Origin of the sequence: Alteromonas portus (assembly GCF_005117025.1) — a bacterium.
Taxonomy (GTDB): Bacteria; Pseudomonadota; Gammaproteobacteria; order Enterobacterales; family Alteromonadaceae; genus Alteromonas; species Alteromonas portus.
Genome location: NZ_SWCO01000010.1, coordinates 57,672 through 115,342, shown reverse-complemented (window position 1 = coordinate 115,342; position 57,671 = coordinate 57,672). Strand labels below are relative to the sequence as shown.

The following is a 57,671-nucleotide window of genomic DNA, read 5'->3' as shown; positions in this document are numbered from 1 at the left end:
TTGCGGTAAGTTACGATGTGAACAATAACTGGAATTTATACGCGAACTACGCCAAGGGCCGTCGCTCACCGGTTGTGGATGCAAACGCGGGTGGCGTTGATGTGACTAAACCTGAAATAGTAGACAGTTACGATTTAGGTGTTAAATATCAAAGTGCCAACTTCCTGTTCTCAGGTGCGATTTTTACTTACGAATACAGCGATTATCAGCAAAGCTTTACCGACGCAGAAACCTTGCAGTCGATTACTGTAACTGTAGGTGATTCGACCATGTCGGGTATTGAAGGCATGGCAACTTATAACTACAGTGAAACGCTGACGCTAACAGCAAGCCTCGGTTTCCTTGATGCTGAATTTGCAGACAATACAGCTGATGGTTCTGAGTTCCAGTACGGCGGCAATAAGTTCCGCTTAGCGCCAGAGGTTAGCGGCGCGATAAACATCAATAAATTGTTTAACATGAACAACTTCGACATTGATGTTAACTGGCTAACCAGCTTCCAGTCTGAGGTGTTCTTTGAAAGCAGTAATTATCCTGGCCTTTCTCAGGATACTTACTCACTGACCGATGTATCGGTGAAGCTGCTTCAAGACAACAGCAAGTTCGCCTACGAGTTTTACGTGAACAACCTGTTTGATAAAGAGTTCTTAATTGATGCAGGTAATACAGGCGGCGGTTTAGGTATTCCTACCTTCGTACGAGGTATGCCTCGTATTGCCGGTGTGCGTGTTTATTATGAGTTCTAGAAGTAAAGAATAAGAGATTACCTATTCCCGTCAATATGCCCTTATCTTGATGGGAATAGGACGTAACTTAAATTGTATGGGTCACAAGAAGGAGTATCAGAGACTCTGATTTTATTCGGTGCGATTTAACTATAACGTCTTGCACTCTGTCTTTGGTGATGAAAAGCAAAAGAAGACATTTAATGCTAGTGCAGCTACAATAAAGATTCTCAAAGAACCTCGGAGAATCTACATGCCTTTAAAAGCTACCTCAGTAAGATTAGATGACGAAACACTTGCACGTGTAGGCGAAATGGCTAAGGCGATGGATAGACCTAGGGCGTGGCTGATGGCCGAAGCCATCAAGCAGTATGTTGCTCGCGAAGAGTGGTTTATCCAAGAGGTAGAAAAAGGAGTGAAAGCCGCTGATGAGGGACGTTTGACCGACCATACTGATGTCAAAACTAAGTGGGAGGCTAAGCGTGCAGCTCAAATGGACTGATCTTGCAGGTACCGATTTAGAGAAAATTGAAGCTCATATTGCTCAAGAAAATAGCCCCTCTGTAGCTATTGACGTTGTCATGAACATTATTGATAGTTCGCACCTAGTCTTATCAGAACATCCTAGAGCAGGCCGTCATGGCCGATTGAAGAATACGCGTGAACTTGTAATTAATGGCCTGCCGTTTATCGTTATATATCGAGAAAACATCACTACAAATTGCATCGAAATACTACGTGTTCTTCATGATGCTCAGCAATGGCCCAACGCAGATTAAAAACAAACTATTTGTGGAAAGCACTAAGCTCGTTGTCAGACTTGTAAGGTAGCGTTTGTAGCCTTTAACGTTATAAATAACGTGCATAGGCTCAAGCCTATGCACGCTTATAAACTTGTAGAACGCTATGCCTTAATCTCAAAACTATGCGTGTTAACTACTTTTCCAGCTTTGGTTAAAATTGCATCCACATAGTGCCACGTGGCTTTTGCGCTGTCTTCGCTGACGGTCAATGTCATAAAGCCGCGCTGGTGAAGATTACAGTACTGCAAATCTTCAATTAGAAGCGGAAGATCGTCGGCAAGCGTTTCTGCCATTTCATCATCCATACTTAAATAATGTTCCATACCCGGCGATGTTACCCCTGGTGTAGCAAGTTCAACTCCCACTTCTGTGCCATCTTTCAGGGTTAATTTGTTATGCCATGCGTTATGTGTATCACCTGCAAGGGCAATAACTGGCTTGCCGATAGATTTTAGCTGCATCAGAACTTGTTCCCGTTCAATAGGGTAGCCGTCCCATGCGTCTAAGTTGTAAGGCATTACGGTACTGATAAGCGCAAGCTCTTGCTCACTAAGTGCGCCACCTTGCTTTTGTTTGCGTTTGATATTCGCGAGCCTATGTACATGAGCAGGAATTTCTTTACGCTCAACGCCGTTAAATATCGATACAGGGAAAAGCATGCGGCCTATTAATAGCTGCTGCCCTAACACCTGCCATTTAGCCTGACTTTGCTGCATAGATGAATATAGCCAGTTACGTTGGGTTTCACCTAAAAGTCCACGACTAGGATTACTGATATCTTTCATAAAACCAGCTTGGTCAAACGCTTTTGTTTCAGCATCGCGATAGTCGCCGTATTCAAGCTGTTTATCGCGTGCAAGAACGCGGGTGTCGAGCATGTATAAATCAAGAAGTTTACCAAAGGTAAACTGGCGATAAATCTCTAAACGTTCAGTACCAAATGGTGGGCGAATGGGTAACCACTCATAATAGGCTTGAACGGCCGCCGCACGACGTTCATAAAAATCGCCTTCATCCTCTTGGTGATTTTCAGCACCGTCTTTGTAAGTGTCGTTAGTAATTTCATGGTCATCCCACACAACAATAAACGGCTTGTTTTGGTGTAATGCCAACAGGCCTTCATCCGTGCGATACAGCGCATAGCGATTGCGATAGTCGGTTAGCGTATAAAGCTCGGTATCGTTATCAGGCGCATAGGTACGGCCAATCTCTTTTGCATGCTCAGTGGCGTAACCTTTACCGTCATACTCATAAATGTAGTCACCAAGATGCAATACATAGTCGATGTTGTCGTCTTTCGCTGCTTCCATGTAAGGCGTGAAAAAGCCAGCGGGGTAGTTGGAACAAGAAAATATGCCGAACGTGACGTTAGACACATCGACTTCAGGTAGCGTACGGGTTTCTCCAACAGGGCTTGTATTATTAGCGCTTTTGAAGCGGTAAAAATAACGACGAGCTGGACTAAGACCTGCTACGTCCACTTTTACGGTAAAATCATGGATTGCTTTGGCTTCAACAATACCGCTACTTATCACATTGGCAAAATCAGCATCGCTTGCCATTTCCCATAAAATATCGGCTTTAACTAAAGATGAGCCTGACCCCGTACCTGAGCCTAAATTTGCTGTGGGCACGGCGCGCGTCCAAATAATAACGGCGTCTTTTAATGGGTCTCCACTAGCCACACCATGGGTAAAGGTAGCGTTGGTTTGCGGTTGGCTATTTGCTGAAGTGCTAACGGTACAGCCCGCTAGCCCGGTAGACACTGCCATGCTCGCACCTGCGAATGACGACAGCTTTATAAACGATCTTCTATCCATATGCCTGCTCTTTATAGGTTTGTAATGTAACTGGTGATGTCATTGTTTTGTTGAACGCTCATGCAACAAAAACGAAAACCCATTTTTATACTGAGTGTTTGTGACATACAGATGTCAGGCAGCGCCGAATCGAGAACAGGACTTTAGATCGAAGTTGACACATCTGTAACTGGGTAAAATGTGCACATGTTTTTGAGAAAAAATTACCTCTGTGGTAATCTTTGACGGATATTCCATTGGCAATAATAAGTTTCGTCCACAATAAGCTTCTTGCAATGTGGCAGAGTGATGATGATGAATGGCTTCCTTTAGCATATCGTCACAAGGTTTGGGACGCGCTATTTGACTTAGATGCTGCATCACAAGTTTCAGATTTGATCGATATTGGTGCCATAAAAGCTGAAGGAAGCGCTCTTTGGTATGTAACGGTTACAGTTAATAACGTAGAACCGTGTGGAGCGGTAACATGTTTTTTTAGTGATGGCGATTGTTTCAGCCTTGATTACAGAGAATACAACCCATGAAACACAGTATGCACATAGGTATTGAATACAATAGTGACCGGGGCAAAGCACTAATCGATACTGGAGAGCGAGTATCAAGACCTGAACATCTAAAAAGGCCTCACCCTGGTGAAGTGTTTAAACGCAGGTGCATGTCAAAGTCATCGCTGAAGCAAAATGAGATTGCACAGTGTTTGAGTATCTCAACAAAACATTTATCAAGGTTTATTAACGGGCATACGAATTTAACCATTGAGCTTGCTCGTAAGCTCGAAGCTGTGAGCGGTATTAGTGCCCAAGCATGGATGCATTATCAGGTTGCATACGACCTATATAGAACCGCAAACAGCAAACCCAATTTAAAGTCAATCTACTAGCAAGTATCTCAGTTTACAAAATGGTTGCTGTAACTTTCATATGTGCTGACTTAGCAACAGATTTTCTATTCTTCGCTACTAACAATCCGGTATTCAAAGTCATAAGTTCCCGCTCGTAGCAAAAAAGCTTGGTAAACGCTATAAGCCTAATAACGCACAATCTTTTACCGTAAATACTGTTATACTGTGCAGCAAATAACCACATGAACCAAAAATGGTTTATGTGCCTAAACAATCATATTTATGTTTTCTACAGCGCTTTGACGAACTAAGCCACAAACGAAAACACGTTGAATAAAATACGAAAGGTAAATTTAAAATACATGAGTGATGATCCGCATTATCAGCGCGAGAAAGAAAAGTACGAAAATCCGGTAGCCAGCCGCGAATATTTAATGAGTTTATTAAAAGAGTACGACAAGCCGTTGTCGTTTCTTGATATCTGTAACTTGGTGAACGCCTTCGATGAAGAAGCGCGAATTGGAATTCAGCGCCGACTACGTGCCATGGAGCGCGAAGGTCAGGTGCAATTTACCAAGCAGAAAAAATACATTCTCCAAAACCGTGATGAACTCATTAAAGGCAGAATTATTGGTCACCGTGATGGCTACGGCTTTTTGCGTCCTGAAGATAAAAGCGGTGATTTATTTATCAGTGCTGGGCAGATGAACCTGTTCCTTCACGACGACGTGGTAGAAGCGCGCATTAGCGGAACCGATCGCCGTGGAAGAAAAGAAGCGTTTGTTACGCAAGTCATTGAGCCGCGCAGCGAGCCTATTGTTGGCCGCTACTTTGTTGAGCAAGGTTTTGGCATGGTCGTGCCAGATGACAGCCGGTTGCAGCACGAAATTGTTATTCCACCAGAAAGCACTAACGGTGCTCGAATGGGGCAGGTGGTAGTGGTAGAGCTTACTCAGCGCCCACGCCGAAAAATGAGCCCAGTAGGCAAAATTGTAGAAGTACTTGGTGAACATATGGCGCCAGGTATGGAAATAGAAATGGCCTTACGCACATTTGATATTCCGCACCAGTGGCCAAATGGCGTAACCAAGCAAGTGGAAAAGCTTACCGATCAGGTGCCCGATGAAGCCAAAGAAGGTCGTATCGATTTGCGCCAGCTTCCGCTGGTTACGATTGACGGTGAAGACGCCCGCGACTTCGATGACGCAGTATATTGCGAACCACTTGACGACGGCGGCTGGCAGCTATGGGTAGCCATTGCCGATGTAAGTCACTATGTAAGAACTGGCTCAGCCCTTGATGATGAAGCGCAGCAGCGCGGTAACTCGGTGTATTTCCCTGACCAAGTTATCCCTATGCTTCCAGAAGTACTGTCTAACGGCTTGTGTTCACTAAACCCTGAAGTTGACCGTCTTTGCATGGTGTGTGAAATGACCATTAGCGCAAATGGCAAACTAGAAGAATTCCAGTTTTACGAAGCGGTCATGAACTCACACGCCCGTTTAACCTACACTAAAGTGTGGAATATTCTGCAGGGCGACAAAGAACTTCATCAGCGTTACGAGCCTCATGTACCTCATTTACGCAACCTTCACGACTTGTACCGTGCGCTCAAAAAAGCCCGTGCCAAGCGTGGCGCGATTGAATTTGAAACCCAAGAAGTGAAGTTTGTATTCAACGCTCAGCGCAAGATTGAAAATATTGTGCCGTTGGTGCGTAACGATGCGCATAAGCTAATTGAAGAGTGCATGATCATGGCTAACGTGAGTGCAGCCCTAATGCTTGAAAAGCATGAGGCGCCAGCACTATATCGTGTGCACGACAAACCTGATGCCGACAGGCTTACCGCATTTACCAGTTACTTAAGTGAAATTGGTATTCCTCATCGCATAGTTGAAGACGCGGAGCCTGCCGCATTTACTGATGTGGTGCTTAAAACCCGTGGTCGGGTAGACGAAGAGCTTATTCAAACCATGTTGCTGCGCTCTATGAAGCAAGCGGTTTACGACGGTGACAACGTAGGTCACTTTGGTTTGGCGCTAGAAGCCTATGCGCACTTCACGTCACCTATCCGTCGCTACCCAGACTTAGTGGTGCACCGTGCATTGAAAGGCATTATTGCCAAACAGCAAGGCAAAAAAGCGGTAAGTGGCGCGAAAAATTACACTGTTGAAGAAATTGAACAGTTAGGTGAGCAGTGTTCTATGACGGAGCGCCGCGCCGATGATGCCACCCGCGATGTAGCCGACTGGCTTAAGTGTGAGTTTATGCTCGACCACGTCGGCGACACTTTTGAAGGTGTGGTTAGCTCGGTTACAAACTTTGGCTTATTTATACGTCTTACCGAATACCACATCGACGGCTTGGTGCATATAACATCGCTAGATGATGACTATTATCACTATGACGATGTAAAACAAGCATTGGTAGGTGAATCGGGCCATCGCCAGTTCAGACTGGGTGATACGGTTGAAGTAACCGTAGCAGCGGTCAACCTTGATGAAAGAAAGATTGATTTATTACTCGATAAGTCTATGCTGCGCGGCACTAAGGGTAAGAAGGTAAAAGTGAGGTCAGCGAAAAAGGCTTCAGATAAACCTACTCGTTTTGATAACAAACCACGCTCTGATAAAGGCTCGCGTTCTGATAAAAAAGGGAACAAAGGCAAAGGCGGCTCAAGCTCGTCTAGTCGTAGCGGTGGGAAATCGTCAAGTCGCGGCAGCGCTAAAGGCGGTGGCAGCGGCAAAACATTGTCATTGAATAAAAGAGGTAAGCGTTAAATGGCGCAGCAAGAATGGTTATACGGTTTACATGCCATGCAGTCGGTACTTGAAAAAGAGCCCGAGCGTGTAATGGAAGTGTTGGTGTTGAAAGGTCGCAATGACGAGCGTTTAACCAACATTGTTAACCAAGCCCGTCGTTTCGGTATTTCAGTTCAGTTTTGTCAGCGCAAAGCACTAGATGACAAAGTAAGCGGTGAGCAACACCAAGGCGTGGTAGCAAGAGCAAAACCAGCCCGCGTGCTAGATGAAGCTGATTTAGACAAAATTTTAGAAAGCGAAGCGCAGCCTTTAATTTTGGTGCTAGACGGTGTTACCGACCCTCATAATCTAGGTGCGTGCTTGCGTACTGCAGATGGAGCAGGGGTGCACGCGGTAGTAGTACCGAAAGATAAATCAGCAAGTTTAAATGGCACAGTAAGAAAGGTAGCTTGTGGCGCCGCTGAAGTGGTTCCACTTATTCAAATCACGAACCTGGCTAGAACCTTGAAGCATCTTCAAGATAAAGGGCTATGGATTGTTGGCACAGCCGGTGAAACCGATAAAACCCTCTATGATGTAGACCTGAAAGGCCCAACTGCATTAGTAATGGGGGCTGAAGGTAAAGGCATGCGAAGGCTTACCAAAGAAACGTGTGACGAGTTGGTGAAGCTCCCTATGGCTGGCAGCGTGACAAGCTTGAACGTGTCGGTTGCTACAGGTGTATGCTTGTACGAGATTGTAAGGCAGCGCGGACTATAACGTAGCCCCAAAAGCTAAGAAGGCCTCTAGGCCTAAACAATTGTTATTCTGATAAAGCGCGTGTTCCGAGAGGAACACGCGCTTTTTTTGCATTTAAGCAAAATTTATAAGTGTTTTAATATTTTGTTACATTTGAATTTGTAATTTAAATGTTAATTATAAAATTTTATTCCTAACATGAATTTGCTCGTAGAACACATTTGGCGTGCTTTTCACAATGTTTGGTGTCTTTTTAAGTATTTTTTAAGGTATAAAAAATACTTACCAGGGTTAAGGCAACATACTCAACTGTTTGATTAGCCGCCTAATATGAGCTATGTAGCTAACTTCTTTATGACTAGTTATCTACAAACCTGGCAAACGGGTAGGTCGTTGCAACGCTGTTGCGTCGGTTGTCATGGATGAGCTTTTCGTATGAGGTAATGGTTATACCTGTATGTCATTTAATAACAAATAGCTTCAAAAGCACGGGTAAAAACAGTGCTGAAGTTAATAAGACAGATAAAACAGGAAATAAATTTTGAACTCAAAATTAAATAAGAAACACACATGTCTAACAGCAGCTGCTCTAGCTGTATCACTTGGCTTAATGGGTAATTCTGCGATGGCAGCAGGCGAAGGCTTGGTAAAAGTTAAAGAAAAGCCTCAAACCCTAAAACAAGCACTAGGTAATCGATTGACTGTCGACCGTGTTTTTACCGCGGAACAAGAGCGTTACATCATCAAGTTCAAAGATGAGATGACCAGTGAAACGGTTGAAGTAAGTGCATTAACAGGTAAAGGTCAAATCTCAAATGCCAAATCAAAAGGTAAAAAGCCTTTCGACATCGCATCTGCAAAATCTGAAGTAAGAAAAGCAGGTGGTGCAATTAAGAAAGAGCTTAAGAAGCATAAAATGGTAGCGGCTACAATGAGTAAGTCTGCGCTGAATAAGCTTCGCAAAAACCCTAATGTGGAAAGTATTGAAGTGGATGTTCGACGTAAGCCTATGGCGCAGACCACGCCTTACGGCTACACCATGGTTCAAGCTAATCAGTTTGCTCAGTCAGATACTACGGCTCGCAAAGTATGTATCATTGATACAGGTTACAATCTGGGTCACCCCGATCTGCCTGGAACAAACGACGGTGTTACGGGCCAAGCTAACAACAGTGCAGTAGGTAACTGGTATAACGATGGTAACGGTCATGGTACCCACGTAGCGGGCACCATTGCAGCATACGATAACAACGAAGGCGTAGTTGGTGTATATCCAGGTGTAGATATGCATATTGTGAAAATCTTCAATGACAACGGCCAGTGGACATACGCGTCTGACCTAATCGATGCGATTAGTCAGTGTCAGGACGCGGGTTCGAATGTTGTTAACATGAGCTTAGGTGGCGGCAGTTCTTCAACCACCGAACGAAATGCAATGCAAAGCTTCACAGATGCCGGCATGTTATTGGTCGCTGCTGCAGGTAACGATGGTAACAGCGCGAAGTCTTACCCAGCTTCATATGATGCGGTAATGTCTGTTGCTGCGGTAGACTCAAACGAAAATCGTGCCAGCTACAGCCAATACAACGATCAGGTTGAAATTGCCGCGCCGGGCAGTGCAGTACAGTCTACCTATCCGACCAATACTTATGCTTCACTAAGCGGTACATCTATGGCTACGCCGCACGTGGCTGGTGGCGCGGCACTAGTATGGAGTTACTTCCCGCAGTGTTCGAATAACCAAATTCGTAGTGCACTTAACGCAACGGCTGAAGATAAAGGTAGTGCGGGTCGCGATAACTTCTATGGCTACGGCTTAATGCAGCTTGCTGATGCGTATAACTATCTAAACACCAATGGCTGTGACGGAAGCGGCACGGGTGACGGCGGCGGCTCTGAGCCTGGCGTAGAACCCGTATCAGGTCAGCTAACCGGCCTTTCAGGCACTCGCAGAAGCTGGGATCGCTACACCTGGACTATCCCAGAAGGTGTAACGCAAATGACAATTCGTACCTCGGGTGGTTCAGGCGATGCCGATCTTTACGTGAAGTTTGGCTCGCAGCCGGAAACGAATAGCTACGATTGTCGCCCTTACCAAAATGGTAATAGTGAAGTGTGTACATTTGATGCACCAGCATCAGGTACATGGCATATTGGCATTCGCGCATACTCATCATACAGCGGTGTAACCTTATCATACTCGTATGAGTAAATAGTCTGACCTTCCTTAAACACCTTTAAAGCCTGCTTTTCAGCAGGCTTTTTTTGTACCTGTTACCCCAACAACCTTTCACTCACACATTTTGTGTTGCGTCTTTGGAACAAGGATTCAATACAGTGATTTGTCAGTTTTTATAAAGAAAGGTCAGCTTTGCAAAGATGGTGTAAAGCTTTGAACCAAGCTCTTTTCAGACAGCCATATCGCTGTATTGTGCGTGCCAAGATAAGCACTCTTTACATGTGCCTATTAGCGTAACGCAGGCTTAAACCAATAAAGAACAACTTCAAAGGACATTCAATTTATGCAATTGACCTCTCACTCTTTGCGCAGTGGAACTTGGTTCCGTGCAGTGGCTGTAGGGCTTGTGGCGCTGCTAGGGCTTACCGCTTGTGGTGGCTCAGACAGCAGTAGCTCAGATTACTCTTATGCCTACATACAGTTTTATAATGCTTCACCTAATGGCGCGAATGTTGAAATGCGAGAGGTGGATGGAGATAGCTTTGGGTCTGCTCAATTTGGTGATGCTACGTCGATGTATTCAATGGATGCAGACGAGTATGAGTTGGAGTTCATTCGTACCGATTCAGACGATCAAGAAGTTTATATTGACGAAATTACGGTAAGTTTAAAGACAGGTTATAAAACCATTGTGGTTATGAGTGGTGACTTCAGTAACCCAACTTTTACTACTTATTCTTATGAACGCGAATCCCTTGAGGATCACTTTCGTTTATTCGCGTTATCAGTTGCTATAGATGACTCATCATACGATTTTTACATGAGCGAATCTGGTGACCCGTTTGAAGCGGCTAATTTCTTAGGCACAGTAACGACTGGCGACATGATTGAGTTTGACTACTGGGATGCTGATGACGACAGTGAATACTTCGATGAAGGTGAATACACTATTTACCTTACCGAACCTGGTAGTGACGAAGTCGTATTTGAATCGCAAACCCTCGATTTTGTGTACGAAACTGAGTATTTAATGACGCTTCGTGACGTAAGTGGTGCAATTCAAGAAGGGCTTGTGGTCGACACAGTATTGAACTCTTCAACAGTAACTGCGCTTACTGACGTAGAAGCCGACTCACAATATCGTATTTATAATTCAACCAACTTAGATGCAGAGTTGCAGGTAACATTTGGTGGCAACACTGACGAGGAAGACGTGAGCTTCACGCTTGCCGCAGGTGAATTATCTGAATTTAGCACCATTCGCTATGGTGACTATCGCGTTACGGTTACCGATCCTTCAGGTACAGTTACATCACTTAGCAATAAGCTGATTACCCTTAACCAGGGTGAGAGTAAAGCTATACTTATTTACAACACCGATAACAAGTTAGGTGCAGCGACGTTTGTAGAAAGCGGATTGCCTCAGGCTTATGATAAAACAGTTAACTTTATTAACTTAGTAAGTGATTTCGATGACGTTGATTTCTATTTAGTAAGAAACGACGAAACCATTGATACCGCAGAGTACGACGTACAAAACTTAGAGTTTGCAGAAAGCACAAGTGAAGTATTGCCTTCAGACTACTATGAAGTGATAGCGGTATACGAAGATAGCAACGAAGAACAAGTACTTCTAGATAGAACAGCATTGTTTGGATTTACTGAAGAAGAGAACTACATTGTTACTGTTGAACCAGCAGATACAGCAACTGGATATGAAATTAACGTGCTTTATTAATCGTTTAGTATATTTATTATACTAATTGATAAGGTGAAAAACTTTCATCTCTTGAAATATCTCATAAGTTTAAAAGGTCAATGTTAAAACATTGGCCTTTTTTATTTGCAGTTTAGGAGGGCGAAAATCCTCATGAGTATTATTCAAGATCTTCAATTAATATCTAATGACAGGGTCATGTCCTTAGATGAAAAGTTAGCGAATTTATTGCGTATTGGTACAGAAGCGCTTCGTTTAGAAACAGGGATTGTGAGTAATATTCAAGGCGAACGGTACCGCGTGAGAAGTGTCGTCACATTTGACGATAACATACCAAAAGGCGCTGAATTTTCCCTTCACGATACGTACTGTGCCGATGTGGCAAGTGAAGACTCTGTGATTGCCTACCATAACATCGATGTTCAACCAGGTGCTTCACATCCCTGCTTCGAGAAGTACACGCTAAAAAGCTACCTCGCTTCCCCTATCCATGTCTTTGGTGAGTTCTATGGTACGGTAAACTTTTCCTCGCTATCTCCAAGAAATGAACCGTTCAACGAGCTAGAAATGGATTACCTACTATTGTTAGCCACTTGGATTGGTAACGAACTTGAACGGCAGCAGTCAATTAGTAATTTGAATGCACAAAAAGTCATGTTTGAAGAGCGAAACTCTCTGCTAAACCAAGTAACAAATTTGGCTGGTGTGGGTACATGGGAGTTAGATGTAGAAAGTGGCGCAGTTATCTGGTCGGGCGCACTAAAGCGTATGTTCCACGTTCATAGTGATCGTGTTCTGCACGCCGAAGATATACTGAAATTTATTGCTCACGATGAGCATCGCAAAAGGTACGCAGAACAGTTTGAGAAGATGACGAAAACAGGAAGTGATTTCTGTTACGAAGTAGAGATTCGAACTGATGCAGGTGAAACGAGGTGGATTGAAAGTAGAGCCCATCCAATAATGCAAAACGGAAGGTGTGTAAAAGTAGTGGGCGCTACCGTTGATATTACGCAAATGCATATCGATAAAGCAGTGCTTCAGCACAAAAGTGATTTAGCGCAAAACGCTCTGAAAGCTAGAGGTGAGTTTTTGGCAAATATGAGCCAACAAATACGCACCCCTATTCATGGCGTTCAGGGAATGTTAGAAGCGTTAATGGGGACTTCGCTAAATCCGAAGCAATTGGAGTTAGCCTCCCTTGCTACGCAAAGCGCAGACACCCTTCTCGACATCGTGAACGACATATTAGACTTTTCAAAAATTGACGCAGGTGAACTGGTATTCGAAGACGCGTCAACCAGCTTTGCAGAAGTGATTGAAGAACAAATACCTATGTTTACAAGGCTTGCAGAGGAAAAAGGGGTTGCATTCAGCGTAAGTACTGCCGCGCTTCAAGGCCAACATTTTATGGCCGACAAGCTACGGCTTGGGCAAGTTCTCATTAACCTCCTCAACAATGCATTTAAGTTTACCAAAGAAGGCGAGGTAACCGTTGATACTAAATGTGTGCGTTACGGTAAGGGACGCTATCGGGTAAAACTAATTGTCACTGACACTGGAATGGGTATTAGTGCGCAGCAGCAGAAATTTATATTCACGCCCTTTATGCATGTAGAGAGTGCGCCGGCTGAAAACACTACGCAGCATCGTTTTGAAGGAACAGGATTAGGGTTACCAATCGTTAAACAAATAGTTGAACACTACAACGGTAAAATAGAAGTGAGCAGTGAGTTGGGCATTGGTGCCCGCTTTACCGTTACGCTCACATTAGATGATGCCAATGTGGGCGCAGAAGAAGAAAAAGCAGTAGACCAGAATACTATCTACATGCCGAGTAAAGCCGAGTTGAGCGCGTTGAAGGCGCTTATTGTCGAAGATAACGAAATCAATCAACTCGTAATTAAAGAGCAGTTAAAAGAAATAGGCCTTGTTAGTGATTTAGCGGTAAACGGCCAAGAGGCCGTAGAAAAAGTTAAGCGCTCGATGGCGGAAAAATCGCCTTACGCGTTAATACTCATGGATTGCCATATGCCTGTAATGGATGGACTAGAGGCAACTAAACAAATCAGGTTATTAGATCAACAATCTGCTGAAATCCCTATTATCGCCCTAACAGCTAATGTAGTAACAAAAGAAAAAGAAAAGTGCTTGAATTCTGGAATGAACGACTTCATATCAAAACCTGTTGGTGTAAGTCGTTTAAAAGAATGTGTTTTTAGGCATTTGAGTAAGCAGTTAAAAAACAACGTTTCAGCGCTAAAAGATCCTGCTTGATAACCTATGACGTGGTTATCAGCCCCGGCTTTTAGTCGGGGCTTTTTTATTGCGCACATAGTTTAAAAATAATTCAATTTACCGCTATCACTTCTAAATCTTTTCTGTTATTATTTCGCGCCCTTTTTATGGGGGTATGTACATAAAAGCAACGACATCCAGTTGTTTTTAGCAGCACTAACGACTCGGGAGAGTCTTAATTTTAAGAGCGGAGCACTAACATGATCCAAATGCAAACTAACCTGGACGTTGCAGACAACAGCGGCGCTCGCAGGGTTCAGTGTATTAAGGTTCTTGGTGGCTCGCATCGCCGTTATGCAGGTATCGGTGACATCATCAAAGTTACTGTTAAGGAAGCAATTCCTCGCGGTAAAGTTAAAAAAGGTGACGTACTGAATGCAGTGGTGGTGCGTACTAGAAAAGGCGTTCGTCGTGCAGATGGTTCTACCATTCGTTTTGACGGTAACGCGGCTGTTATGCTTAATGCTAACAAGCAACCAATTGGTACGCGTATCTTTGGCCCGGTTACCCGTGAGTTGAGAAGTGAAAACTTCATGAAAATCATCTCATTGGCCCCAGAGGTACTATAAGGAGTCACGATAATGGCTAATAAAATTCGTCGTGATGATGAAGTAGTCGTATTAGCGGGTAAAGACAAAGGCAAACAAGGCAAAGTCCTTAAAGTGCTTATTGCTGATAACCGTGTAATTGTAGAAGGCGTTAATCTCGTTAAGAAGCACACTAAGCCAAACCCACAATTGGGCGTAGCTGGTGGCATCGTTGAGAAAGAAGCTTCTATTCACGTTTCTAATGTTGCGATTGTTAACCCGGCAACGGGCAAAGCAGATCGCGTTGGTTTCCGTTTCGAAGATGAGAAGAAAGTACGTTTCTTCAAGTCTAACGGCGAACTTGTTTAATTATATTGGAGAGTACGATGGCGAAACTGCATGATTTCTATAAAGAAACAGTAGTAGCTGAACTTGCTAAGCAGTTCGGATACAAAAGCGTCATGCAAGTCCCTCGGATTGAAAAAATCACTCTAAACATGGGTTTAGGTGAAGCAGTTGCTGACAAAAAGGTACTTGAGAATGCTCAAGCTGACATGACGGCTATCGCCGGTCAGAAGCCTGTTGTTACAGTTGCTAGAAAATCAGTAGCGGGTTTTAAAATCCGTGAAGGTTATCCGATTGGCTGTAAAGTAACCCTACGCGGCGAGCGTATGTGGGAATTCCTAGAGCGTTTGATTTCAATCGCTATTCCACGTGTTCGCGACTTCCGTGGTTTGAATCCTAAATCATTCGACGGACGTGGTAACTACAGCATGGGCGTGCGTGAGCAAATCATTTTCCCTGAAATCGATTTCGATAAAGTGGATAAGGTTCGCGGTATGGATATCACTATCACTACCAGTGCGAATACAAATGAAGAAGCACGTGCTCTGCTGGACGCGTTTAACTTCCCATTCAAAAAGTAGGGGTGTAGGGTTATGGCAAAAGAATCAATGAAGGCACGTGAAGCTAAGCGTACTAAGCTAGTAGCTAAGTATGCTGAAAAGCGCGCCGCACTTAAAGCGATTATCAGCGATGTTAACGCTTCTGAAGATGAGCGTTGGGACGCTGTTCTGAAGCTACAACAACTGCCACGTGACTCTAGTAAGTCTCGTCAACGTAACCGTTGCCGTGTTACTGGTCGTCCACATGGTTACCTACGCAAATTCGGTCTTAGCCGTATTAAGCTTCGCGAAGCAGCGATGCGCGGTGAAGTCCCTGGCCTTAAGAAAGCCAGCTGGTAAGGAGTAGCTGATAATGAGCATGCAAGATCCTATCGCGGATATGTTTACCCGCATCCGTAACGGCCAGATGGCACAGAAAGTTTCTGTAACTATGCCTTCTTCAAAACTTCGCGTTGCAATCTGTGAAGTATTGAAAGCTGAAGGTTATATTACTGACTTCGCTGCTTCTGGTGACGTTAAGCCTGTTTTAGAAGTTACGCTTAAGTACTTCGAAGGCAAGCAAGTAATTGACACTATCGAACGTGTAAGCCGTCCTGGTCTGCGCATCTATAAGAAAAAAGATGAGCTTCCAAAGGTTATGGGTGGTTTAGGCGTAGCTATCGTGTCGACTTCTAAAGGTGTGATGACTGACCGTGCAGCGCGTAACGCTGGCATGGGCGGTGAGATCATCGGTTATGTAGCATAACGGAGGAGTTGAAATGTCACGTATAGCAAAAGCCCCAGTAGACGTTGTATCAGGTGTAGAAGTTTCTATCTCTGGTCAAGAAGTTACTGTTAAAGGTAGTAAAGGCACTTTGACCCGCGTTTTCAACGACGCTGTAGAAGTTGCACAGGAAGAGAACCAACTTAAAGCACTTCCACGTGAAGGCTTTGTAGACGGTTGGGCACAGGCTGGTACTGCGCGCTCTATCCTTAACGCAATGGTTCAAGGTGTTTCACAAGGTTTCGAGAAAAAACTTCAGTTGTTAGGTGTTGGTTACCGTGCGCAAGCACAAGGTAACAAACTAAACCTTACACTAGGTTTCTCTCACCCTGTAGCATACGAAATGCCAGAAGGCATTACGGTTGAAACTCCTAGCCAAACTGAAATCGTCGTCAAAGGCGCCGATAAGCAGGTGGTTGGTCAGGTTGCGGCGAACATTCGTGGTTACCGTCCACCAGAGCCTTACAAAGGTAAAGGTGTACGTTACGCTGACGAACACGTACGTCGTAAAGAAGCTAAGAAAAAGTAGGTGGGTGATACGATGGATAAGAAAACAGCTCGCATTCGTCGCGCAACTCGCGCACGAGCAAAAATTCGTGAACTGGCCGCGCATCGCTTGGTAGTTAACCGTACACCTCGCCACATCTACGCTCAGCTAATCGCTCCATGCGGTTCTGAAGTGTTGGCAGCGGCTTCAACTGTTGAGAAAGATCTTGCGAAAGATCTTAAGTCTACAGGTAACGCTGAAGCAGCGACGGTAGTCGGTAAAGCAATCGCAGAGCGCGCGCTTGAGAAAGGCATTAAAACAGTGGCTTTCGATCGTAGTGGTTTCCAATACCACGGTCGCGTTAAAGCATTAGCTGATGCAGCTCGCGAAGCTGGTCTTCAGTTCTAGGAGTTTATAATGGCTAAACAAGACGTTCAAAATGGTGAATTTCTAGAGAAATTGATCGCCGTAAACCGCGTATCTAAAGTGGTTAAAGGTGGTCGTATCTTTAGTTTCACTGCATTGACAGTAGTGGGTGACGGTAACGGTCGCGTTGGTTTTGGTTACGGTAAGGCACGTGAAGTACCTGCTGCAATCCAAAAAGCAATGGAAAAGGCACGTCGCAACATGGTTGACGTAGACCTTAACGGTCACACGTTACAGCACCCGATTAAAGGTCGTCACTCTGGCTCTAAAGTTTACATGCAGCCAGCATCTGAAGGTACCGGTATTATTGCCGGTGGTGCGATGCGTGCAGTACTTGAAGTAGCTGGTGTACAAAACGTACTTTCAAAATGTTACGGCTCTACAAACCCAATCAACGTTGTACGTGCAACAATCAACGCGCTGACAGAAATGAACAGCCCGGCGAAAGTTGCTGCGAAGCGTGGATTGTCTGTAGAAGAAATTTTGGGGTAATCAGACATGGCAACGATTAAAGTAAAGCAAACTAAAAGTGCAATTGGCCGTCTGCCAAAGCACAAAGCTACGCTTAAAGGTTTAGGCCTTCGTAAAATCAACCATGTTCGTGAACTGGAAGATACCCCAGCCGTTCGTGGCATGATCAACCGTGTATATTACATGGTTGAGATAGTGGAGGAGTAAGACATGCGTTTAAATACAATTTCTCCAGCCGAAGGTTCAAAGCCTACTGGTAAGCGTTCTGGTCGTGGTATCGGCTCAGGTCTTGGTAAAACAGGTGGCGTAGGCCACAAAGGTCAAAAAAGCCGTTCAGGTGGCCGTGTTAAGCCAGGATTCGAAGGTGGTCAGATGCCTATCCAGCGTCGTCTTCCTAAGTTCGGTTTCACTTCACGCAAGAGCTTTGTTACTGATCAAGTAACTCTTGCTGAAATCGCGAAGGTTGATGGTGATACTGCGTCTCTTGAGACTTTAAAAGCAGCTGGTATCGTTAAGAAAGAAATCCAGTTCGTTAAAGTTGTTAAGAGCGGTGAAGTATCACGCGCTGTTACAGTAAGCGGGTTAAAGGTTACTAAAGGCGCTAAAGAAGCGATTGAAGCTGCTGGCGGTAAAGTAGAGGAATAAGCTAGATGGCTAAACCAGGATTGGATTCAGGCGCTAAAAGCGGCTTGAGTGAGCTTAAGGCAAGATTGTTGTTCGTACTTGGTGCGATTGTTGTATTCAGACTAGGTTCTTACGTTCCTATCCCTGGCATCGATCCAGCTGTACTTGCTGACTTGTTCGAGCAACAAAAAGGCACCATTGTAGAAATGTTTAACATGTTCTCTGGTGGTGCGCTTGAGCGTGCATCCGTTCTGGCTTTGGGCATTATGCCATACATTACTGCATCCATTATCATGCAGTTGCTCTCGGTGGTTCACCCACCGATGGTGGAGCTTAAAAAAGAAGGCGAAGCAGGCCGTCGTAAAATTAGTCAGTACACGCGTTATTTAACGCTTGTATTGGCTATCTTCCAATCAATTGGTATTTCGACTGGTTTGCCTAACCTGATTAATGGATTGGTGATAAACCCTGGCTTCGGATTCTACTTTACGGCAGTAGTGAGCCTAGTCACAGGAACTATGTTCCTTATGTGGTTGGGTGAGCAAATTACCGAACGAGGTATTGGTAACGGTATCTCTATATTGATTTTTGCTGGTATTGTTGCCGGTCTGCCAACAGCGATAGGTCAGACTGCGGAACAAGCAAGGCAGGGCGACATTAACTTGTTGTTCCTACTGTTGATTGGCGTGATTGTTATCGCTCTTACATACCTAGTTGTATTTGTAGAGCGCGGACAGCGCAGAATTGTGGTAAACTACGCAAAACGTCAGCAAGGCCGTCAGGTTTTTGCTGCGCAAAGCACCCATTTACCGCTAAAAGTCAACATTGCTGGTGTAATTCCACCAATCTTTGCTTCTAGCATTATTCTGTTCCCGGGTACCATCGCAGGATGGTTCGGACAGAATGAATCAACAGCGTGGTTGCAAGATGTAGCGCTTATGCTATCTCCTGGTCAACCGCTGTACGTGATGTTATACGCAGCTGCGATTATCTTCTTCTGCTTCTTCTACACGGCGTTGGTATTTAACCCGCGTGATACTGCAGATAACTTGAAGAAGTCTGGCGCGTTCATCCCAGGCATCCGCCCGGGTGAGCAAACGTCACGATACATTGACAAGGTAATGACTCGCCTTACACTGGCTGGCGCACTGTACATAACCTTTATTTGTTTAGTGCCTGAATTCATGCTAATCGCTTGGAATGTGCCGTTCTACTTCGGTGGTACGTCGCTTCTAATTATTGTAGTGGTTATTATGGACTTTATGGCACAAGTACAGACACATTTGATGTCTAGTCAATATGAGTCTGTGCTGAAGAAAGCTAACCTTAAAGGCTACGGCCGATAAGTTAGCCCCTTAATATTGATAGAAAGGGGAAAGATGTAATGAAAGTTCGTGCATCAGTAAAAAAGATTTGCCGTAACTGTAAAGTTATCAAGCGCAACGGTGTTGTGCGTGTAATTTGCAGTTCTGACCCAAAGCATAAGCAGCGTCAGGGCTAATCTAAGCGGAACAAGATATTCGCAAAGCTAAGTAAGCAGAACCTAGATAGTACTTGTCTGGTTCTGCTAGTTTTGTTTTAAAGTATTTTGAACCTTAATTTGCAATTTAGTCGACGGGTAAGTATCCTATCGGGCTTTTTAGGTCGTCGACAAATAAACAAGAGGAGTGCTGTTAATGGCCCGTATCGCTGGCATTAACATTCCTGAGCACAAGCATGCTGTAATCGCTATCCAAGCGATCTATGGCGTTGGTCCCACACGTGCGAAAAGCATTTGTGCGGGTGCTGGTGTTGCAGAAAATACAAAAATCAAAGAGCTAGACGAAGCTACTATTGATAAGCTTCGTGACGAAGTGGCTAAATTCACCGTTGAAGGTGACCTACGCCGTGAAGTCTCTATGAGCATCAAACGTTTGATGGACCTGGGTTGCTTCCGTGGTATTCGCCACCGTCGTAGCTTGCCTCTACGTGGTCAGCGCACTAAAACTAATGCGCGTACCCGTAAAGGTCCTCGTAAGCCAATTAAGAAGTAAACGGGGAGTAAGTTATGGCTAAAGCACCAGCTCGTAGCACGCGTAAGCGCGCTAAACGTCAGGTTGCAGACGGTATGGCTCATATCCATGCGTCTTTCAACAACACAATTGTGACTATTACAGACCGTTCAGGCAATGCACTAGCATGGGCGACATCTGGTGGTTCAGGTTTCCGTGGTTCACGTAAATCTACCCCATTTGCTGCACAGGTAGCTGCTGAGCGTGCAGGTGTTGCTGCACAAGAATACGGTCTTAAGAACCTTGAAGTTTTCGTTAAAGGTCCAGGTCCAGGCCGTGAGTCTGCGATCCGTGCTCTTAACGCTACAGGTTATAAGATCACAAACATTACCGATGTGACCCCTATTCCTCACAACGGTTGTCGTCCACCGAAAAAACGTCGCGTTTAATCGACGGACAGTTGGAGAAAGATCATGGCAAGATATTTGGGTCCAAAACTCAAACTTAGCCGTCGCGAAGGAACAGACCTGTTCCTAAAAAGCGGCGTTCGCGCAATCGATTCTAAATGTAAAATCGATACAGCGCCTGGTCAGCACGGTGCCCGTCGTGGCCGTCTGTCTGACTACGGTGTTCAGCTGCGTGAAAAACAAAAAGTTCGTCGTATGTACGGCGTTCTGGAAAAGCAATTCCGCAACTACTATAAAGAAGCTGCACGTCTAAAAGGCAACACAGGTGAAAACTTGCTACAGCTTTTAGAACAGCGTCTTGATAACGTAGTTTACCGTATGGGTTTCGCTAGCACTCGTGCAGAAGCACGTCAGCTAGTTAGCCACAAGGCGATCATGGTAAATGGTCAAGTTGTGAACATCCCATCGTTTAACGTTTCTGCCGAAGACGTGGTTTCTGTTCGTGAAAAGGCTAAGAAGCAAGCGCGTATCGTTGCTGCTTTGGAACTGGCTGACCAACGTGAGAAGCCAACCTGGATTGAAGTAGACAGCAGCAAAATGGAAGGCACTTTCAAGCGCGTTCCTGAAAGAACTGACCTGTCTGCGGAAATTAACGAACAGTTGATCGTCGAACTTTACTCTAAGTAAAGCTAACTAAAGAGGAAGCATTGTGGGTTCTGTGACTGAATTCCTAAAACCGAGATTAGTTGAGATCGAAAACGTTTCTCCTACTCGTGCCAAAGTAACTTTGGAACCACTAGAGCGCGGCTTTGGCCATACTCTAGGTAACGCCCTACGTCGTATTTTACTGTCATCTATGCCAGGATGTGCAGTTACCGAGGTAGAAATTGACGGCGTTCTTCACGAGTACAGCACCAAAGAAGGTGTTCAGGAAGACGTAATTGAAATCTTGCTAAATCTTAAAGGTTTAGCGGTTCGCCTTGAAGGTAAAACTGAGGCAACCCTAACTCTAGTGAAATCTGGCGCTGGCCCTGTTGTTGCTGGTGATATTCAGCATGATGGCGACGTAGAAATTACAAACCCTGACCACGTTATTTGTACTTTAACTGGCGAAGCTGAAATCAGCATGCGCATTAAAGTAGAAATGGGTCGCGGTTATGTACCAGCTTCTACCCGTCGCTCCTCTGAAGAAGATGATCGTCCAATTGGTCGTTTGTTAGTAGACGCTTCATACAGCCCAGTTGAACGTATTGCTTACAGTGTAGAGTCTGCTCGTGTTGAACAACGCACAGACCTAGACAAACTAATCATCGACATGGAGACGAACGGTACTTTGGATCCTGAAGAAGCGATCCGCCGTTCTGCTACTATCCTAGCTGAACAGCTAGATGCATTCGTAGACCTACGTGATGTGTCTGAGCCAGAAGCGAAAGAAGAGAAGCCAGAATTCGATCCGATTCTGCTTCGTCCAGTAGATGACCTAGAGCTGACAGTACGTTCTGCAAACTGTTTGAAAGCAGAAGCTATCCAGTACATTGGTGACCTGGTACAGCGCACTGAGGTTGAGCTACTTAAAACGCCAAACCTTGGTAAGAAATCGCTAACTGAAATCAAAGATGTTCTAGCATCTCGTGGTCTTTCTCTAGGTATGCGCCTAGAAAACTGGCCGCCAGAGAGCATCGCTGAAAAAGATTAATCAGGTTTTTATCAAACTGATTTGTAGAGAAGGATAAAACTATGCGCCATCGTAAGAGTGGTCGTCAGTTGAATCGCAACAGCAGCCATCGTCAAGCTATGTTCAAAAACATGGCCGGTTCTTTGGTCAAGCACGAAGTGATCAAAACTACGTTACCAAAAGCGAAAGAATTACGTCGCGTAATCGAGCCTCTAATCACTATGGCTAAAGAAGACAGCGTTGCAAACCGCCGTCTAGCTTTCGCCCGCACTGGTGACAAAGAGGTTGTAGGTAAACTATTCAACGAGCTTGGTCCTCGTTACGAAGCTCGTCCAGGCGGCTACACTCGCATTCTTAAATGCGGTTTCCGTGCTGGCGACAATGCCCCAATGGCATATGTTGAGCTAGTTGACCGTCCAGTTGTAGAAGCTGAAGAAGAAGCAGTAGAAGCAACTGAAGAGTAATTAATACTCGATTAGAAAAAGGGGCCTGAGTGAAAATTCAGGCCCCTTTTTTTTTGTGCATGACTAATGGCTTCGGAAACGTTGCGTTTGGGCCCAGGCACGTACACTAAGACTAAAAAGACCATTTAACTATTACTCTGTTCTAATAGTTCTCGGCCAGTTCTGAATAGCGCTTACAAGCCGCTGTTTCCTCATCAGAGTTTAGTAATGCATCGCAGCCTTGATTGGCCATTGAATTAAGGCATTCAGTGGCGGGCTCAATAAGTTCATGCTCGTCGCCTAAATCAGCAATGCTCATATATTGGCCACATATCTCTTCTACCATATTCAACATCATGGCTTTCATTTCAGGTGGAAACTCGTCATTAGCACTCATCTCTTGCCCAACACACATTTTACTCTTATCACATAATTTAGTGGCCGCATTGTTTAACGCCGCGCTATCAGCAAAAACACAAATCGAATATCCAGTTAAAGCTAGGGCCAGAATAATTCCCTTCTTATTCACCATAAGGTGAGTCTCCATAGTATTAATTAGGTTGTATTAAATTTGTACGGCTATGTCACATTACCGAATCTATATTTAAAGTCTAGGGGTGAGAGGGCTGTTTTAGGTAAGTGCCGACAGCTATTTAGAATAAAGTTAGGTTATCGTTCTAATCGTGCATGAGTTTTATTGGCGTGCATATTGCTGAAACATATGTATTAACTATGCCAACTTAATTTAACTAAAATGAAAGCGTAAAAGGAACTAGCGTGCTATCGGTTACAGGAAATTACCAATCTTTAGGTCTTTCAACTTTACAAAATACTGCGCTATCAACGCGTTTAGAGCGTTTAAGTTCAGGTCTAAGAATAAACAGCGCTGCTGACGACAGTGCTGGTCTTCAGATCTCCAATAGGCTTGCCTCAGAGAAAAGAGCCTACACGCAACTGAACCGTAACTTGAATGACGGCATAAGCTATGCACAAATTGCAGAGGGTGGGCTGCAAGAATCTGCCGCTATACTGCAACGAATGCGGCAGCTGGCAATACAGTCGCAAAACGGAATTAATAGTGTAAGTGACCGTGCCGCATTAGATAAGGAATTCCAGCAACTAAAAAACGCACTAAATGGCATTGCCTACAATACCGATGCATTTAATCGTTTACCGCTAGTGGATGATAGCGATCTGCTTTCAGCTAACGTTCCATCTATAAGCGATACATTTACAAACGGCGTAAATCAAAGTATGACCAGCGGATTGCGCTCTATCGCTTATATTCCCGCAGGCTCTACGAACATACAGATTAACTTAAACGACAATGGTGCTAATGACGATATTCAAGTGTTTACTGTAGACGGTAAACACTTAGCAGGCACCCCTTTGTCTGCTGGCACATGGAATAGTAACGGCATTTCAAATAGTACTTCCATTGAAAGTACGTTCTTTTTACCAACCAATGGGTATGAGCCAACAGCGAGCTATGATGACAGCAATTTGCTAACCATAGGTTCAGCAACGATAGATGGAAATAGTATCTCATTCACCGGAGATCAAAACGCAAGTGGTAACCTTAATGAAACCCTTACTATCGCTAGTAATGCTCAGCCGTTAATCATTTCGGTTATTGGCTCTGGTGCCTTCAATGTAACTGCGTCGTGGACGTCGCTTGGAAACGAAGGCGGACCAACCTTCACACTGGGCCCGGTAGACATTACCGCGACAAACCAACTCGGTGTTGGCACCGATTTCATTGAACTCACTAAAACACCTGCGACGCTGACTGACCTCGGTTTAGATGGCACGTCGCTACAGAATGAAAGCGATGCAGAAAGCGCACTCGAGCGAATAGATAGCGCTTTACAGTCCGTAAGCGAAAGCCGAGCATTTTACGGCGCGAAAATTAATCAAATGGCATCAGCCATTAGAAACAACGCGATAGGCTTCGAAAATATAAGCCGCGCCCACTCACAAATAACGGACGCAGACTTCGCGTCAGAGACAGCACTACTTACTCAAGCACAAATAGTTGAACAGGCGAGTATATCTGTTCGTGCCCAGGCTAAGTCTAGCGATGAGCAGGTTTTGGGGTTGTTGAATGACACAGTTAATCAAAGTGCATGAAAAATGAGTTCTGTGTCTTGACTCTGGCTCCAACACTTGAATTGAGACTATCTTAATCTATGTGCCATAAACCTAAATAACCATGCTTTAAGCCACTATTGTTTCAACTGTAGCTCAATACAACTTTGCCATTTAATCGTAATACAAACCTTTGTATACTAACCAGCGAATATATTAATAACAGGACGTGGGCACAGAACTCACACATCAAGGATATTACAAATGAAACCAGTAGTATTAGCTGGCGGCTCAGGTAGTCGCTTATGGCCGAAATCGCGTGCAGCGCTTCCAAAGCAGTTTTTGTCGCTTACCTCAGACAACACCATGCTGCAAGACACGATCACACGCTTAAAAGGTACGCCAGCACAAAACCCTATTTTTATTTGTAATGACGCACATAGATTTCTTGTAGCTGAGCAGCTTCGTCAAAAAGACATTCAGCATGGCGGCATTCTTCTAGAGCCTGTTGGTCGCAATACAGCACCGGCAATCGCGTTAGCAGCATTGCATGCTACCATTAATGGTGAAGATCCAGTGCTTCTTGTACTAGCGGCAGACCATCTTATAAAAGACAATCAAGCGTTTCACAATGCTATTGCTAAAGCTGAAAAGCTAGCAGACCAGGGTAAACTTGTTACCTTTGGTATTGTGCCAGACCAGCCACACACAGGATATGGATATATTAAGGCGGGTGAGCAAACGGGCGAAGGTTTCGAAGTGGCTGAGTTTGTAGAAAAGCCCGCATTAGAGACTGCAAAAGAATATGTAGATTCTGGCAGTTACTATTGGAATAGCGGCATGTTTATGTTCAAAGCAAGCCGTTATCTAGAAGAGTTAGAAAAGTATAATCCTGAGATGTTAGAGGTGTGTAAGCGTGCTATTGACACAGAAACACCAGATTTAGATTTCATTCGTGTAGATCACGACATTTTTGCGACATGCCCCGACGATTCAATTGACTATGCGGTAATGGAAAAGACGGATAGCGCAGCTATGGTTCCTTTGGATGCAGGTTGGAGTGACGTGGGCAGCTGGTCTTCATTGTGGGAAACTGCAGAGAAAGACGAAAACGGCAACGCTACTGTAGGCGATACTATCCTAGAAAACACAAAGAACAGTTATGTGAATGCTGAGCAGCGTTTGGTTTCTGTAATTGGTTTAGAAGACGTTATCGTAGTAGAAACGAAAGATGCCGTTATGGTGGCTCACAAAGATGATGCACAAAGCATTAAAGCCGTAGTGAATAAGCTAAAAGCAGAACGTCGTCCCGAGTTTGAATTCCATCGTGAAGTATTCCGTCCATGGGGAAGCTACGACTCTATCGACAGCGGCGCCCGTTTCCAGGTAAAACGCATTACCGTTAAGCCTGGTGAAAAACTATCTGTTCAAATGCATCATCATCGCGCCGAACACTGGATTGTAGTATCGGGCAGTGCAAACGTAACCATCAATGAAGAAACACAGCTAGTTACCGAAAATGAATCGGTTTACATTCCCATTGGTGCAGTTCATGCGTTAGAAAACCCTGGAAAGATCCCTCTAGAGCTTATTGAAGTTCAGTCGGGTGCATATCTTGGAGAAGACGATATTGTGCGTTTTTCTGATAGATATGGGCGCGTTGCAAAATAATTCAGAATAAGACTTTGAAAAAGCACCGTAAGGTGCTTTTTTCTTATCCAGGGCACTCTCTAAAAGTTAAAATGACGAATATCCTATGTTGCCACTATTTGAAATAGGTTATTATTAGCGGTAATAGCTGGTTTGCATGCTCAGTAGCTGAACCATGCAATATTAAGGAAAGCAGTTTAGCATTGCATAGGAATAGGGTGTTTACGCATTTTGTTATCAAAAGTACTAAAGCCATCTAATCTCAAACGATTAGCATATCGGCTAGCCAAAAAGTTAATCATTGTCCCTCACCACCAGTTGACTGAAACCACGTCTGAAAGTAATGGCTCAAGCTGGGTGACAACCGGTGATGACCCACAGTTTATTATTCATCCTGCTCGCCGAATACCTTCACGAAACTTTTCAAAAGGCTGGTATCTTCTTCGTGTAAAAATCACTGAAGCAAACCATCAGTCGCATATTGGAAAGCTGTACTCCAACTTACAGAAAGGCGAGCTAGCCACCGTTGACGTACCTTGGCACAGCACCAAATACGTGAACCGCCTTTTCTATCTTGAAAGTAACAATAGCATGCTTCGCTTTGACCCCTGTGAAGCGGAAACCGAGTTCACCATGAATACTTTCATGATTTCGAAGGTGCCCTCTTTCATTGCGATGCGACATATGAAACAGCGATTGTATAAGCTGCTCAGCCACTTGGATAATGTGGAAGAATACCTTGATACTAACGTTAAGCTAAACGGCGGAAAGTTAATAGAGACAGTATACGAAGAGTATAATAAAACATTTTCCACCGGCGCTATGGAAAAAAGCTATCCGTTCTGGGTAGAGTTCGACGAGGCGCGTGCATTAGAGAAAATGAAGCAAACTTTCACTCAAGCGCAATCTGAAGTGAAATTTTCTATTATCCTTCCTACTTACAATACTGACCCTATTTATTTAAAAGAGTGTATCGATTCTGTTTTGCAGCAAACTCACAAAAATTGGGAACTATGTATTGCCGACGATGCGTCGACCAACGCCGAAACTATCAATACATTAAAATCATACGCACAAAAGCACGCCAATATAAAACTGAACTTGCTGAGCGAAAACGGACATATATCCAAAGCAAGTAACGCCGCTTTGAACATGGTAACTAACGATTACGTTTTACTGCTTGACCATGACGATACGTTGCCTGCTCACACGCTATCCTTCTTTGCCAAAGCTATAACAGATAACACAAAGGCGAAAGTACTTTATGGGGACGAAGATAAAATAGATGAACAGGGCAATCGCCATCAGCCGCACTTTAAATCTGGTTGGAACCCTGATTTACTATTAAGCCAAAACTACATATGTCACCCGGTAGTGTACAAAACAAGTGTGCTTAAAAAGATAGGTGGATTTAGGGTTGGTGTGGAAGGTTCGCAAGATCACGATTTACTATTGCGAGCGACTGCCGGCCTTAATGATGATGAAGTTGTACATTTACCTTTCATTCTTTACCACTGGCGTGTTATTGAGAACTCAACAGCCTCGAATGCTTCAGCTAAGTCTTATACGACCGATGCGGGCATTAAAGCTATAAAGGACTTTCTTGACCAATCAGGCCAGAATGCTTCAGTCGAGAAAGGTAAGTACCCAAATACGTATAAAGTTAATTGGGCGCTGCCAGATGAGCAACCACTCGTTAGCTTGGTCATTCCTACAAGGGATGGTTATGACATTTTAAAGCAGTGTCTAGAGTCTATTTACGACAAGACGTCATACAAGAACTTCGAAATTATTGTTGTAGATAACCAAACGACCTGTAACAAAACATTGGGCCTCTTCAGTGAGTACACTAGTACCAAAACTAATTTCAGAGTCTTGAAATGGGACAAGCCGTTTAACTATTCTGCGATTAATAACTTTGCAGTTTCGCAAGCCAAAGGTGAAGTAGTTGGTTTAGTTAACAACGATATTGAAGTTATAAACAAAGAATGGCTATCAGAAATGGTTTCTCATGCCTTAAGGCCTGAAATCGGCTGTGTAGGTGCGAAGCTTTACTATCCTAATGACACTATTCAACACGCTGGTGTAATACTTGGCATTGGTGGGGTTGCCGGTCACTCTCACAAGTACTTTCATAAGAGCGAGCCTGGTTATTTTACGCGCCTTCATCTTGTCCAAAATATGTCTGCAGTTACAGCAGCATGCTTACTAGTCCGTAAGTCTGTGTTTGAAGAAGTTGGCGGATTAAACGAGCAAGACTTAACAGTGGCCTTTAATGATGTGGATTTTTGCTTAAAAGTTCATACCGCAGGTTACCGAAACTTATTCACACCATGGGCCGAGCTTTATCATCATGAATCAATAAGTCGCGGTGAAGAAGATACGCCGGAGAAGGTGGCGCGATTTAACAAAGAAAGTGAGTACATGAAAGAAAAGTGGAAAAAGCTATTGTGTAATGACACAGCTTATAACCCTAATCTATCCAACACACATGAAAACTTTTCGCTGCGTTAGTCGCTGAACAACTAGAAGTATTATGAACAACTTTCCTCTATTTTTTATCCATATCCCTAAAACCGCTGGTTCGAGCTTTCGTGTGGCGGCGGAACAATATTTTGGTTCGGAAGCTACTTATTTTGACTACGGTAATGGTTCAAAAGAAACTCATCCTGATATTTTAAAGTTCGAATACGAGTCTAAAGATAGGTATCTGGCGGCAAAGAGTATAAAGAAAAATGCAAAATTTTTGTCAGGACATGTCATTTACCCCAAATACGCTCCCTTTTTTCCTGCAAAGAGCGTAGTAACATTTGTCCGTGATCCTGCTCAGCAAGTTCGTTCACACTATGAGCATTTTTCAAGACTTCATGGTTATAATGGTAGTTTCGAAGACTTTATAAAGGAAAACCGCTTTGCCAATATGCAGTCTAAAGCATTAAATGGCATTTGGACTGATGCTATCGGATTTATTGGTATTACAGAGCGCTATAATGAGTCTATAGCCCTGTTTAATAAATACTATGGAACTGATATTAAAGTACTAGATATAAACAAAAACACAGCCAAAGCATCCGGTACTTATACTTTCACAGAACGTGAAACTTCACTTATCAAAAAAATGAACGCGAAAGACTATGCGCTTTACGATTATGCGCTAATTCGATTTGAGCTACACAAAGAACTTTTAGAAAAAGAACTTCCTTTAGTTCGATTTGGACAGATGAATATTTTGCCGAAAGATAAAGGGAAGCAACTTAACATATGGGCGTGTTGCTACGAGCAAGAAGAAGCATTAGAAGCCGATATCATAGTCGACGGCCAAGTTGTCGAACATGTCAAGTTATCTGACTATCGGGCTCTGGCCTCAGAGAGAAATATTCATCGCGAAGGGTATATAGGGAAGTCTTACAAATATCCAGATACTTTTAGAGAAGGCCAGGCAGTTAAAGTTGTAGAAAAGCAAACGCAGATAGTGATTTTTGAAGATGTTGTTAGCTAAAAAGCAAACTTCCGAAACTGTTAGGCCTATTGAAATAGTCTCAAAATGAAAAAGAAATTACAGCAAAAACACCTTCAAAATCGGGCCGTTGCAACTAAGCAACAAGTGCAGCGTTACGTTAAAGCCATACGTAATAAGGTAACTGGCCAGAACCAGCCTCAGAGCCTTGTAAAAACGAACAGGTTTTGCTTAACAAATATAGAATTAGCCTTTGCCCAACGGGAAATAGAAAAGGGAAATAAAAAGTTAGAGAAGCTTATTGGCTTTAAAAGTAATGAATTAAATAGCGACAGAGAAGTAAGAGTTTCGCTAGATGCTGCCAAGGCGTTAATTGCGAATAGTTTGCCTTCTACAGATATAACCACATTAGTTACTTTTATACTGAATCATGCAGACTTCCCAGTTAGTCAATTCATAATGAATGAAGACCTCTCTCCTGAGGTTTTTAGAGATTTAGCGATACTTTTTAGAAAGGTTAGCAAAAGTACGAGCTTTTATTTGATTGCAAGGGCCAAGATGATTCGGCCTAATGGTCCTATAATCTCTAACCTTTTTAATTCGATAGCAGATGAATACATAGCTACTTTAAATGTAGGCATTGGGGTTATCACATACAATAGAAAAGACCATTTAGCAAAAACTGTCGAAGCCATCAAAGCCTTCACAACAGGTGATTATCAACTTGTTGTTGCTGACGACGGCAGTAAAGACGATACAGTAGAGTGGTGTAAACAGAATAACGTACCTCATACTTATTGTGCGAATAAAGGCGTTGTTCGAAACAAAAACAGGGCTTTGTATTATCTCAACGAAGTCAAAAAAGTTGATGTTTTAATTTTGCTAGAGGACGACTGTCGGCCGAATAAAGAAAACTGGCAAAAAGAGTGGGTGATTGCTGCGCTTTTATGGGGTCACATTAATTATGCGCATAAGCGAATAATCAAAAAAGAAGATGCAGTGGTTTCTGGTACTGGATCGAGTACTTTACCGTATCTTTGCAGGTTGGTAACAGGGCAATGCACAGCTTGTAGCAAGGATGCAATGGATAATATAGGTTACTTGGATCCAAGGTTTAGTGGCTATGGTGCCGGACATGTCGAGTGGACTGAGAGGTTCATCCGGCAGGGGTACAACGGCAGCACGGAAAAACACTGGGTGTACCCTGCAATCAACACTGGCTTAAATTCTGATGACGCACCAACTTTCAAAAATCCCGAGCAGTTAGAAAAAAACAGAGCGCTGAAGAAAAAAATAAGCAAAGATGCTCACAAGCGTGAACCTTGGGTAAATACTGATGAAGAAAATGAGTTTCTTGAAGAAATAGAATCTATTAAAGATCAATAAAACAGCGAATTATTTGTAACTACTATTTTTATTATTGACGCTAGATAATTCGCCAATCAATAATACAAGAATACTGGTGAGGTGTTATACGCCGAATTTGGAATTAAAGTATGGATGCTGTAACGTTGCGTGGCTTGTTTTTTTTAGTTTTATTATGTGTAGTTTCATGTGGCGGCGACTCCCAATCGTCCCCACCAACGGTGTCTGAACAGGAGCAATTAAGTCGCTCTTATTCAATAACTTTACCACAAGAGATTGTTTCTGATGACACAATCATCTTAACTGTAAACGCCTCTAATAACAGCAATCCGCAAAAGGTTACTGTAGAGTCGTGGAGTACATCATTGGAAGCTTCGCTAAATATAGTGAATACCAGTGAAGGCAAGTTCAGTTTTATTGCACCCCAAGTACGTAAGCGCACATCATTTAGTATTACAGCAAACCTAGTAAATGAAGCCGGAACGAAATTTAATGTCAGCGCGCAGTCTTTAATACTTCCTTCCAAGCCAAATCTAATTGTCATTTTCACTGACGACCAAGGATATGCTGATATCGGTGCCCATAACATTGTTAACGACATCAACACGCCTAATATAGACAAGCTAGCGGCCAATGGGGTGCTATTTTCTAACGGCTACATAACTGCCCCTCAGTGCACACCCTCGCGAGCGGGAATGGTTACTGGTGTTTATCAACAACGATTTGGAGTAGATGACAACCGATATACACCAATACCTGAAAATGTGGTCACCATGGGAGACCGTTATTCTGACCTTGGTTATACAACAGGAATGGTTGGCAAGTGGCACCTTGAAATAGATCAAAATTCAAAGCCATGGTTTAAAGAAAACTTCCCTGATACACCCATAAGTGAGTTTAACCCAGGAAGGTTATCTTCATCGCTAAAGGAGCGATATTACCCGTCATCAAAAGGTTATAAATACAACTATTTCGGTTACGCAAACCGTTACTGGGCTAACTATGACCTTAAGGGCAATCAAACCCAGTTGGGCTGGATAAGTAATTCTGACTACAGGTTAGATGTTGTTTCAGACGCAGCGACGCAATTTATAGATATAAACCACGATGAGCCGTTTTATCTTCATGTTGCTCATTACGCACCACATGTACCTTTAGAGGCAACGGAAGATTACTTATCACTGTTCCCTGAGCAGTCATCTAATCGGCGTAGATACGCGTTGGCAATGATGTACGCAGTAGATGCAGGTGTAGGCAGCATAGTATCTAAGCTTGAAGAATATGGAATACTGGAAAACACTATTATCGCTTTTATCAGTGACAATGGTGCTCCAATAGGACTCGACTTTACTGATGCTCCCATAACAGAAAAAGAGGCTTGGAACGGTTCATTGAATGCGCCTTTGCTGGGTGAGAAAGGTATGTTGACTGATGGGGGAATAAAAGTGCCCTTTATCGTCCATTGGCCCGAAAAGCTTCAAAGCAATACCGTTATAGATGAGCCTGTTATTAGCTTAGATGTGCTGTACTCTGCTATTAAACGTGCAGGTGCTTCTGAAACTGTTTTATCAGAACTCGACGGTGTTGATATTTTTCCAACTCAAGGTTTTGACAAGAGCGCTCTTATGAATCGCCCGCTTTTTTGGCGTTTTTGGAATCAGTCAGCAGTACGTCTTGGAAACTATAAGTACCTTAAAATGGGCGCAGAGCACGAGTTTTTATTTGATATGGCTTCAGACGAGGCAGTTTCCAGAAATTTAATTTCAGACATGCCAGACAAAGCAGAAGAACTCAAAAGTTTGTACGAGGCTTGGAATGTAGAGATGTATAGGCAGCCCCAACAAAACGCACTTAACTCTCAGGAGCGGGAGTGGTTGTCCTTTTATTTAACGCCTTAACGCTTTACCTTGGTGGGAGACTCGAATCGCGTTTTACATTGCTTTTTAAAGCCTCATTTTATTTAAATGGTGTTATAGATTTAACTAAGTTGTAGAGCTCTGATGTACATCAGGGTTATGCATTTATTGCGGTTGTCAGTGAGCCTGCAAATGGTAATATTAACCAATACAAACCTTTCAATGCCCACCGAAAATTTTCTATTAGATAGGACAAAATGGAAGCAGCAAATTACCCATTATTTTTTATTCATATATCTAAAACTGCAGGTTCTAGTTTCCGCGTAGCGGCCGAGCGCTACTTCGGTAAAGAGCATGTCTTCTATGATTATGGGCCTAAAGCAAATGAGACTAACCCAGACATACGAACGTTAGATTATGAAAAGCGTGACCGCTACGCAGCCGGAATGAAGATAGTAGAAAAAGCTAAATTCCTTACAGGGCATATTAATCATCCTAAATATGCGCCATTTATTCCGGCTAAGAATGCAATCACCTTCGTTCGTGATCCTATTCAACAGGTTCGTTCTCATTACGAGCATTTTACCCGCCACCACCGTTATAAACGTTCGTTCACCGAATTCGTAAATGAACCGCGATTTAAAAACGTACAATATAAAGCGTTTCAAGGCACGTGGCCTGACGCTATTGGTTTTATAGGTTTGACAGAACGTTACAATGAATCATTAGCACTCATCAATAAGATGTATTCCATTGATATTCAAGGATTGGATATCAATAAAAATACAGAGAAAAAATCTTCAAGCTATGAATTATCAGACGAAGAGATTGCGCTTATAAAAAAGCACAATAAAGAAGATTTTAAACTTTATGAATATGCACTTACACGTTTTGAACGGCAAAAGCTGGCTATAGAATCTGATACTCCTTTTATTCGCTTTGGTAAGACAAACATGGCTGCAAGTGATGAAGGCAAAATGATAAAGGGGTGGGCTGCCGATTATAACAGTCAGTCTCCTGTAGTTATTGACGTGCGTGTTGGTAAGAAAAAAATTGCTGAAATACCAGCCAGTGAATACAGAAGTACCGCTAATGAACGAAACATTCATCGAAACGGTTTTGTTGGGTTTAGTTTTACTTACCCTAAAAAGCTTAAGAATGGAGAGCAGATCGACTTTTTTGCTAAGAGTTCAGGTGAGTTGTTACTGAGTGATTCTATTGGTCGTTGATTGATAACAACTTTTTCAAAGGGTCAACAAACAGCCTCATAATTTGCAAGTAAAAAAAGTAACCTTTCTTCTTTAGCGAAACAATGGGAGAACACCATTGTTTCGCTGAATAACCTAATTGAAAGGCAGGTTTTATAACACAACAAGCTTACTTTTTACTTAGTTTATTAATTTGCTATAGAAGCTTTTACCTAACGCAATTTTTTTTATACCATAACTAAGTACAAACTAACTCAGTGGAAGTTCAGAGATATCGAACTCACTAGTTTTTGTAGTCAGTTCAGGGGCTTCTATTTCAAAACGGCCTAAAAAGTGAGTTTTTCTAGCGTACTCGGCAAAAGGCACTGGATTTTCGCCGTACATTTTTAGAGCAACGCCAGCGTAGTGTCTTGTAGTGGGCGAGAAATCATCATCATTGATTATTTTCTTTAGAACTTCTTCAGTAGCCTCACCACCATTACTTAATGCATTGCGAGAAACTAAATGGTGCACCGCGCGTTTAGCATTCTGTGTCACGCTATCTGTCTTGCAATGTAAAACAAATAACTTAAAAAAATCGTTAGGATTAATATTATCCTTGACCTTTTTCACATGTAGATTGTGACCTAGATGGTCAATATCAAATAGGCAATTTGATGCAGCTATTGATTTGCCTGCTACCGTATTATTTTTAATTCTTCCAAAATTAATATCTAGACTAATTTGACTATCGAATCTGTGGTCTGCTCCATCGGGTAGATGTAAAACGGCATCAAGCCAGGTAGCCGGAAGAACTTTACCCGAAAATTGCTCTAATATACTTTGAACATATTTACCGGAGAGCGCATCATTCTCTTTACCAACTAAAAATTCGTCCGCGTCTAGTACAGTAACGTACTTTGCTTCTTGGCTTAGAAACTCATAAAATTTTTTATTACTCTTGGTCGTGTGGATACTGTCATAGTACTTTCTATAATTTAAGACCAAGATATCTTTTGAATAGTGGTGAAGCTTATCTAAGTAGCTCTGAGAAGTAGACTGGCAATCTAGAATAACAAGATTCTCTTTACCGACAATTGATTCATGGTGATGAATCCAATGATCAATTAAATCAGTTTCATCTTTGGCTTTTAAAACAATTTTTAATTGAGTATTTGTACCTTTCTTTGAGAAGTTGACGCCAAGTTTTCTTCCTTCTTTCACCCAATGCTTATAAGCTTCTGTCGTACTAAGAAAGTTTTGAGATACTTCTTTAGAGTAAGTACTCGCGTCAAAATCCATATCAAAGTACGAAAACTTTAACTCAGTCATGCCAATGTCATGGATGCCCTGTTTGTTTCGTAAAAAACTAAATGTATCTATAGTCAAAACAATCTCTTATCAATAACGTGATGTAGTAATCTAAGGTTGTCTAAGTATAATACCGCATCAAGGCTACCTTTCCAATTTAGCGGACTTTTAGCTTTGTCAGTAAATTACATACAAAGGACTTAACTATGGCGGTTGTTTCAGGGTCTATTGATAACTTCAGAGTTCTCTCTGATGGTCGGATTATGGTAGGTGGTTGGGCGTTTTTCGATAAGGCAAATAAAAAGGCATGTTCAACTCTTAAGTACAGCGACCAAACCGTAGAAGTTCATCGTTCAAACAGGCCAGACATTTCAGATACGGATAATTTTGGTTTTCATTTCCACTTGAATGACGAGTATCAACTTCTAGAGTTGGTATTAAATAAGTCATTCTTGACTGCTACTTATGAATCCGAGAGCAAAGCGTTAGGTGTTTGGGCTAAGCTTAAAGAAAGAATTTATGAGCACTTGATAAGCAGTTTCGTTGATAAAACTGGGGAAGAGTATCAGTCTAAGTTGCTTGTCAATATGATTCATTCGGTAAGAGGTAGTAAGCAACCTATCGAATCAAATGGCCAAGAATATTCCAAATTTGATTTAGAGGTCGGCGCTGTAACTTTCGATTCTAATGTAATCGTTGGGCGAGATAGTCAGCTATTTCTTTTTGAAGGCAGTAATAAGCTTCACCTTCAATATTGTAAAGACGAAAGCCCTAAGTTAGTAAGTAATTGGTTAAATCTAATTGAAAGTAGGGGCAAGTATTTAGCGGCTGAAAACATTGGCTTTTTACAGCTAATCGTCCCTGAAAAACAATCAATATTGCATGACAAATATCCATTGGATGTTACTACTCCAACTGCAAATCTTCGTGTGCTTGAGGAAGAGCTTAAAGAGAAAGTGTTTTATAGCTCTGTTTATGACCTATTTTCAAACCTTTATAAGCACTCTGGCCATAATCCATATCAAAAAGCAGACACTCATTTATCTCTTGTTGGGGTTTCAAGTTTAGCTCAACTTGTATTAACTCATTTCGGATTGAATTATCAAATCGATCTTGGGGAAGTCGAGTTTAAAAGAAGAAGCGGAGACTTGGGAAATAAGCTAGTCATTGGAAAGGCTTTCTGCGAAGAACTTCATCTAAGTGATTGTGAAAAAATGTTTAATGGTTCTGATAGTCTCAAGTTGGTAGAGAAGTTTGATCCTCCGAATGGACATTCAGGTGCACTTAGAAAGTGGATAAATGAAAGCGCGCCAATAGATAAAAGCATAGTAATTATGGGAAATTCTGTTTCGGAAAGGGGAACATCTCAATTTGGCTTGAGTTGGTGGCTTTCTAGAGTTTTCAAGCGAACCACTTTTTGCTGGTCTTCGGCTATGCTGACTAACATTATTGAAGATGAAAAACCTGATTACGTTATATGTCAGACAGTAGAACGCTTTTTACCTACAGTACCTAAAAGCTAAAAGTAACTAGATCTGCAATTTAGTACTGTAAACCAGAGGCGGTTTTAACGATGCTAGGCTGACGTTTTTATAGATTCTCTGAATGTATTAGCGTCTAGCTTAGCTAGTGCTAGCTTTAGGCTCTTATTTTCGATTCCTGAAAATAAGTTAAGCAGTACACATTTTTCATCTTCTCCTAACAGCTTGGAAAGCCTCATTATCTGCTGAATGGTTTGTTGACTCCTCTCGAATACTTCTAATCTAGCCCGCTTTATTAAAGGCTTAATACCAGTCAATGTTAAAAAGCCGTAGTAAGCGTCAACATATTTTGAATAAGCAATTTTTCCAAATTCCATTTCTAAAGTGTCGCTTGAGGGGCGCTGATAGCCGTCGTGGTGCTTCGAGAGAAATATCTTATAATCATTGAATGAGTTATGCTTTGACGCTAAGTATTCCACCTCAGAACGCATATTTCGCTTTAATATAAAGCTAGGGCATGTAGAGCCTGAACGTTCAAATACAAGTCCAAATTGGTGTGTTACAGGTTTCAAAAGAATTTTTTGCTTTAAAATCGAAAACGCGTCATTTTCTAACGCTTGAAAGCAAGGTAATTTAAAAGAATGAAGCTGATTTCTAGTGGAAATGAATTCATCCACACTGCTCTTAAAATTAGTGGGTAACCAAAACTCATCGACATTTAACTGAATTGAACATTCAGCATCGCATGTTTGAGCGAACTCATAAGTAGAGTAGGGTTTGTGCAAAAACGAATCTTTAAGCACAACTTTAACTTGCGGAAATGCTTGGGCAATTTTTTGTATGACCGCTAACGTTGAGTCAGAACTGTTAACGATCAATAATTCTAACTCATCAAAGCCAAAATAAAGGTGGTGAAAAGCCCATTCCGCAATATAGGCTGCGTCATCTCTTACTATTCCAGTTATTTTTACTTTCATTGCGACTTCTCTATTTGTAATAGCGAAGGGACATGAAATATTTCGTGAGCAGCACAAAATTCAGCCCAATCTATAACTTCAGACCACTGACTCAAAAATAAAAAATCTAAACCGAATTTAGTGGACGATGTAAAATCATATTTGCTATCACCAATGAAAAGAGCTGGTAGCTTAATGTTGTCTCTTTCTATCTCTCTTGAGAATATTGTTTCTTTGCTATCAGGGCTTCCGAAAATGCCACCTTCAAAAAGACAGTCTAGATTTCTATCTTTAAATAGTTGGTGAAGCTCTTTTTGTGCGCCTCCAGACACAACTAACCAGTTTGCATTTGGTGTCTTTTTCTTAAGCAGTAAGAGGTCTTCATTAAAGTCGCAGGTCGCGAGTCCTTCTTTTACCGCAGATTCATAACTTTTAAGTAATGATTCGTAAACCTCTTCACGTTTCTCTGCATCAATGAATGTATTTACAAACCAGTTAAACTTCTTATAGCGAGATATACCACCATTACTCGTATGATAACTTTCCAAAGCAAGAGCGCACTCTTCTCCATAGGGTAAAGCGGCAGTGTAAAATGCACGTGTCTTGACTTTATTCGAATTTAGAATCACGCCATCGCAGTCGAAAGCAATGGTTGCATAATCACTCAGCTTCATAACTCATTCCCTGTGCCAACATTTCTTTCTCTACAATTTCGACATCTTCAGGAGTGTCTACAGCGTAGGTTCCTGCCCTGGTTTCAACCATTTGGACTGCAACACCTAACTCCAGAAAGCGAAGTATTTCGATGTCTTCGAAATTCTCAAGTTCGCTTTTCCGACCGAAGTCACGGAAAAGGTTTAGTTCATCCTTATTAAATGCGTAGATGCACACCTGCTTTTTATACCTTTTAGGCTTTTTGTCAGGTTCTTTGCACCCTGGCAAAGGGGCTCTCGACATGTAAATGAGTTCATCTTTTTCGTTTGTAATAACTTTGGGGATGTTAACATTGTCAGCTTTTTCTTGAGCGTCAAGGTAGGTGAAACCATTAATGACTTTCGTGGGGTTAGCCAGCTTAACACTCAATATCTTCAGTATATCTTCAGGGTCAACCAAAGGTTCGTCGCCTTGAAGATTAACAAAAATGCTCGCATCAATTTTGTTAGCCGCTTCTGCTAGTCTGTCTGTTCCGGTAATAGCTTCACCCGTCATTACAACATTGAAACCAGCGCCTACTACAGTTTCTCTTATACTTTCACTGTCAGTCGCTATGTATACGTTCTCTACGCCTATTGCTTGTGCGGCTAACTCGGCTACCCATAAAATCATGGGCTTACCGAGTAGCTTGACTAAAGGTTTCCCTGGGTATCTGCTTGAAGCAAATCGTGCAGGAATAAGAATAACTGCCCTATTAGTTGAGTGCACATTGAACTCCATAAACTGAAGTCGTAGAGATGTCGTATTCGGTAGGTGTTATCGATACGATAGGTATTCGAATTTGTTCCAAAAACGCTTTGAAAACTTTTTGCATTTCCTGTGTCCGTTTATCACCGGGCCCAAAACCATCGAATCCTGCCAGGTTGATTTTTGTGGCCAAACCTGAGGAAACAATGCTTAAAGCGTAGCTAATTGCCAATGTATTAGGAACAGTTGCTGACGAATCTCTTATTTGAAATTTACCTTCTTGAACATCTAGGCCAAAGTCTAATACCTCTTTTTCTCGTAACGAGTTTTTCACTTGATCAGGAAGTGAATATAATGGTGTCACAAGAGGTTGAGGCAGCAATAAGTGCTGATGGTAATCGGCAAATATGCGAATAGGATGACTTGCTACTCTTAAATCAATGTAGCTCTCATCAATAGAATTTTGTGTATTTAATGCTATTACTATAGGTGATGTTTTATTAATAAACGCTTTTATTGCCGATTGATGTTCCTTCAGACTAGCTCCCGCCCCTAAAATGAGAACTTGTCTATTCGCAATTTTCTCTTTAGGTTTCCAAGAGCCCTCGTACGGCTGCTGAAATAGGTTTCTTGAAGCGTCTAAAGCACTATGGCAAAACTTTGAGCCTCCTTCTTTGTGTAAATGCTCAAGTGTGGCTACGATATCTTCATTGCTATAGCGAGGGTCGCAAAGCATTTCCTGTACGAAAGTGGGGTGTATGCCATATTTGCCCGATAGGTAATAAAATGGGTTTGAGCCCCACCCGTATTTGTTTTTCAAAGGCTGAAAATATGACTTAATGACCTCAAGTAGTGGTACTAAATTAGCTGGCTTGCCTTTGCGTTCACCTATTTCGATTAACAGTTCTTCAACTCTAGCGTTTCCGGGGCCGCGCCCCATTCCCGTAACTGTAGCATCTAGCCATGTAACGCCTTCATCAAGTGCAGTTAGGGTATTATCCAGTGCTTTACAAAGGTTATCATGAGTGTGAATACCGATATCGCCACTCCAATGTTTACGAAGCCATTGTATTATCAGCTTGCAACTTTGAGAGTTCATACTGCCCATAGAATCTGCAAAGTAAAGGACGTTAATGTCGAATGTACTTGCCATTTGAGCGAGTGATTCGATTTCCTCTTGTGAACGTTCAGCGATTTGCATGAGATTAAAGCCAACAGAATAGCCATGCTCTTTAAGCCAAGTACTAGCGGGAAGCGCCTTTTCAAACTCATGAATATGACAAGCTATTCTAACTACATCAACTTTAGAGTTTTCTGAAGATGTTGGAAATAAAGAGGCGAGAGCTTCTTCTATAGACGAGGCTTGAAGAAGTTCAGATGCATTGACCATTACAGCAACTTTCAAAGATTGCGGAATGGCAAGCGTTGATAAATATTCGTCAGTAGTAAAAGCTGCAGCACCTTTAAAACCAGAGTTGTTTAACGAGCGAAGTCCTAATTCGACAATATCAACTTCAGCAGACGCCATAGCATGAAGATATTGATTTACGACTTCAGTCGGGAAATTCCAGCTGTTGTAATAACCGCCATCACGAAGCGTACAATCTAAGATAAACATTCAGCTTCTCCATTTATTACTTTCTGATCAAGAGCTTTTAGATTATTGGTTGCTTCTATTGCTGCTGGGTCATCAAGCTTTCTAGAAAACCATTTCATTGCAATACAAGTTTCATTTGGTTTGTCTTTAAGTGTCTTTTCGATATCTGCAATATTGACGCAATTTTCAGAAAGGTCTCTTGGGTTTCTTTTGTCTGTTGACGGTTTTAAGGGCTTAGTTACAACTATGTTATTGGCTGATGAATCATAGGTATAACTAGACTCCAGAAGTTTGGAGGCAATAGTTGGTACGATGCCCTCTTCGATAGGCCATAGCAACTTAGGTTCTTCAAAAAACGCTTTCGGATAAAACTTCTCAATAATAGTGCTCATTTCAAACCATAGAGCTGCAGGGAAATAAGAACCTTCTTGCCTACCGCTATATATCTCATCATCACTAATATCTAAGTATTTTCGGATTTCTGCAAAACACGGGTCTTGCATCATTCTGTCGTAATGCGGCCATGCGGTGCTTGGCTTGTGTTTTAAAAAGCCGCATTGATGCTTATTGACATGTTCTACAAGATTCCCTTTTATAATTAGGTCTGCATCTGTATGGATATAAACATAACCAAATTCTTCTTGGCTGCTTCTAAGCCTTTTACTATTGGCAATCTGACCGCCAAAATTACACAACTCACTGGTTTTAAAAGGTGATGAACTCGCATCCACAAGCATGTCGGGTAAAAGCGCTAGTTCCGCAGGATTAATGTCCCCGTCTGATGCGACATGTAAGAAGTGTTTAGCTTTCTCTCCATGACTAGCAAAATAATTGGTGAGCTGTCTTTTTACGAAGTTAATGTTAAAGCTGACGCAAGAGAGTATAGCTACATTTTTATGGCTCATATTACGCCCTCATTAAGCTAATAGGTAAACAACAAACGTTGTGACCAGTTGATTTGTGTGGGGGCGCGAGGTAGTAGTGTATGAGACTAACTTGCATTTAGAAAAATCTTTCATAGTGTCCTTTCTTGCATAGAGTGCCAACCTCTCGTAGGTTGAGCTGCACAGAAATGGCGCTCTCATATAAAAATGCTGATTAGTTAAATGAGCATAATCGATAAAGTGCGCACTACTCTGCATATAACGAAACTATGTAAAGAGTACAGTCGAAAGAGTGAAAGTTTGATGACACCTTTATAAAGGTAATGTGACAGTTTTAATTGTTTAAAACAAAAATGAAATATATACGTAATATTTTCTGATGATGTTCGGCCTCATTCTAAGCCGAACATTCGTTGCACGAGACGTTATATCACTTTGATTAAGGTTGCTCGGGTGAACTAGAGATAACTTCTATAATTTGTGTGGTAGATACCGATGGCGTTCTTTCAAGATAAACCACTTCACAAATATCTTTGAATTCGTCGAACTTTCCTTTCCAATCGTCGCCCATCACAAGAGTGTCAGCGTTATACTGCAATATATAATCGCGTTTCTTTTCTAACGATTCTTCTTCAAAGCAAAGGTTGACGTATCTTAAGCTATTTATAATTTTCATTCGGTCATTCTGATTGTAAACCGGATAACGCTGCTTTTTTGAATAATTAAGGGCGTCAGTAGAGACACCTACAATAAGCTGATCTCCCAAGGCAGCAGCGCGCTGCAATAAATTTACATGCCCTACGTGAAAAACATCGTAGGTGCCAAATGTTATAATTCTTTTCATTGTTAATCCTTTAGCCACTTCTATATAGCGAAGTATTAAAAATATAAAAATTCAAATTGTTGTCTAGCTCGGCCCCAATCAAATGTCCATAGCGGATCAGGGGTTCGCCAACCTTCACCATAATTACAGGCTAAAATTCGTTCAGGGTTCGCTGGAATATAAAGTGTGTTGCTACCTATTTGCTTCTTTTGTAGTGGCAAAACATCCGAGATCTTAACGTCACCTCTACTAATAGGATTCATGCACGCAGCTTCGTTTTCAATAAATCCAGTAAATATATCTACATTAAGCCCTGCAGGTGTTACGCACCAGTAGTGAGCAAGATCTGACTTTCTTACTGTACAGCCTTTGTCAGTTAAGAAGGATACCAGACTCTCACGCTCTGCCAGTATATCAGCTTCAGTTGGCTGTTTGCTTATATAGCAAAGGTCAATATCATCGTCGTGCTCAATAAGTTTACCGTCACGAATAATGCCTAGTAACGTACCTGAAGAAATAAAAGTAGGGAGACCAAAATCATCGTTTAGCCAGGCTAATAGCTGTTCTATATCCTTGAGTATTCGCTCTTTCTCTTTGTCTCCACGCAAAGCGAAAGTTCTGCTGAAGCCATGGGGACCAAAAGCGAGCTCTAAGGGATGAATTAACTTATTTATTGTTTGTTGAAAAGCTAAAGCATCATCTTCTTTACCTTCGGCCTTTAGTTTATTCAAGTATTCTTGACATTTTTGAGGTTCTAACTTCAATGCTGAAACTATTGCTTTATCAAATTCCGTTTCGCTTTGAGCTTGAAGGGTCTTTAAACTTTCCCAGTTGTCGTAAACAGTAGCCCAGTTTACTAGGTTGGTTGAGTGTTCAATAATAAGACTTAACGCACGGGTAAAGAATCGGTCATCTCTGTTAAAAACCGATATTTTCTTTACAGTTTGTTCTTCACCTAAGTCAATAATAAGCCAGGGATTAGGTTCCAAAGCAGTGTGGAATCCCGAGCCACCATTTTTTGTTCCATTAACAGCACCATGACCACTGTACTTATCGTCGTAACGAGAGCTCACTAAAACATTAGCGTTTAGTGCCATGTTTCTGCCGTTTTCGTCAAAGATTTCTATTTCGTCTAAGTGGAACACTTCAGTTATTTGAAGCGAGAGTTTTACATATCTTGTACGGATATCACATTCAACGACGAGAGGTTGGTCGTTCAACACGCCCTTAAAGACAGGCAGTACATCACTTAAGTTCTCACTTAGTTGCTCTACCTTTTCGTCGGGTTCAGTTTGAAGTCCAACTAGCTTTCTTAAATTAATCATAAATTCCACAAAAATTATAAAAAGATTAGGCGTGCTTAATGACACTTTAACCCTTTTGCTTAATCGTCATCTCTAAGTTTCCACGGCCACTCGTGAAACTTGTCTGATATCGTCCAGCCACTGCCATAGCGCTCTAACAAAAAGTCTTCTATTTTGTTAGGCGTTGGGAGAGCTTGCCCGTAGAGCTCCAAACTCTTTCTACCATCAAATATGCTTTTGTCGATCCCTCGAATTGTCATACTTTCCATATGTAGATAAGCTTTTTCCTTGGCAATCCAATAGGGAAATATATCGATCATCACACCCGTTTTTTTGTTGTAAAGGTGAATGTTTAAGTTGTGCTGTTGACCATAGTCGATACGATATTTATCGTGAGGGAGGTTTTTTATGATCTCGTCTCGCAACTGACGAGCTCTGCGTTCAGAGATATCTTCTTCCGGAAGGCGTACTAATATATCTACATCATCGTCGTGTGAAATAAATGCGTTATCTCTTTTGGCGCCTAATAGAGTGCCGTAGGCTAAACAGGGCTGTAATTCCATATCTTCTAGCATTGCCATGACCTCGCTAAGCGTAGCCATGACGGCAGGAATGTCATCTACTAAACAACCTTTTCTTGCAACACCGTGCTTGGTAAATTTGACCGTCTCTTTGTTCAGTATTAGGCGTGCGTCATTAACTTTATCTTCAAGCTTATTTATAGCTTCACGAGTGCTTAAAATCGTAGCAAAGGGTTTTAAGTTTAAGCTAATTCCTTTTTGCATTTGTGCAGTAAGAACTAATGCCAATAGTTCAAGCTCTAAATTTTCTTGTTCACTAGGAATTGGCTCTAATGTCCACGACGAAAGGCATTGTTCTAAAAATGATACAAGGCGGTTGTCTTGTAATACCATCTCAATGTTTAGATGGTTTGCTAAAAATGCCAGAAAGTGAGTTCGTCTCTCTGTATCCGATGAAGATTCATCTGAAAGCTGCCAGCCAAGCGCAATTAGCTGATTAGTTAGGACGGGGAGAGCGTCGCTAGGCCTATGAAGGTTGATTATAGAGCTCTCGTATATTCCCTCAATGTGAAGCTTCTTAGCACGTATTCCCCACTTGTCGCTTCTATTTCGAATGTTAATGGTGTCTACATTTTGAGAGCCTTTAAAAATCACCTTTAAAAAAGGTGATTTTTCTCGCGATGAGTGAAAGCCTTTATCATTAAAAACTTTGTAAGGGTCAGCATTTTCTGGAATGCTACTACTAAATTCAATATCGAAATCTGCTTTGGGCTTTAAAAGCGTACCGTCTTCGCAAAGAATTTCAATTCCACCAATATTTAAAATTCCTGGGTTTTCGTCCACTTTAACAACAAACGCATCTAAGGGACGTTTTACGCTTACGCTTAGCTTACTTCCCTTTGCATTTCCGAAAAAACCAATAGAAGGAAATGCTAAGTTAGTCTCAATATTAATTTCAACATTAGAGATTAAAGACGCCACATCTTTAACTTCAACAATTTCTTCAGTCGTATTTATACAGCTGATAATTACCCATTCGTTTTTGTTTTTTAGCAGGGGGGCAATCGGCAAACGCAAAGTATAATTTATTTCAGCTTTTGACATAGTATTGTCACAATCAAATGTCACTATATCTAATAGCAAGCCTGTAGACAGTCTCGCCATAACTGCGCTCTTATAGCAGCGGTCTAAAATGCGTGTGCCCGAAATTTCTATAAACATAAACTACGTAGTTCCTTGCTTCTGAAGCTCTACAGGAAGAAGCGCTTGTTTGAGTACCAAGCGCTTAAAAAAGGCTAATTGAAAAAATTTAAGTGTTCGATTGCACAATCAGCATAGGAGATTGGAGCTTCTATATTTTCGCTAAGTTCCATCCATAGCGTTTTACTAGTCGCGTTAAGCATAACTTTCGCCAACGACTGCGGGTTTCTAGCACTAAAATGAAGGCCATTAACGCCATCGTCTACTTTTTCTGCCATACCACCAATGTTCGAAACAATTAAAGGTCTACCAGCAGTAAATGCTTCCTGAATCACCATAGGGGAATTTTCCCACCAAATTGAAGGTACTACAACCCAGTCGACTTCTTGAAGCCTATTTCGCTGCTCATCTGGCCTGTAAGGCCCTACCCAGCGTAAACAGCCTTCAGCAATCAGCTTTTTGGCTAGCTTCTTTATCTTAGTTTGAAACTCACCAGACTGTGCTTCTATATTCGCACCGTGTATCTCAACAAGAACCTGCTTTCTTTCTTCTTTTGTCATGCTGCGAAGCGCTTCTAAAAGAATGTCTATTCCTTTATACGGGTTAACTTGCCCAAAGAAGCCAAATCTATTTCTGGTTTCGTCTTCTTGAATAGCGCGAGGTTCTAATGGAGGTAAATTGCTTTGACCATTTTCAATAACTACTATTTCGTTTTCGTTAATTCCCCAGTTTATATATCGCTGGCGTAGAAATTCAGATGGAGAAATAAAGCCATCAGCAAGGTCAAACGTAGACTTAAACGTGTGCTTGCGAAGCCAAAAGTCTTCGGCTGTATGTTCTGGAAAACAACCTCTGCACTCGTCAAAACTTTCGCTGCTACATAGCTTCATACCTTCGCCCGTCTTGACCATTTGACCGTTGTGTTTACAAATGGCCATGTACTCGTGAAGGGTTAAGTAAACTTTAATACTGCTATCGTATTTTTTAATAGCGCGAATGAACTCGAGCCCAATATGCGCGTAATGATGAATGTGTACAACGGTAGGCTTCAGCGACTTAAGTAAATCAACAAACCAAGTTGTTATCGACTCTTGATGTGCAGACTTCATTAAGTGCCAGTCAGCGATACCTTGTTCCCACAAGTATTCATTGTCTCGGCGTTTATGAATTTGACCCGTAACACCTCTTCCCCGGTCGGCGCGCGCTAAAAACCAGGTGTCTTCTACGTCGTCATTGTTTTTGAATGCTTCAAACAAGTTATAAGCTGCAATTTCAGCACCGCCCAAACTAAAGTCTGGGTGACCATGAGATACCACTAAAATTCTTTGTTTCATGTGCTTAGTTGCTTCCTTTTAACCTTTGCTAACGCTTTGTTGTAGTAGTGAAGACCATTTATTTTGATGGCGGGTGGCATTGTATATTACCACTTTGGTTCTAAAATCGGGAGCGCCAGTTAAGTTAAACGATTGACGCTCTAGGTGCGTTAACTCAACAGTGGGAACGTATACACAATGCTTACCTTGCTCTCGTATCTTGAAGCACAAGTCAGAATCTTCGAAGTCGCCTATTAAGTAACCGTTATCCCAGCCCCCTACAGAATCAAACAGATCTCGGGTCATAAGCATACATGCTCCTGTTACCGCTGGAACTACAGTCGCTTCAGAATGTGGGTCTAAACTCGGGTCTATGCCCATGTTAGGATGGTGGTTAGTCCAAATAGACAACTCATTCCTATATACGAATTCCATACCAGCGTGCTGGATAGAGCCGTCTGCAAACAATAGGCGAGGGGAAACTACGCCATAGTCAGCGTTACTATTTAAGACATCCGTAAGCTGTTCAACCCACCCAGGATTCGTAGGAAACGCATCGCTATTTAAAAATAGAAGGTAATGCGCGGTAGCATATTCAACCCCCAAATTATTGGCACCTGAAAAACCTCTGTTTAATCCACCCCAAATTACTTTGAAAGGTATGCCATAAAGCGCATAGATATCGCTAGATAGTTTTTTAAAAGGCTCAACCAAAGTAGGGTCGTCGATAACGTAAATCAACTCACAATGGTTTTGCACAAACACATCTTTTGAGAAACACTGCATTTGCGCTTCTACAAAGTCTACTCTGCCGTATAGAGGAATGATTATGCTTGCTTCAGGACTGCTACACTTCCCAAAGCTATATACTTCGTGTGGCATAGCGGAAATAGCTGTATTTTTCTGCGCAATGGCACTAGATATTAAAGGCTCATCAATTTTGCTAATGCGCTTGGGCAGCTCTGATAATGGTGTATTTATTGAAGCAAGAAATTCAGCTATTTTTTTTGGGGTAGATTCAAGACGCTCGACTTCACCTTGCGCGATTTCGTGAGCACCTTCTGACGATAAAGCGTAAATTTTGAGAACTGTCCCAGGATTACACGCCGTCAATGCTTGAACAAAACCAGCAAGAGGTAACGCTTCAGTCATCTCATCTTCAAATGCGTTGTATACATCCTCACGATACTGGAAAAAAGCGGAACGCATCGGAAGAATTTGTCCTTGATTCGTCTCAAACCACATAAATGAATTCTGCTTTCGAATAACCCACCCAGATGTGACTGCTTCACTTCCACTTCCAGTGGCTTTTACTGAGTCGATGAAAGCTTTTACGTGAGGATGGGGGCCATTAGCTTTTGGTACTATTTTTGTCCAGTTTGCAAAGCGTTCAAAATCGTTCGAAGAGAACTCAGTGTTGGTGCCAAGAATGTCACATGCTTCTCTAAAATATTTAGAGTTTTCGTACTCTGAATCGGCGAAGTTATTTGTTCTGACTAAAGAGCGCAGGTCGTCATCACTTTTTGCGACTAGACCTCCATTGCGACCCTCAGCTTTTCCGTAATGTAAGTAATGGAAAAATGGATTGACACCGGAAGCAGCTACATCAGGGTAGGCAATCAAGTATTTGCTTGTTGAAAACCACTCACATGGATCTAATCCTTCTTTCCACCCTTCTTTTAAAAAGTGGTTAAGGTAGTCGTCTGTTTCCAAAAACTTATATTTCTTTGCGTAAAACTCAGCATCGAACTCAGTTTCTATGAGGTTTTTTATTGAGGCTTCTGTAATGCTGCCTTTATTTTTCTTGAAAACGCTAAGCACCTACTTCTCCATGTGAGGATTGTCATCATTCGATAATTTGCATGTGATATTACTACAACCGTATTATCGGGTGCAAAGTATAGAAAACAACAATACTGTTGATTCCATTATTTGAAGCCAATAAGTACTTAGATTGAGAACTTCAAGATATCAGGTAAGATTAAAGTAAAATTATAATGAATCGAAATTCGATCGTGCTCAGAGGAAGTTGAGGAAAAATATGTCGGACTTAGAATCGACCTTAAAAGGCCATATTGACCGTTTTGAAGGTGGTGTGTTACAGGGGTGGGCAGCGAGAATCGGCGATGAGTCTCCAGTCAATTTAGCTGTTTACGATGACCAAGGTGTATTTTTAGGCGAAGGTGTAGCCGACCTTTATCGAAAAGACCTCGAATCTGGAGGGATTAACAAAGGAAATCATGCATTTTCTTTCCAGGTTAACACTTTACTTATGGAAGAAGGGCGCTCAATTATTATCAAGTGCAAGCAAACTGATAAGTTCGTCGCAAAATCTCGTTTTGAAATTGAAAACATAAAGCCTTCTGCAAGTGTTGTAGTTGAACATCTATTAGGAAATAAGCTTTCCTTTACAATATACAATCATAGCATCGACGACGAGAGCAAGATTCTTACCTTTAGCATAGGCAAAGAAAAAATTGGTACCTACGAGTTTAGCAAAAAAGAGAAAATGCACTCATCGCACATCTGGGTTCCAGCAAAATTTCTCGATAATGCATATCACGTGATAAACGTAGGCATTCAAGGCGAAGTTGGAAGCTATGGTAGGTTGGAAATAAAAGGTGACCCAATCCTCACGCCATGGGACTTTTTAAATCATAGTAGAAAAGAAGCTCACTTCATTTCTAAACCTGCTAGTGCTGATGGTCGCTATGAGTCTTTAACACTCAATCTAAGTGATTCAAATCGAGTAAGCGATATCAAAGATTTGTCTATTGCACATACAGTGTTGGTTGAGGGTTATCAGGGAAGAAAAGTATACCCGTCATTTTCTCTTCCTAAGGTTGAAAGCCCTGAAGCGTCAATAATAATTCCAGCATATAACAAGTTCGAGCTTACTTACCACTGCATTGCCTCTGTTTTTCTTGCATACAACAAGACGTCTTTCGAAGTCATTTTGGCCGATGATTGTTCTACCGATGAAACAGCAAAAGCGGAAGAAATAATAGGCAATCTAGTTGTGTCTAGAAACGAAGAAAATTTACGCTTTCTCAAAAGTTGTAATAAAGCATCTGAGCTTGCGAAAGGTGATTACGTCATTTTTCTAAACAATGACACCGAAGTGAAAAGTCACTGGCTTGATGAGCTTGTTGCGCAGCATAAAGCTGATGAGCATGTGGGGCTTACAGGTTCTAAGCTACTAAACCTAGACGGAACCTTACAAGAAGCGGGTGGAATAGTATGGGCTACAGGAGAGCCCTGGAACGCAGGGCGTAACGGCAATCCATTTGACCCAGCGTGGAACTATGTACGTGAAGTGGATTATGTTACTGGCGCAGCAATGTGTGTAACTAAATCAGTGTGGGAAGAGGTTGGTAAATTCAGTGAGGAATATGCACCATGTTATTACGAAGATACGGACCTTTCATTCAAAGTACGGGACGCAGGTTATAAAGTGCTTTATGTGCCTCATTCTGAAGTTATTCATTTTGAAGGTCAGTCTCATGGTACAGACGTAACTAAGGGCTTAAAGCAGTATCAAGTAGTTAATGAAACAACGTTTAGACGAAAATGGTTTAACACTTATAAGAAAGGGTCCAAACCATCTCTTAGTACTATGCATCTCGAAAAAGATAGAAATATCGAACAGCGTATATTGGTCATAGATTATGCTACACCGATGCAAGGAATGGACGCTGGCAGTCATGCTGCATTACAAGAGATAAAAATGATGCTGGCGTTAGGGTTTAAAGTAACTTTCGTGCCAGCGAATCTAGCGCCTATGGGTAAATACACCAGTGTTTTGCAAAAAATGGGCGTAGAGGTCTTGTATGTGCCTTTCTACTATTCATTAGACGATGTATTACAGCGCCGACTGGGTGAGATTGATGCTGTTTATATTACCCGTTACGATGTCGCTCAAAAATATGTTGACGTAATAAAAGAATCAGGCAAACCAATCCTATTCAACAATGCAGACCTTCATTTCCTTAGAGAAATTCGTGCAGCTTTGGTTAACAATGATGAGGAGGCTATGGATTTGGCCCTATTAACGAGAGATGAAGAGTTAGAAGTCTGTCAAAAAGTAGACGCCATACTTACATACAATACTACAGAACAGGCAGTAATTTCGAGCCATATCGCGCAAGAAGCCAATATGCATATTACTCCATGGATAGTCGAACCCAAAGATAGCGGCCCCCAATTCCACGAGAGAGAAGGTATTGCATTTCTTGGTGGATATAACCATAAACCGAACACGGAAGCTGTGGAATATATGGTTAAAGAGGTGATGCCGAAACTGAAAGTTCGACGACCTGACATCACCTTTTTCATTTATGGCAGCAAAATGCCTGAACATTTCAAGGACTTTGAAACTGATAATGTAAAGGTTAAAGGTTTTGCAGAAACATTAGACGGCGTTTACCACGATCACAAGGTATTTATCGCGCCTTTACTCTCTGGCGCGGGTATCAAAGGGAAAGTTTTAGACGCTTTAGCTTATGCTACGCCTACTATTCTCACTCCCATCGCTGCGGAAGGAACTGGTCTCACAAATGGAATTAATACAATAATTGCCGACGACGTAGACGAGTGGATTGAGGCAATTATAAAGCTGTATGACGACGACAAACTTTGGAAACAGTTTAGTGAAAATAGCGAAATACTAGCTAGGGAGAATTTTTCTTACCAAAATGGCGTTAAAAAGATGAGAAAAATCTTCGAGTCTGTTGGTATTTTTACATCCTTATAGAATCTTGCAAGTTCGATAAAAGCCACTTTTTTAGTGGCTTTTTCAATTGCTACACGGAAGGAAATCAAATGTTCCCTTAGGTGGAAGTAAACATTATTTTTAGTTTGCTGTTGAAAAAGTGAACAGTGTGCTCTAATGTGACTAAAATTTATTTACTAGTATTTTAATCTATTGACAGGGACGCCTTATGAGTACCATTCGCTTGGTTCTAACTAGATGCTTATTACTAGCACTAGTTTCGTTTTCTACGCAGGTTTGCGCTACCACTTACCAAAATTTTCAAGAATTGTTAGACAATGAGTCATTAATTCTTTCAGTTGACGAAACCACGCTTAACGAATACGGGATTATAGTCGAAGGAATATTAGTTAAGTCAGACGCGGGTTCATGGAGCTTCTCAGATCGTACACAAACACAGATTGTTCCGTCTTACGATATTGTATTCTCCGCAGCTGGGAATCAGCTTACGCAAACTTATCTAGACAAATCTCACGGAAGTACCTCATTTCAAACTCATGATGTTTACAGTGATACATACCGGGATCGATGGGGAGACCAAGTAGCTGATCAACTTATTGCCGCGTTTGAGCAAGGTTTAATAACTCAGACTCCATCCTTACAATGGACAAGTGTGACTGACAATGTTGTTTATACGATAGCTAACGCAGCTGCTGGCTATTTTGACGTTACCGCTAATATCACAGTAGAGGATATACTCTATATTCCAGAAGATGTAGTTAACGGAATTGAAGGTGGTTGGCAAGGTGAGACGGAAATTTCTGCGTTTTCAACAAACGTATATAATGGAGTACGTTTCGAGTTTGGAATAGCAGATAGAGGAATTACTTTTGACGGCTTAGAGGGGATGAGTGCTGCTATTCCTATTGTCGATGAAGTCGACTTCCAATTCGGTGACGAAGTAAATTCGATTGTGCATGACATTTTCGAGTTATCGAGCACGCCTGTAACATCAATAAGTCAAGTTCTTGAAGACGCATATACAACTGAACTTAGAAGTAACGAAATTCTAGTTAATATGAATGGAGTTCTGTTTGTTATCACCCCCATACAGAAAGTTAATGAATCGGTGTGGACTGTTCTCGTTGAAGTAAGCGCTGAGGGGGAAACGTATCGCTTTGCTCGTGAACTGGTGGCGATTGATGGCTCGGCTAAAAATTTTGGTTCTGGGTTAGTCTCAAACTTTCCCTTTGTTTATAACGCTAATATTAACGGTCGTATTGACGCTTGGGCGAATGACAAGGGTTGGCCTATTTGCGACATGTTATTTGCTTACTCTTTCAACAATGACGGTACTTTCAATCGAGGTGTTCACTGCACCAATGATACGATCCTAATGGGAGTTTCAGGTTGGACATGGACAGTGTTAGATGGGAAGGTCTCGTTAAACTTTGACTCTAGTTATGCTATTCGAGAGAGAAACTGGATACCGCTAACAACCAACGATAATGGGTTAACGTTTGTATTGGAATACAGTACTTACGAAGACGTTCCTAGTGGTACAAGTGGTGTGTGGATTGCTCCTCGTATCAATTACTTGGAGTTAGTAGATCTTAGTCAATACAAAGATGAGTACATAGCAGGTGGATTTGACGGTGATAATGACGGTGACGGAATATCCGACTCTGATGACGACGACGACGATAACGATGGCATGGAAGATTACTTCGAAGAAAGTTATGGTCTAAATCATTTAAATAGCAATGACGCCAATCAAGATGCAGATAATGATGGGTTAACCAACCTTGAAGAGTTTACATTAGGAACGGACCCTACAAATTCTGACACGGATGGAGACCGAGTACCGGACGTAATTGACGATTTCCCTACAGACGCATCAAGAACAGATGCTTCAACTCAACTGTTTTCATTTACATATATATTTGATGGCAACGCTCGAGGTACTGCTGGGCATGAATTAACTGCTGTAGTAGAAGGTGCGTTGCTCGAAGATAATGACACAATCGTTCTAACTAATGTAGTAAGTGCCTCTTTATCAGGTATTGAGTACGACATCACTAGCGACTTAGCAATAAGAGCCGCAAACCCATCGCACGCCGCGAGGATGAGTCTTTCCGGTAATACATTAGATTTTTGGGTCTGTGTACAAGGGTTTACATTTTTAGATAATGGAGGCGATTGCTCCTTTGGGCTAGACGGTGGATTTTTGATTTCTCCTTACCTAGATTTTAATTCTTTAGATTGTATTACTTTGGATCAACAAGGTGACTGTATAAGATGGGCGTGGGCTGGTATTCCGGAGTTGGGAGGTGATTACCGCGATGGGGACGTTCCTTTTAATCCTGCTAACTGGTCAGCACAAGAAATAAGAACCTACACGCCAGTGAATGATCTCAATGCAGATGGTAAATCTGATTTGCTATGGCGTAGTTTCAATAAAGGATGGAACTTCTTGTGGACAATGAATGGAACTCAAACATCTGCTGCTACCCCAATCAATGTAGTACAAGAGTATACGTGGACAATGGATGGTCTCGGTGATTACGACGGTGATGGTAAATCGGACATTCTGTGGAGAAATAGCGCTACAGGTATGAACTTCATGTATTTGATGGATGGAGCAAGTATCAAGAGTCGATATGCGCTAAATGTAGTAACCGCAGGTAGGTGGGAGTTAGTAGGTAATGGTGATTTCAATGGGGATGGTATAGGCGACGTAATGTGGCGTAATGTAGAACGGGGAGACACATGGTTCTATATGATGAAAGATGGGCTTATTGAAACAAGCCAACCATCTCTTTGGGTAACAGACTTAGATTTCAAAGTAGCAGCGACAGGTGACGTCAACGGAGACGGCTCAGAAGACATAATTTGGCGTCACAATGGTACTGGCCGCAATTATATTTGGATAATGGAAAACGGTGGTATAGCGAGCAGATACAGCCTCAACGTCATCAATACAGACTGGTCTATTGTGGGGGCCGGAGACTTAGATGGCGATGGAACTGATGACATAGTTCTACGCAATCAAGTTGATGGTAGAAATTGGGCGTATTTAATGAAAGATGGTCAAATTGAAACTAGTACTCTCATTAATCAAGTTGCGGATTTAAATTGGGAAATTGGCAATGTTGGCGATTATGACGGCGATGGCAAAGCAGATTTCATGTGGCGAAACGAAACGACAACTCGTAATCTTATCCACTTAATGAACGGAACGACAATCAAAAGTCGCGGAGTATTACGACCGACAGACGATACATGGAAAGTAGCTAAGTAGGTCTACTTACACTAAATTAAAAAGGCGGTTTAACCGCCTTTTTTTTATATAAGTTCTATGTTATTTTTAAGTAAGATTTTAAGGAAAGGAACTCCGTAAATGAAGCGTATTTCATTTATAGCAGGGATGGTCGTCATAACCGTTGCTAGTGGTTTACTGTACCTAAACACCACACGCGACGAAAAGAAACCCCTTCAAGATACTCACTCTGTCGTCAAACGCGATGAAAAAAAGCTAGATGTTAAATACGGCAACGGTGACCCAAAAGCACCCAGCAGTATATTAAGCAATGTTTCTGAACCCCAAAAAAGCAGGCTGAAAGAACAGCAGTTAGAGCAGGACGAACCCCTGACTACTGATGTTTTTTCATCTACCAGCCGTGAAGGGAACAGCCAATCACGTATTAAAGTACAGTTACTAGATGCTAATAAAAACGCTCAAACAGTGACCACGGGCGATATCCATAAGCAACCAACTTCACTACTGAATTACGGCTTTAAACGAACAAAAGACGTTTATTCTGGTATTGATGTTATTGAATATGTTGATGGAGGAAAAGTCGACTTTGATTTCCACGTTACACCCGAAGGTAACATATCTGATATAGAAATGCGCTTTTCGGAAGCATCCACCGTGACTATGGATAGTGAAGGGAATCTTCTTATCACCGCGTATAACGGTACAACACAGTATGTAAGTCGTCCTAGAGCGTGGCAAGAAAACGATGGCCAAAGGCAGGTGCTTCAAAGCAGCTATGTAGTCGATGGCAATCTCGTGTCTATTGATGTACCAAATTATCGTTCAGATAAAACACTAGTTATTGATTAATATAAGGATATAGAGGTGAGGAAACTTTACAGTTACTTCTGCATTGGCTTGTTGGCAACAGTTTTCCTACTGTCCAGTGCCGCAAATGCTGCGCCAGGAGATATTAAATGGTCTGTCGATTTAAATGCTGGTGATGTTATAACCGTCCCAGCCGTTGCTGAAGATGGCACGATTTACATTGGTACTTACTATGATGGACTAATGGCATATTCTATCAACGGCTCACACCTTTGGACCTATAATTCTTATACAAATTACGGATCTTCGCCTGTAATAGGTCAGGATGGCACGATATACGTCGGTTCCACTGATAACTCACTCTATGCAATCAATGCTGACGGTTCGTTGAAGTGGAAATTTACCACAGGTGCCAATGTTTCATCCACGCCAGCGCTTGGCGCAGATGGAACTATATATGTAGGCTCTGACGACAATAAATTTTATGCTGTAAATCCAGATGGTACACAAAAATGGGTTTTTCAAGGGAGCGGCGATTTCAGTTCAGGTGCTGCGATAGCTACAGACGGTACAGTATATGTTGTGTCTGAATATCGGGATATTTATGCGCTAAATCCAGACGGTACTTTGAAGTGGCAAGCTGAAACAACTGGTTATAACTACGGTGCACCAGCTATCGACGCATTAGGTACAGTGTATGTCGGTTCAACTGACGACAAAATGTATGCACTTAATCCCGACGGCACGCAAAAGTGGGTTTTTGAAACAGGCAATGACATCAGAGGTTCAGCAGTAATTGATAACGCCGGAAATATTATCTTTGGTTCGGCAGACAACAATGTTTACTCGTTATCCCCAACCGGCAGTATCAACTGGGTCTACACCACAGGTGGTTACGTTTATGGTACCCCAGTAGTTGGGGAAGATGGCTCTATCTACTTTGGTAGCAGGGACAATGTATTTTATGCTCTTAGCAATGCAGGTGATTTTCTTTGGAGCTCGAACGAAACGGGTTTCTATGATTTCGATGCGTCTGCAACCCTAGTTTCAGACGGTACACTGTATGTCGGTAATGATAATGACGAGCTAATTGCTTTCGAAACATCGACCTCTCTCGCTGAGTCAGCGTGGCCTAAAGCATACGGAAATGTAAAAAACACGAGTTTGGCCGGCGACGCATCTGGCCAGATTACAGCATCACTAGTGCCTTTGCTAACCAATATCAATACAACTGGTCAGTGTCCTGAAATGGAAATGACTGTAACGGTACTAGACTCCTACAGAAACAACATATCAGGCCTTACGGCTGACGACTTTGATATTTACATAAACGGTGACCCGGTGGAGGTCAACACCGTAAACTTAGTTTCCGACGTACGTTCATCAGTGTTAAATGTCGCCTTCACACTAGATTACAGTGGTTCAATGAATTCTACTGATATCATCTCAATGGAAGCTGCGGCTACACAATTCTTGTCTTACATGCAACCTGGCGACCAAGCTAGCATAATCAAATTTGCAAGTAGCGTAGACGTCATACAGCCATTCACTGATGACCTTGCTCTAGTAACCAGTTCTATACCTGAAGATTACGCTGGAAGGGGTGGTTCAACTGCATTGTACGATAGCGTATATCAGGCTCTATCGAATGTATCTGGCCAATCAGGTAGGCAGGTTGTGGTAGCAATGTCTGATGGCTCTGACAACAACTCATCGTTCAATATTGATGAAGTGGTCGATTATGCAAATCGTCTTGGTATTGTTATTTACACAGTGACACTTGGTTCTGGTGATAGAGATGCCATGAGCACTTTAGCGCTGCGAACTGGTGGTCTAAGCTATTATTCTCCAACGGCGACAGAGTTGGAAGACATCTA

52 protein-coding genes (2 of these 52 cut by a window edge) are annotated in these 57,671 nt (G+C 42.1%); 39 read left to right on the top strand and 13 right to left on the bottom strand.

The window, feature by feature from the left end; genetic code table 11:
* The 3 genes from E5672_RS17235 to E5672_RS17225 form a co-directional block, all read left to right on the top strand.
* On the top strand, positions 1-746 hold the end of the coding sequence (locus tag E5672_RS17235; protein ID WP_136783364.1) for a TonB-dependent receptor. It extends 1,618 nt beyond the left edge of the window; 746 of the gene's 2,364 nt are visible here — the last part of the coding sequence; its start codon lies beyond the left edge, outside the window; the stop codon is at positions 744-746.
* Between the two features lie 232 nt (positions 747-978).
* Positions 979-1,227: a CopG family ribbon-helix-helix protein gene (locus E5672_RS17230; protein ID WP_014950920.1), complete on the top strand. Its 249-nt coding sequence runs from the start codon at positions 979-981 to the stop codon at positions 1,225-1,227.
* Complete coding sequence (locus E5672_RS17225; RefSeq protein ID WP_014950919.1) at positions 1,208-1,504, top strand: type II toxin-antitoxin system RelE/ParE family toxin; 297 nt, start codon at positions 1,208-1,210, stop codon at positions 1,502-1,504. The genes E5672_RS17230 and E5672_RS17225 overlap by 20 nt, the downstream gene beginning before the upstream one ends.
* A gap of 125 nt (positions 1,505-1,629) precedes the next feature.
* On the opposite strand, the gene E5672_RS17220 is transcribed toward E5672_RS17225, so the two are convergent.
* Positions 1,630-3,348 carry an alkaline phosphatase D family protein gene (locus tag E5672_RS17220; RefSeq protein ID WP_136783363.1) on the bottom strand — a complete coding sequence of 573 codons (1,719 nt, stop codon included), beginning with the start codon at positions 3,346-3,348 and terminating at the stop codon, positions 1,630-1,632.
* A gap of 236 nt (positions 3,349-3,584) precedes the next feature.
* Between E5672_RS17220 and E5672_RS17215 the strand changes: the two genes are divergently transcribed.
* From E5672_RS17215 to rplQ, 24 genes are all read left to right on the top strand, one after another.
* Entirely contained in the window at positions 3,585-3,872 is a 288-nt protein-coding gene (locus E5672_RS17215; RefSeq protein ID WP_136783362.1) for a hypothetical protein, read from the top strand.
* Positions 3,869-4,228 (top strand): HigA family addiction module antitoxin, encoded by a 360-nt coding sequence (locus E5672_RS17210; RefSeq protein ID WP_136783361.1) that lies wholly within the window; start codon positions 3,869-3,871, stop codon positions 4,226-4,228. The genes E5672_RS17215 and E5672_RS17210 overlap by 4 nt, the downstream gene beginning before the upstream one ends.
* 323 nt (positions 4,229-4,551) lie before the next feature.
* Positions 4,552-6,969: a ribonuclease R gene (gene rnr, locus E5672_RS17205; protein WP_136783360.1), complete on the top strand. Its 2,418-nt coding sequence runs from the start codon at positions 4,552-4,554 to the stop codon at positions 6,967-6,969.
* Positions 6,970-7,710 carry a 23S rRNA (guanosine(2251)-2'-O)-methyltransferase RlmB gene (gene rlmB / locus E5672_RS17200; protein ID WP_136783359.1) on the top strand — a complete coding sequence of 247 codons (741 nt, stop codon included), beginning with the start codon at positions 6,970-6,972 and terminating at the stop codon, positions 7,708-7,710.
* Positions 7,711-8,230: 520 nt separating this feature from the next.
* On the top strand, positions 8,231-9,901 hold the full coding sequence (locus E5672_RS17195) for a S8 family serine peptidase (RefSeq protein ID WP_136783358.1): 1,671 nt from the start codon (positions 8,231-8,233) through the stop codon (positions 9,899-9,901).
* A 310-nt stretch (positions 9,902-10,211) separates the two neighbouring features.
* Positions 10,212-11,606, top strand: a complete 1,395-nt coding sequence (locus tag E5672_RS17190) for a DUF4397 domain-containing protein (protein WP_136783357.1) — start codon at positions 10,212-10,214, stop codon at positions 11,604-11,606.
* A 132-nt stretch (positions 11,607-11,738) separates the two neighbouring features.
* Entirely contained in the window at positions 11,739-13,862 is a 2,124-nt protein-coding gene (locus E5672_RS17185; RefSeq protein ID WP_136783356.1) for a hybrid sensor histidine kinase/response regulator, read from the top strand.
* 221 nt (positions 13,863-14,083) lie between these two features.
* Positions 14,084-14,452: a 50S ribosomal protein L14 gene (gene rplN, locus E5672_RS17180; protein WP_012519228.1), complete on the top strand. Its 369-nt coding sequence runs from the start codon at positions 14,084-14,086 to the stop codon at positions 14,450-14,452.
* 12 nt (positions 14,453-14,464) lie between these two features.
* Complete coding sequence (rplX, locus tag E5672_RS17175) at positions 14,465-14,779, top strand: 50S ribosomal protein L24 (RefSeq protein WP_014950912.1); 315 nt, start codon at positions 14,465-14,467, stop codon at positions 14,777-14,779.
* Between the two features lie 17 nt (positions 14,780-14,796).
* Positions 14,797-15,336, top strand: a complete 540-nt coding sequence (rplE, locus tag E5672_RS17170) for a 50S ribosomal protein L5 (protein WP_014950911.1) — start codon at positions 14,797-14,799, stop codon at positions 15,334-15,336.
* A gap of 12 nt (positions 15,337-15,348) precedes the next feature.
* Positions 15,349-15,654 (top strand): 30S ribosomal protein S14, encoded by a 306-nt coding sequence (gene rpsN, locus E5672_RS17165; RefSeq protein WP_014950910.1) that lies wholly within the window; start codon positions 15,349-15,351, stop codon positions 15,652-15,654.
* A gap of 13 nt (positions 15,655-15,667) precedes the next feature.
* Positions 15,668-16,060: a 30S ribosomal protein S8 gene (gene rpsH / locus E5672_RS17160; RefSeq protein ID WP_012519224.1), complete on the top strand. Its 393-nt coding sequence runs from the start codon at positions 15,668-15,670 to the stop codon at positions 16,058-16,060.
* Between the two features lie 13 nt (positions 16,061-16,073).
* Complete coding sequence (gene rplF / locus E5672_RS17155) at positions 16,074-16,607, top strand: 50S ribosomal protein L6 (protein ID WP_039217827.1); 534 nt, start codon at positions 16,074-16,076, stop codon at positions 16,605-16,607.
* Positions 16,608-16,619: 12 nt separating this feature from the next.
* The gene (rplR, locus tag E5672_RS17150; RefSeq protein ID WP_014950908.1) at positions 16,620-16,973 is read left to right on the top strand and encodes a 50S ribosomal protein L18; all 354 of its coding nucleotides are present in this window, start codon (positions 16,620-16,622) and stop codon (positions 16,971-16,973) included.
* Positions 16,974-16,982: 9 nt separating this feature from the next.
* Positions 16,983-17,483, top strand: coding sequence for a 30S ribosomal protein S5 (gene rpsE / locus E5672_RS17145; protein WP_012519221.1), 501 nt, complete (start codon positions 16,983-16,985; stop codon positions 17,481-17,483).
* 6 nt (positions 17,484-17,489) lie between these two features.
* Entirely contained in the window at positions 17,490-17,669 is a 180-nt protein-coding gene (gene rpmD, locus E5672_RS17140) for a 50S ribosomal protein L30 (protein ID WP_014950907.1), read from the top strand.
* Between the two features lie 3 nt (positions 17,670-17,672).
* Positions 17,673-18,107 (top strand): 50S ribosomal protein L15, encoded by a 435-nt coding sequence (rplO, locus tag E5672_RS17135; RefSeq protein WP_049586735.1) that lies wholly within the window; start codon positions 17,673-17,675, stop codon positions 18,105-18,107.
* 5 nt (positions 18,108-18,112) lie between these two features.
* Positions 18,113-19,432, top strand: a complete 1,320-nt coding sequence (gene secY / locus E5672_RS17130) for a preprotein translocase subunit SecY (RefSeq protein ID WP_014977524.1) — start codon at positions 18,113-18,115, stop codon at positions 19,430-19,432.
* A 38-nt stretch (positions 19,433-19,470) separates the two neighbouring features.
* Positions 19,471-19,587, top strand: coding sequence for a 50S ribosomal protein L36 (rpmJ, locus tag E5672_RS17125; RefSeq protein ID WP_012519217.1), 117 nt, complete (start codon positions 19,471-19,473; stop codon positions 19,585-19,587).
* A gap of 175 nt (positions 19,588-19,762) precedes the next feature.
* The gene (rpsM, locus tag E5672_RS17120) at positions 19,763-20,119 is read left to right on the top strand and encodes a 30S ribosomal protein S13 (RefSeq protein WP_012519216.1); all 357 of its coding nucleotides are present in this window, start codon (positions 19,763-19,765) and stop codon (positions 20,117-20,119) included.
* A 14-nt stretch (positions 20,120-20,133) separates the two neighbouring features.
* Entirely contained in the window at positions 20,134-20,526 is a 393-nt protein-coding gene (gene rpsK, locus E5672_RS17115) for a 30S ribosomal protein S11 (protein ID WP_012519215.1), read from the top strand.
* Between the two features lie 24 nt (positions 20,527-20,550).
* Positions 20,551-21,171, top strand: a complete 621-nt coding sequence (gene rpsD / locus E5672_RS17110) for a 30S ribosomal protein S4 (protein WP_012519214.1) — start codon at positions 20,551-20,553, stop codon at positions 21,169-21,171.
* Between the two features lie 19 nt (positions 21,172-21,190).
* Positions 21,191-22,180 carry a DNA-directed RNA polymerase subunit alpha gene (locus tag E5672_RS17105; RefSeq protein WP_039226687.1) on the top strand — a complete coding sequence of 330 codons (990 nt, stop codon included), beginning with the start codon at positions 21,191-21,193 and terminating at the stop codon, positions 22,178-22,180.
* Between the two features lie 41 nt (positions 22,181-22,221).
* Positions 22,222-22,623 carry a 50S ribosomal protein L17 gene (rplQ, locus tag E5672_RS17100; protein WP_012519212.1) on the top strand — a complete coding sequence of 134 codons (402 nt, stop codon included), beginning with the start codon at positions 22,222-22,224 and terminating at the stop codon, positions 22,621-22,623.
* 142 nt (positions 22,624-22,765) lie between these two features.
* On the opposite strand, the gene E5672_RS17095 is transcribed toward rplQ, so the two are convergent.
* Complete coding sequence (locus E5672_RS17095) at positions 22,766-23,134, bottom strand: hypothetical protein (protein ID WP_136783355.1); 369 nt, start codon at positions 23,132-23,134, stop codon at positions 22,766-22,768.
* Between the two features lie 245 nt (positions 23,135-23,379).
* Between E5672_RS17095 and E5672_RS17090 the strand changes: the two genes are divergently transcribed.
* The 7 genes from E5672_RS17090 (at position 23,380) to E5672_RS17060 (ending at position 34,247) form a co-directional block, all read left to right on the top strand.
* On the top strand, positions 23,380-24,732 hold the full coding sequence (locus tag E5672_RS17090) for a flagellin N-terminal helical domain-containing protein (RefSeq protein ID WP_136783354.1): 1,353 nt from the start codon (positions 23,380-23,382) through the stop codon (positions 24,730-24,732).
* 222 nt (positions 24,733-24,954) lie between these two features.
* A complete protein-coding gene (locus tag E5672_RS17085) occupies positions 24,955-26,361 on the top strand; it encodes a mannose-1-phosphate guanylyltransferase/mannose-6-phosphate isomerase (protein ID WP_136783353.1) in 1,407 nt (468 codons plus the stop codon).
* Positions 26,362-26,571: 210 nt separating this feature from the next.
* Positions 26,572-28,854 (top strand): glycosyltransferase family 2 protein, encoded by a 2,283-nt coding sequence (locus tag E5672_RS17080; protein WP_136783352.1) that lies wholly within the window; start codon positions 26,572-26,574, stop codon positions 28,852-28,854.
* A gap of 22 nt (positions 28,855-28,876) precedes the next feature.
* The gene (locus tag E5672_RS17075) at positions 28,877-29,839 is read left to right on the top strand and encodes a hypothetical protein (protein WP_136783351.1); all 963 of its coding nucleotides are present in this window, start codon (positions 28,877-28,879) and stop codon (positions 29,837-29,839) included.
* Positions 29,840-29,884: 45 nt separating this feature from the next.
* Entirely contained in the window at positions 29,885-31,183 is a 1,299-nt protein-coding gene (locus E5672_RS17070) for a glycosyltransferase family 2 protein (protein WP_110289335.1), read from the top strand.
* A gap of 110 nt (positions 31,184-31,293) precedes the next feature.
* The gene (locus E5672_RS17065) at positions 31,294-33,060 is read left to right on the top strand and encodes a sulfatase-like hydrolase/transferase (RefSeq protein WP_136783350.1); all 1,767 of its coding nucleotides are present in this window, start codon (positions 31,294-31,296) and stop codon (positions 33,058-33,060) included.
* Between the two features lie 215 nt (positions 33,061-33,275).
* Positions 33,276-34,247, top strand: a complete 972-nt coding sequence (locus E5672_RS17060; protein WP_136783349.1) for a sulfotransferase family 2 domain-containing protein — start codon at positions 33,276-33,278, stop codon at positions 34,245-34,247.
* A 228-nt stretch (positions 34,248-34,475) separates the two neighbouring features.
* On the opposite strand, the gene E5672_RS17055 is transcribed toward E5672_RS17060, so the two are convergent.
* Entirely contained in the window at positions 34,476-35,594 is a 1,119-nt protein-coding gene (locus E5672_RS17055) for a glycosyltransferase family 2 protein (protein WP_136783348.1), read from the bottom strand.
* Between the two features lie 128 nt (positions 35,595-35,722).
* Here E5672_RS17055 and E5672_RS17050 point away from each other — a divergent pair, with 128 nt between their 5' ends.
* The gene (locus E5672_RS17050) at positions 35,723-37,039 is read left to right on the top strand and encodes an alginate O-acetyltransferase AlgX-related protein (protein WP_136783347.1); all 1,317 of its coding nucleotides are present in this window, start codon (positions 35,723-35,725) and stop codon (positions 37,037-37,039) included.
* A 53-nt stretch (positions 37,040-37,092) separates the two neighbouring features.
* Here E5672_RS17050 and E5672_RS17045 read toward each other — a convergent pair whose 3' ends face one another.
* From E5672_RS17045 to E5672_RS17000, 10 genes are all read right to left on the bottom strand, one after another.
* Positions 37,093-37,974: a glycosyltransferase family protein gene (locus E5672_RS17045; protein ID WP_136783346.1), complete on the bottom strand. Its 882-nt coding sequence runs from the start codon at positions 37,972-37,974 to the stop codon at positions 37,093-37,095.
* Entirely contained in the window at positions 37,971-38,627 is a 657-nt protein-coding gene (locus E5672_RS17040) for an HAD family hydrolase (RefSeq protein ID WP_136783345.1), read from the bottom strand. Before E5672_RS17040 ends, E5672_RS17045 begins: the two co-directional genes overlap by 4 nt.
* Positions 38,614-39,375, bottom strand: coding sequence for a 3-deoxy-manno-octulosonate cytidylyltransferase (locus E5672_RS17035; RefSeq protein ID WP_205676506.1), 762 nt, complete (start codon positions 39,373-39,375; stop codon positions 38,614-38,616). Before E5672_RS17035 ends, E5672_RS17040 begins: the two co-directional genes overlap by 14 nt.
* Entirely contained in the window at positions 39,362-40,972 is a 1,611-nt protein-coding gene (locus E5672_RS17030) for an aldolase catalytic domain-containing protein (protein ID WP_136783343.1), read from the bottom strand. The genes E5672_RS17035 and E5672_RS17030 overlap by 14 nt, the downstream gene beginning before the upstream one ends.
* Complete coding sequence (locus E5672_RS17025) at positions 40,960-41,856, bottom strand: hypothetical protein (RefSeq protein WP_136783342.1); 897 nt, start codon at positions 41,854-41,856, stop codon at positions 40,960-40,962. The genes E5672_RS17030 and E5672_RS17025 overlap by 13 nt, the downstream gene beginning before the upstream one ends.
* A 418-nt stretch (positions 41,857-42,274) precedes the next feature.
* A complete protein-coding gene (locus E5672_RS17020; protein WP_136783341.1) occupies positions 42,275-42,679 on the bottom strand; it encodes an FAD synthase family protein in 405 nt (134 codons plus the stop codon).
* 35 nt (positions 42,680-42,714) lie between these two features.
* Entirely contained in the window at positions 42,715-43,983 is a 1,269-nt protein-coding gene (locus tag E5672_RS17015; protein ID WP_136783340.1) for a galactose-binding domain-containing protein, read from the bottom strand.
* Between the two features lie 59 nt (positions 43,984-44,042).
* Complete coding sequence (locus E5672_RS17010; RefSeq protein WP_136783338.1) at positions 44,043-45,704, bottom strand: LicD family protein; 1,662 nt, start codon at positions 45,702-45,704, stop codon at positions 44,043-44,045.
* 74 nt (positions 45,705-45,778) lie between these two features.
* Positions 45,779-47,017 (bottom strand): glycosyltransferase family 4 protein, encoded by a 1,239-nt coding sequence (locus E5672_RS17005; RefSeq protein WP_136783336.1) that lies wholly within the window; start codon positions 47,015-47,017, stop codon positions 45,779-45,781.
* 18 nt (positions 47,018-47,035) lie between these two features.
* Positions 47,036-48,817 (bottom strand): glycosyltransferase family 2 protein, encoded by a 1,782-nt coding sequence (locus tag E5672_RS17000; protein ID WP_136783335.1) that lies wholly within the window; start codon positions 48,815-48,817, stop codon positions 47,036-47,038.
* Positions 48,818-49,037: 220 nt separating this feature from the next.
* Between E5672_RS17000 and E5672_RS16995 the strand changes: the two genes are divergently transcribed.
* From E5672_RS16995 to E5672_RS16980, 4 genes are all read left to right on the top strand, one after another.
* The gene (locus E5672_RS16995) at positions 49,038-51,749 is read left to right on the top strand and encodes a glycosyltransferase (protein WP_136783333.1); all 2,712 of its coding nucleotides are present in this window, start codon (positions 49,038-49,040) and stop codon (positions 51,747-51,749) included.
* Positions 51,750-51,936: 187 nt separating this feature from the next.
* Entirely contained in the window at positions 51,937-55,008 is a 3,072-nt protein-coding gene (locus E5672_RS16990; RefSeq protein WP_136783331.1) for an FG-GAP-like repeat-containing protein, read from the top strand.
* Positions 55,009-55,107: 99 nt separating this feature from the next.
* A complete protein-coding gene (locus tag E5672_RS16985) occupies positions 55,108-55,836 on the top strand; it encodes a DUF7948 domain-containing protein (protein WP_136783329.1) in 729 nt (242 codons plus the stop codon).
* 15 nt (positions 55,837-55,851) lie between these two features.
* On the top strand, positions 55,852-57,671 hold the 5' end (the start) of the coding sequence (locus E5672_RS16980; RefSeq protein WP_136783328.1) for a VWA domain-containing protein. The gene runs 2,569 nt beyond the window's last position; 1,820 of the gene's 4,389 nt are visible here — the first part of the coding sequence; its start codon is at positions 55,852-55,854; the stop codon falls past the right edge of the window.

Bases quoted from the DNA above. Each gene is read 5' to 3' on its own strand.
- rnr (WP_136783360.1), top strand. From the start codon at position 4,552: ATGAGTGATGATCCGCATTATCAGCGCGAGAAAGAAAAGTACGAAAAT.
- rpsK (WP_012519215.1), top strand. From the start codon at position 20,134: ATGGCTAAAGCACCAGCTCGTAGCACGCGTAAGCGCGCTAAACGTCAG.
- rplE (WP_014950911.1), top strand. From the start codon at position 14,797: ATGGCGAAACTGCATGATTTCTATAAAGAAACAGTAGTAGCTGAACTT.
- rpsE (WP_012519221.1), top strand. From the start codon at position 16,983: ATGGCTAAACAAGACGTTCAAAATGGTGAATTTCTAGAGAAATTGATC.
- E5672_RS17085 (WP_136783353.1), top strand. From the start codon at position 24,955: ATGAAACCAGTAGTATTAGCTGGCGGCTCAGGTAGTCGCTTATGGCCG.
- rpsN (WP_014950910.1), top strand. From the start codon at position 15,349: ATGGCAAAAGAATCAATGAAGGCACGTGAAGCTAAGCGTACTAAGCTA.
- rlmB (WP_136783359.1), top strand. From the start codon at position 6,970: ATGGCGCAGCAAGAATGGTTATACGGTTTACATGCCATGCAGTCGGTA.
- E5672_RS17050 (WP_136783347.1), top strand. From the start codon at position 35,723: ATGGCGGTTGTTTCAGGGTCTATTGATAACTTCAGAGTTCTCTCTGAT.
- rpmJ (WP_012519217.1), top strand. From the start codon at position 19,471: ATGAAAGTTCGTGCATCAGTAAAAAAGATTTGCCGTAACTGTAAAGTT.
- secY (WP_014977524.1), top strand. From the start codon at position 18,113: ATGGCTAAACCAGGATTGGATTCAGGCGCTAAAAGCGGCTTGAGTGAG.
- rplF (WP_039217827.1), top strand. From the start codon at position 16,074: ATGTCACGTATAGCAAAAGCCCCAGTAGACGTTGTATCAGGTGTAGAA.
- E5672_RS17185 (WP_136783356.1), top strand. From the start codon at position 11,739: ATGAGTATTATTCAAGATCTTCAATTAATATCTAATGACAGGGTCATG.
- rplN (WP_012519228.1), top strand. From the start codon at position 14,084: ATGATCCAAATGCAAACTAACCTGGACGTTGCAGACAACAGCGGCGCT.
- E5672_RS17230 (WP_014950920.1), top strand. From the start codon at position 979: ATGCCTTTAAAAGCTACCTCAGTAAGATTAGATGACGAAACACTTGCA.
- rplO (WP_049586735.1), top strand. From the start codon at position 17,673: ATGCGTTTAAATACAATTTCTCCAGCCGAAGGTTCAAAGCCTACTGGT.
- E5672_RS17210 (WP_136783361.1), top strand. From the start codon at position 3,869: ATGAAACACAGTATGCACATAGGTATTGAATACAATAGTGACCGGGGC.
- E5672_RS17025 (WP_136783342.1), bottom strand. From the start codon at position 41,856: ATGAGCCATAAAAATGTAGCTATACTCTCTTGCGTCAGCTTTAACATT.
- E5672_RS16995 (WP_136783333.1), top strand. From the start codon at position 49,038: ATGTCGGACTTAGAATCGACCTTAAAAGGCCATATTGACCGTTTTGAA.
- E5672_RS17075 (WP_136783351.1), top strand. From the start codon at position 28,877: ATGAACAACTTTCCTCTATTTTTTATCCATATCCCTAAAACCGCTGGT.
- E5672_RS17010 (WP_136783338.1), bottom strand. From the start codon at position 45,704: ATGTTTATAGAAATTTCGGGCACACGCATTTTAGACCGCTGCTATAAG.
- E5672_RS17015 (WP_136783340.1), bottom strand. From the start codon at position 43,983: ATGATTAATTTAAGAAAGCTAGTTGGACTTCAAACTGAACCCGACGAA.
- E5672_RS17005 (WP_136783336.1), bottom strand. From the start codon at position 47,017: ATGAAACAAAGAATTTTAGTGGTATCTCATGGTCACCCAGACTTTAGT.
- E5672_RS17190 (WP_136783357.1), top strand. From the start codon at position 10,212: ATGCAATTGACCTCTCACTCTTTGCGCAGTGGAACTTGGTTCCGTGCA.
- rplQ (WP_012519212.1), top strand. From the start codon at position 22,222: ATGCGCCATCGTAAGAGTGGTCGTCAGTTGAATCGCAACAGCAGCCAT.
- rpsD (WP_012519214.1), top strand. From the start codon at position 20,551: ATGGCAAGATATTTGGGTCCAAAACTCAAACTTAGCCGTCGCGAAGGA.
- rplX (WP_014950912.1), top strand. From the start codon at position 14,465: ATGGCTAATAAAATTCGTCGTGATGATGAAGTAGTCGTATTAGCGGGT.
- E5672_RS17040 (WP_136783345.1), bottom strand. From the start codon at position 38,627: ATGAAGCTGAGTGATTATGCAACCATTGCTTTCGACTGCGATGGCGTG.
- E5672_RS17045 (WP_136783346.1), bottom strand. From the start codon at position 37,974: ATGAAAGTAAAAATAACTGGAATAGTAAGAGATGACGCAGCCTATATT.
- E5672_RS17070 (WP_110289335.1), top strand. From the start codon at position 29,885: ATGAAAAAGAAATTACAGCAAAAACACCTTCAAAATCGGGCCGTTGCA.
- E5672_RS17030 (WP_136783343.1), bottom strand. From the start codon at position 40,972: ATGTTTATCTTAGATTGTACGCTTCGTGATGGCGGTTATTACAACAGC.
- E5672_RS17095 (WP_136783355.1), bottom strand. From the start codon at position 23,134: ATGGTGAATAAGAAGGGAATTATTCTGGCCCTAGCTTTAACTGGATAT.
- rpsM (WP_012519216.1), top strand. From the start codon at position 19,763: ATGGCCCGTATCGCTGGCATTAACATTCCTGAGCACAAGCATGCTGTA.
- E5672_RS17065 (WP_136783350.1), top strand. From the start codon at position 31,294: ATGGATGCTGTAACGTTGCGTGGCTTGTTTTTTTTAGTTTTATTATGT.
- E5672_RS16985 (WP_136783329.1), top strand. From the start codon at position 55,108: ATGAAGCGTATTTCATTTATAGCAGGGATGGTCGTCATAACCGTTGCT.
- E5672_RS16990 (WP_136783331.1), top strand. From the start codon at position 51,937: ATGAGTACCATTCGCTTGGTTCTAACTAGATGCTTATTACTAGCACTA.
- rpsH (WP_012519224.1), top strand. From the start codon at position 15,668: ATGAGCATGCAAGATCCTATCGCGGATATGTTTACCCGCATCCGTAAC.
- E5672_RS17020 (WP_136783341.1), bottom strand. From the start codon at position 42,679: ATGAAAAGAATTATAACATTTGGCACCTACGATGTTTTTCACGTAGGG.
- rpmD (WP_014950907.1), top strand. From the start codon at position 17,490: ATGGCAACGATTAAAGTAAAGCAAACTAAAAGTGCAATTGGCCGTCTG.
- rplR (WP_014950908.1), top strand. From the start codon at position 16,620: ATGGATAAGAAAACAGCTCGCATTCGTCGCGCAACTCGCGCACGAGCA.
- E5672_RS17060 (WP_136783349.1), top strand. From the start codon at position 33,276: ATGGAAGCAGCAAATTACCCATTATTTTTTATTCATATATCTAAAACT.
- E5672_RS17220 (WP_136783363.1), bottom strand. From the start codon at position 3,348: ATGGATAGAAGATCGTTTATAAAGCTGTCGTCATTCGCAGGTGCGAGC.